The sequence below is a fragment of the Vibrio sp. C8 genome, assembly GCF_054051265.1.
This window is the reverse complement of record NZ_JBPAOE010000011.1, coordinates 573,628-631,298: the sequence shown is the minus strand read 5'-3', so window position 1 is coordinate 631,298 and position 57,671 is coordinate 573,628. Positions and strand designations below refer to the sequence as shown.

The 57,671-nt window shown below is 42.2% G+C and carries 51 protein-coding genes (2 of these 51 only partly in view); 20 read left to right on the top strand and 31 right to left on the bottom strand.

From position 1 onward, the window contains the following. The 5 genes from ACRQQK_RS08985 to mglB form a co-directional block, all read right to left on the bottom strand. Positions 1-13, bottom strand: partial view of a DUF6653 family protein gene (locus ACRQQK_RS08985; protein ID WP_457511072.1) — the 5' end (the start) only. Its footprint begins 494 nt before the window's first position; 13 of the gene's 507 nt are visible here — the first part of the coding sequence; its start codon is at positions 11-13; the stop codon falls past the left edge of the window. Between the two features lie 192 nt (positions 14-205). Further along, on the bottom strand, positions 206-1,774 hold the full coding sequence (locus ACRQQK_RS08980; protein WP_457511071.1) for an ABC-F family ATP-binding cassette domain-containing protein: 1,569 nt from the start codon (positions 1,772-1,774) through the stop codon (positions 206-208). A 372-nt stretch (positions 1,775-2,146) separates the two neighbouring features. Then, entirely contained in the window at positions 2,147-3,154 is a 1,008-nt protein-coding gene (gene mglC / locus ACRQQK_RS08975; RefSeq protein WP_042487540.1) for a galactose/methyl galactoside ABC transporter permease MglC, read from the bottom strand. A gap of 10 nt (positions 3,155-3,164) precedes the next feature. Beyond that, complete coding sequence (gene mglA / locus ACRQQK_RS08970; RefSeq protein ID WP_457511070.1) at positions 3,165-4,673, bottom strand: galactose/methyl galactoside ABC transporter ATP-binding protein MglA; 1,509 nt, start codon at positions 4,671-4,673, stop codon at positions 3,165-3,167. A 127-nt stretch (positions 4,674-4,800) separates the two neighbouring features. Beyond that, positions 4,801-5,775, bottom strand: a complete 975-nt coding sequence (gene mglB, locus ACRQQK_RS08965; RefSeq protein WP_457511069.1) for a galactose/glucose ABC transporter substrate-binding protein MglB — start codon at positions 5,773-5,775, stop codon at positions 4,801-4,803. 538 nt (positions 5,776-6,313) lie between these two features. Between mglB and ACRQQK_RS08960 the strand changes: the two genes are divergently transcribed. From ACRQQK_RS08960 to ACRQQK_RS08950, 3 genes are all read left to right on the top strand, one after another. After that, the gene (locus ACRQQK_RS08960) at positions 6,314-6,790 is read left to right on the top strand and encodes a NifB/NifX family molybdenum-iron cluster-binding protein (RefSeq protein ID WP_457511068.1); all 477 of its coding nucleotides are present in this window, start codon (positions 6,314-6,316) and stop codon (positions 6,788-6,790) included. A 15-nt stretch (positions 6,791-6,805) separates the two neighbouring features. After that, positions 6,806-7,009: a (Na+)-NQR maturation NqrM gene (gene nqrM, locus ACRQQK_RS08955; protein WP_457511067.1), complete on the top strand. Its 204-nt coding sequence runs from the start codon at positions 6,806-6,808 to the stop codon at positions 7,007-7,009. Between the two features lie 134 nt (positions 7,010-7,143). After that, on the top strand, positions 7,144-7,485 hold the full coding sequence (locus ACRQQK_RS08950; protein WP_457511066.1) for a DMT family transporter: 342 nt from the start codon (positions 7,144-7,146) through the stop codon (positions 7,483-7,485). Positions 7,486-7,575: 90 nt separating this feature from the next. Here ACRQQK_RS08950 and ACRQQK_RS08945 read toward each other — a convergent pair whose 3' ends face one another. Continuing rightward, on the bottom strand, positions 7,576-10,002 hold the full coding sequence (locus ACRQQK_RS08945; RefSeq protein WP_457511065.1) for a sensor histidine kinase: 2,427 nt from the start codon (positions 10,000-10,002) through the stop codon (positions 7,576-7,578). 6 nt (positions 10,003-10,008) lie between these two features. Next, positions 10,009-11,118, bottom strand: coding sequence for a response regulator (locus ACRQQK_RS08940; protein WP_457511064.1), 1,110 nt, complete (start codon positions 11,116-11,118; stop codon positions 10,009-10,011). A 415-nt stretch (positions 11,119-11,533) separates the two neighbouring features. Here ACRQQK_RS08940 and ACRQQK_RS08935 point away from each other — a divergent pair, with 415 nt between their 5' ends. Together ACRQQK_RS08935 and ACRQQK_RS08930 are read left to right on the top strand one after the other, a co-directional pair. Then, positions 11,534-11,932, top strand: coding sequence for an NUDIX hydrolase (locus ACRQQK_RS08935; protein WP_457511063.1), 399 nt, complete (start codon positions 11,534-11,536; stop codon positions 11,930-11,932). Between the two features lie 132 nt (positions 11,933-12,064). Further along, complete coding sequence (locus ACRQQK_RS08930) at positions 12,065-13,240, top strand: sugar efflux transporter (protein ID WP_457511062.1); 1,176 nt, start codon at positions 12,065-12,067, stop codon at positions 13,238-13,240. 31 nt (positions 13,241-13,271) lie between these two features. Here the strand turns inward: ACRQQK_RS08930 and ACRQQK_RS08925 are convergent, their stop codons facing one another. The 18 genes from ACRQQK_RS08925 to ACRQQK_RS08840 form a co-directional block, all read right to left on the bottom strand. Next, positions 13,272-13,493 (bottom strand): hypothetical protein, encoded by a 222-nt coding sequence (locus ACRQQK_RS08925; protein WP_457511061.1) that lies wholly within the window; start codon positions 13,491-13,493, stop codon positions 13,272-13,274. 289 nt (positions 13,494-13,782) lie between these two features. Continuing rightward, entirely contained in the window at positions 13,783-14,256 is a 474-nt protein-coding gene (locus ACRQQK_RS08920; RefSeq protein WP_457511060.1) for a response regulator, read from the bottom strand. After that, positions 14,243-15,577 (bottom strand): ATP-binding protein, encoded by a 1,335-nt coding sequence (locus ACRQQK_RS08915; protein WP_457511059.1) that lies wholly within the window; start codon positions 15,575-15,577, stop codon positions 14,243-14,245. Before ACRQQK_RS08915 ends, ACRQQK_RS08920 begins: the two co-directional genes overlap by 14 nt. A 12-nt stretch (positions 15,578-15,589) precedes the next feature. Further along, entirely contained in the window at positions 15,590-17,011 is a 1,422-nt protein-coding gene (locus ACRQQK_RS08910; protein WP_457511058.1) for an SLC13 family permease, read from the bottom strand. A 378-nt stretch (positions 17,012-17,389) separates the two neighbouring features. Next, the gene (locus ACRQQK_RS08905) at positions 17,390-17,965 is read right to left on the bottom strand and encodes a hypothetical protein (RefSeq protein WP_457511057.1); all 576 of its coding nucleotides are present in this window, start codon (positions 17,963-17,965) and stop codon (positions 17,390-17,392) included. Between the two features lie 202 nt (positions 17,966-18,167). After that, positions 18,168-20,024, bottom strand: coding sequence for a DNA repair protein (locus ACRQQK_RS08900; RefSeq protein ID WP_457511056.1), 1,857 nt, complete (start codon positions 20,022-20,024; stop codon positions 18,168-18,170). 10 nt (positions 20,025-20,034) lie between these two features. Beyond that, positions 20,035-20,958: a DNA repair protein gene (locus ACRQQK_RS08895; RefSeq protein ID WP_457511055.1), complete on the bottom strand. Its 924-nt coding sequence runs from the start codon at positions 20,956-20,958 to the stop codon at positions 20,035-20,037. 3 nt (positions 20,959-20,961) lie between these two features. Then, a complete protein-coding gene (locus tag ACRQQK_RS08890; RefSeq protein ID WP_457511054.1) occupies positions 20,962-21,366 on the bottom strand; it encodes a hypothetical protein in 405 nt (134 codons plus the stop codon). Positions 21,367-21,383: 17 nt separating this feature from the next. Next, complete coding sequence (locus tag ACRQQK_RS08885) at positions 21,384-22,325, bottom strand: chemotaxis protein (protein WP_457511053.1); 942 nt, start codon at positions 22,323-22,325, stop codon at positions 21,384-21,386. A 37-nt stretch (positions 22,326-22,362) separates the two neighbouring features. Then, entirely contained in the window at positions 22,363-23,340 is a 978-nt protein-coding gene (locus ACRQQK_RS08880; protein ID WP_457511052.1) for a helix-turn-helix transcriptional regulator, read from the bottom strand. A gap of 359 nt (positions 23,341-23,699) precedes the next feature. Then, positions 23,700-24,173 carry a DUF2947 domain-containing protein gene (locus tag ACRQQK_RS08875; RefSeq protein ID WP_457511051.1) on the bottom strand — a complete coding sequence of 158 codons (474 nt, stop codon included), beginning with the start codon at positions 24,171-24,173 and terminating at the stop codon, positions 23,700-23,702. 9 nt (positions 24,174-24,182) lie between these two features. Beyond that, the gene (locus ACRQQK_RS08870) at positions 24,183-24,773 is read right to left on the bottom strand and encodes an HD domain-containing protein (RefSeq protein ID WP_457511050.1); all 591 of its coding nucleotides are present in this window, start codon (positions 24,771-24,773) and stop codon (positions 24,183-24,185) included. Position 24,774: 1 nt separating this feature from the next. Continuing rightward, positions 24,775-25,353 carry a GNAT family N-acetyltransferase gene (locus ACRQQK_RS08865; RefSeq protein ID WP_457511109.1) on the bottom strand — a complete coding sequence of 193 codons (579 nt, stop codon included), beginning with the start codon at positions 25,351-25,353 and terminating at the stop codon, positions 24,775-24,777. Then, positions 25,353-26,897: a transcriptional regulator TyrR gene (tyrR, locus tag ACRQQK_RS08860; protein WP_457511049.1), complete on the bottom strand. Its 1,545-nt coding sequence runs from the start codon at positions 26,895-26,897 to the stop codon at positions 25,353-25,355. The genes ACRQQK_RS08865 and tyrR overlap by 1 nt, the downstream gene beginning before the upstream one ends. A 102-nt stretch (positions 26,898-26,999) precedes the next feature. Next, positions 27,000-28,022: a YcjF family protein gene (locus ACRQQK_RS08855; RefSeq protein WP_457511048.1), complete on the bottom strand. Its 1,023-nt coding sequence runs from the start codon at positions 28,020-28,022 to the stop codon at positions 27,000-27,002. Continuing rightward, entirely contained in the window at positions 28,019-29,398 is a 1,380-nt protein-coding gene (locus ACRQQK_RS08850) for a YcjX family protein (protein ID WP_457511047.1), read from the bottom strand. Before ACRQQK_RS08850 ends, ACRQQK_RS08855 begins: the two co-directional genes overlap by 4 nt. Positions 29,399-29,509: 111 nt before the next feature. Further along, complete coding sequence (locus tag ACRQQK_RS08845; RefSeq protein ID WP_042487601.1) at positions 29,510-29,695, bottom strand: hypothetical protein; 186 nt, start codon at positions 29,693-29,695, stop codon at positions 29,510-29,512. A gap of 123 nt (positions 29,696-29,818) precedes the next feature. After that, positions 29,819-31,336, bottom strand: a complete 1,518-nt coding sequence (locus ACRQQK_RS08840) for a fumarate hydratase (protein WP_457511046.1) — start codon at positions 31,334-31,336, stop codon at positions 29,819-29,821. Positions 31,337-31,513: 177 nt separating this feature from the next. Here ACRQQK_RS08840 and pabB point away from each other — a divergent pair, with 177 nt between their 5' ends. From pabB to ACRQQK_RS08805, 7 genes are all read left to right on the top strand, one after another. Further along, entirely contained in the window at positions 31,514-32,896 is a 1,383-nt protein-coding gene (gene pabB / locus ACRQQK_RS08835) for an aminodeoxychorismate synthase component 1 (protein WP_457511045.1), read from the top strand. Between the two features lie 87 nt (positions 32,897-32,983). Continuing rightward, entirely contained in the window at positions 32,984-33,601 is a 618-nt protein-coding gene (locus tag ACRQQK_RS08830; protein WP_457511044.1) for a CoA pyrophosphatase, read from the top strand. Between the two features lie 265 nt (positions 33,602-33,866). Further along, positions 33,867-35,120, top strand: a complete 1,254-nt coding sequence (locus tag ACRQQK_RS08825; protein ID WP_457511043.1) for an aromatic amino acid transport family protein — start codon at positions 33,867-33,869, stop codon at positions 35,118-35,120. Positions 35,121-35,207: 87 nt separating this feature from the next. Then, complete coding sequence (locus tag ACRQQK_RS08820; RefSeq protein WP_457511042.1) at positions 35,208-36,569, top strand: L-serine ammonia-lyase; 1,362 nt, start codon at positions 35,208-35,210, stop codon at positions 36,567-36,569. Between the two features lie 185 nt (positions 36,570-36,754). Further along, a complete protein-coding gene (locus ACRQQK_RS08815; RefSeq protein WP_457511041.1) occupies positions 36,755-37,936 on the top strand; it encodes an efflux RND transporter periplasmic adaptor subunit in 1,182 nt (393 codons plus the stop codon). Beyond that, the gene (locus ACRQQK_RS08810) at positions 37,936-39,894 is read left to right on the top strand and encodes a MacB family efflux pump subunit (protein WP_457511040.1); all 1,959 of its coding nucleotides are present in this window, start codon (positions 37,936-37,938) and stop codon (positions 39,892-39,894) included. The genes ACRQQK_RS08815 and ACRQQK_RS08810 overlap by 1 nt, the downstream gene beginning before the upstream one ends. A 2-nt stretch (positions 39,895-39,896) precedes the next feature. Further along, entirely contained in the window at positions 39,897-41,321 is a 1,425-nt protein-coding gene (locus ACRQQK_RS08805) for an efflux transporter outer membrane subunit (protein WP_457511039.1), read from the top strand. 94 nt (positions 41,322-41,415) lie between these two features. Here ACRQQK_RS08805 and fdhD read toward each other — a convergent pair whose 3' ends face one another. Together fdhD and ACRQQK_RS08795 are read right to left on the bottom strand one after the other, a co-directional pair. Beyond that, positions 41,416-42,252 carry a formate dehydrogenase accessory sulfurtransferase FdhD gene (gene fdhD, locus ACRQQK_RS08800; RefSeq protein ID WP_457511038.1) on the bottom strand — a complete coding sequence of 279 codons (837 nt, stop codon included), beginning with the start codon at positions 42,250-42,252 and terminating at the stop codon, positions 41,416-41,418. Beyond that, on the bottom strand, positions 42,252-43,169 hold the full coding sequence (locus ACRQQK_RS08795; protein ID WP_457511037.1) for a LysR family transcriptional regulator: 918 nt from the start codon (positions 43,167-43,169) through the stop codon (positions 42,252-42,254). Before ACRQQK_RS08795 ends, fdhD begins: the two co-directional genes overlap by 1 nt. Before the next feature lie 514 nt (positions 43,170-43,683). On the opposite strand from ACRQQK_RS08795, the gene ACRQQK_RS08790 reads away from it, so the two are divergent. Then, positions 43,684-46,008 carry an FdhF/YdeP family oxidoreductase gene (locus ACRQQK_RS08790; RefSeq protein WP_457511036.1) on the top strand — a complete coding sequence of 775 codons (2,325 nt, stop codon included), beginning with the start codon at positions 43,684-43,686 and terminating at the stop codon, positions 46,006-46,008. Between the two features lie 139 nt (positions 46,009-46,147). Here ACRQQK_RS08790 and queD read toward each other — a convergent pair whose 3' ends face one another. Further along, complete coding sequence (gene queD / locus ACRQQK_RS08785; RefSeq protein ID WP_102942488.1) at positions 46,148-46,513, bottom strand: 6-carboxytetrahydropterin synthase QueD; 366 nt, start codon at positions 46,511-46,513, stop codon at positions 46,148-46,150. 301 nt (positions 46,514-46,814) lie between these two features. Here queD and ACRQQK_RS08780 point away from each other — a divergent pair, with 301 nt between their 5' ends. Continuing rightward, positions 46,815-48,428 (top strand): methyl-accepting chemotaxis protein, encoded by a 1,614-nt coding sequence (locus ACRQQK_RS08780; protein ID WP_457511035.1) that lies wholly within the window; start codon positions 46,815-46,817, stop codon positions 48,426-48,428. A gap of 164 nt (positions 48,429-48,592) precedes the next feature. Next, entirely contained in the window at positions 48,593-49,993 is a 1,401-nt protein-coding gene (gene asnS, locus ACRQQK_RS08775) for an asparagine--tRNA ligase (RefSeq protein ID WP_457511034.1), read from the top strand. Between the two features lie 75 nt (positions 49,994-50,068). Here the strand turns inward: asnS and ACRQQK_RS08770 are convergent, their stop codons facing one another. Further along, positions 50,069-50,281 (bottom strand): hypothetical protein, encoded by a 213-nt coding sequence (locus ACRQQK_RS08770; protein ID WP_457511033.1) that lies wholly within the window; start codon positions 50,279-50,281, stop codon positions 50,069-50,071. 244 nt (positions 50,282-50,525) lie between these two features. Between ACRQQK_RS08770 and ACRQQK_RS08765 the strand changes: the two genes are divergently transcribed. From ACRQQK_RS08765 to ACRQQK_RS08755, 3 genes are all read left to right on the top strand, one after another. Further along, on the top strand, positions 50,526-50,762 hold the full coding sequence (locus tag ACRQQK_RS08765) for a hypothetical protein (RefSeq protein WP_457511032.1): 237 nt from the start codon (positions 50,526-50,528) through the stop codon (positions 50,760-50,762). A gap of 207 nt (positions 50,763-50,969) precedes the next feature. Next, positions 50,970-51,341 (top strand): hypothetical protein, encoded by a 372-nt coding sequence (locus ACRQQK_RS08760; RefSeq protein WP_457511031.1) that lies wholly within the window; start codon positions 50,970-50,972, stop codon positions 51,339-51,341. Positions 51,342-51,621: 280 nt separating this feature from the next. Beyond that, the gene (locus ACRQQK_RS08755; RefSeq protein WP_457511029.1) at positions 51,622-52,812 is read left to right on the top strand and encodes an amino acid aminotransferase; all 1,191 of its coding nucleotides are present in this window, start codon (positions 51,622-51,624) and stop codon (positions 52,810-52,812) included. Positions 52,813-52,881: 69 nt separating this feature from the next. On the opposite strand, the gene ACRQQK_RS08750 is transcribed toward ACRQQK_RS08755, so the two are convergent. Continuing rightward, positions 52,882-53,490, bottom strand: coding sequence for an Ail and OmpX (locus tag ACRQQK_RS08750; protein WP_457511027.1), 609 nt, complete (start codon positions 53,488-53,490; stop codon positions 52,882-52,884). Between the two features lie 180 nt (positions 53,491-53,670). Here ACRQQK_RS08750 and ACRQQK_RS08745 point away from each other — a divergent pair, with 180 nt between their 5' ends. After that, positions 53,671-55,560, top strand: a complete 1,890-nt coding sequence (locus ACRQQK_RS08745; protein ID WP_457511026.1) for a DUF294 nucleotidyltransferase-like domain-containing protein — start codon at positions 53,671-53,673, stop codon at positions 55,558-55,560. Between the two features lie 8 nt (positions 55,561-55,568). Further along, positions 55,569-56,285 (top strand): 3'-5' exonuclease, encoded by a 717-nt coding sequence (locus ACRQQK_RS08740; RefSeq protein ID WP_457511024.1) that lies wholly within the window; start codon positions 55,569-55,571, stop codon positions 56,283-56,285. A gap of 91 nt (positions 56,286-56,376) precedes the next feature. On the opposite strand, the gene ACRQQK_RS08735 is transcribed toward ACRQQK_RS08740, so the two are convergent. Further along, positions 56,377-57,671, bottom strand: partial view of a BCCT family transporter gene (locus ACRQQK_RS08735; protein ID WP_457511022.1) — the 3' portion only. The gene runs 283 nt beyond the window's last position; the window shows 1,295 of its 1,578 coding nt (coding positions 284-1,578); its start codon lies off the right edge, out of view — the gene reads right to left on this strand; its stop codon occupies positions 56,377-56,379.

Genomic DNA, 57,671 nt, shown 5'->3' with positions numbered 1-57,671 from the left:
TGATTACATCCACAACAACTCCCCAGTTATATCTCTATTGTTGTCTCAAGTGGAAACGAAACCAACAGTATAGACTCTTTGACACACTGATTATGTGACAACTATAAGCGGGGTTGAACTGAATAACTAACTGTAGCAAGCTTACAATCTGACAAAGGAGCAACACTACGTTGCTCCAACGTTTCTATCCCATGATGTGTAAGGCTTACAAACTAACTTCCCGATTTACGCCTGAGTCCATTGCAAAGTCATGATCATGGCTAACGAGAATGAAGCCACCTCGGTAATTCGATAAAGCTTGAGCGAGCATGATTTTAGAATCGAGATCGAGGTGATTATCGGGCTCATCAAGTAACAGCAAAGGTTGCTTTAGCTGGTGGCTAACAATCAACATAGCTAACTTCATCTTTTCACCACCACTCAGCATATGTCCAAGACGAAAGACACTGTCACGCCGAAACCCTATTCCGGCAAGCAAGGTTCGTGCATCACTTTCTTTCATTCCATGACACTGTTCTATCAAGTTATCCAGCATTGGCAACTGGGGGTGTATAGATCCGAAGTGTTGGTCTAGATAATACAATGACGTATTCAATTGCATTTCCCCTTTCTTAAGTGAAAACACACCTAATAACGTTTTCAAAAAGGTGGATTTCCCACATCCATTTCTGCCCGTAAGGTGGATTTTGTCATCACTATGAATTTGTAACGTGATAGGTTCAGTGCGACCAAAAGGCAATACACCTTCGAGCATTGTTACCACTTTTCGTAAGCGACTTTGACTGTCAGCCAAATAAATCTTTTGCTCTTTCATCAGCTCTTTTCTGGCTTTCAAGGTCTGTGCCTTTTCTTGCAAAGAAACGTGACGATGTTGTTCGTTTTTACTGCGATTTGAAGCGCTCGCCGTTGCCTTGTCTTTCTTACCATCAAGTAGAATTTTCGCCTGACTCCCCTCCTTACGTAGCCTATTACCTTGCGCTGCTCTTTGTTCCGCCTTCTCCCGATTTCGCTGTGCTTGTTCTTCTAGTTTCTTTTTCTGCTTATCAATACTCGCAAGTTGTCGCTCTACAGCTTGTAGCTCGGCGCGTTTCTGTTCAGCGTAAATGTCGTAATTCCCGCCAAACACCTGCACCCCCAACCCTGAAAGCTCCCAAATTTCTTCCATTTCGCGTAATAATGCTCGGTCATGACTAATCAAAAAAATAGCGCCTTTATAATCTCGCATTGCGTCAATTAACCACTGCTTTGCTTGGCTATCAAGATGGTTGGAAGGCTCATCAAGAATCAATAACTCAACGTCACTATCCAACAACTGCCAAAGTTGTAGTCGAGCGAGTTGTCCGCCACTTAGTTTAGCGCAAGGGAAATCAGGATCAGGTGGTAAGCCCATCTGTTTAAGCTGCTGACTCAGACGATTAAAAATATCCCATTGATCCCCAACCACTTCGAACCAGCGCTCAGAACAATTTCCAGATTGAATCTGTTCTAGTGCACTTAGCACTTCGTCTTTACCTAAAAACTGTGCAATCGATAAATCACCGGATAACAAATGCGAAGGTTGCTGGCGATAAACTGCGTATGATTGGGGTACTGATACTGAGCCATCAGAGGGCGTTTGTTCCCCAATTAATATCGATGCAAGGATAGATTTTCCGATACCGTTACGTCCGACCAACCCAACACGATACGTGGTCATCGAGCAAGAGACTTGCTGAAACAACATCTCTCCGTTATCAAATTGAAAGCTTAAATTACTTGCTTGTAAAACTGGCATACGTTGCCTCCTGTAAGACAGGGACAAAGGCCGTAGCATAAATATTTAGAGATGAAATCATTGCGAAAACACAGATTCAGGCACTATATATCCCCAAAACATGGCTGCAATTAAATATCAGAAAGTGAGCTACGCCTACTAACCCTGTGAATCCAAAAAATAAAATAAAAGTGGATAACAGGTTTAGTTATTCATATTGGCGTAATCTCCTAAAGAAATGATGGTCGTAGAATAGTGTACTTAGACAAGATGAGTCAAGAAAGAGGCTCATAACCTTGATGCCTATTCTTAACTCTTAATGGACAGGTTTACCTTTCTTGAGATAAAAAAAGCGCTGCCAAGGCAGCGCTATGTATAAATCGTAGATGAATCTTATTTCTTGTTTGCGTACTTCATTGAGTCCAATGCTACCGCGAATACGATGATTGAACCTTTAATGATGTACTGCCAGTAAGGGCTAACACCGATGTAAGTCATACCGTAGTTGATAACGGTGAAGATAAGAACACCCGTTACTACGCCTGCAATACTACCAACACCACCAGCGAATGACACACCACCTACCACACAGGCTGCGATTGCATCAAGTTCGTACAAGAAACCTAAGTTGTTAGTTGCACTACCGATACGACCCGCTTCCAACATACCACCGAACGCATAGAAGACACCTGAAAGTGCGTACACTTTTAGTAGAGTCATTGGTACGTTAACACCTGATACTTTTGCCGCTTCTGGGTTACCACCAACTGCGAAGATGTTTTTACCAAATACTGTCTTGTTCCAAAGTATCCACATGAATATTACAGCGATAATGGCGTAGAAGGTTATGTACGAGAATCGGAATCCACCTAATCGAATAAAGCCTTGAGTGAATACTGTGAAGCGTTCGTCAAAGCCAGCGATTGGTGACGCACCTACTGCATCGTAGTAAAGAGAGTTAATACCATAAACGATGATCATGGTACCCAGTGTTGCGATGAAAGGGGTTACTTTTAAGTAAGCAACGATCACACCGTTCACTAGACCAATGATTGCGCCGATGAAACATACACAAAGAATAACCGCTACGATTGGCACATCACCAATACTTGGGAATACTTTGTTAACGTTTTCAATCGACTGTAACAAGGTTGCTGAGATAACCGCAGCTAAACCTACCTGACGACCTGCAGATAAGTCGGTACCCTGTGTAACAATAAGACCCGCAACACCAAGCGCAATAATTACGCGCACAGAAGACTGAGTAAGAATGTTACTTAAATTTCGTAAGCTTAAAAATGATGGTTCTTGAATAACGATAACCGCTAATAAAATAAACAGAACCGCGTAAATAGCACCTTCTTTTAAGTGCTTTAATGCAAATGACTTAACAGCATCCATAATAGTTTCCCTAGAGGTAACGAGAGGCTAGCTCTAATATTTCAGTCTGAGTGGTTTCTTTAGTATTCACGATTCCCGCTGCGCGGCCGTTACTCATTACTAAAATTCGATCGGTAGTACCTAATAACTCTGGCATTTCAGAAGAAATCATAATGATTCCTTTATTTTTCTTCGCGAGTTCCAACATTAGTTGGTAAATTTCAAATTTAGCACCCACGTCGATACCACGAGTTGGTTCATCCAACATTAATATTTCCGGCTGAGTTAATAACCAGCGTCCGATAATAACCTTTTGTTGGTTACCACCTGATAGTGACCCTATTTGAGTTTGATGCGTTGGTGTTTTAACACTCATCGAATCAATTACCCACTGAGTATCACTCTTCATCTTTTTATTACTTAACAAACCTGCTTTAGTTTTATACTCATCAACGTTCGCAACCAATGAGTTAAAAGTAATATCGAGGTTGCCGTAAATACCTGTTGAACGGCGCTCTTCAGTTACCAATGCAAAACCATTGCGAATTGCTTCATGTGCATCACGGTTTTTCATTTCACGCCCATGAAGTACAATGTGCCCTTCACTTCTTTCACGAATACCAAAAATCGTTTCAACGATATCTGTACGACGTGAACCAACAAGACCTGCGATACCTAAAATTTCGCCCGCTCTAAGTTCAAACGAGACGTCTTGAATTGAAGGCTGGTTCAACGCTGTCAGGTTATTAACTTCTAAGATGACTTCTTTAGGAACGTTAGTCTTCTCAGGGAAACGGTTAGTGAGTTCTCGGCCTACCATCATCGCGATGATCTTATCCATATCTAGGCCTTTCAGTGGGCGAGTATCAACCCATTGACCATCACGTAGAATGGTAATTTCATCACAGATAGAGAATATCTCTTCCATTTTATGAGAGATATATACCACACCACAGCCTTTATCCTTCAGCTTATTGATAATGGTAAATAAGTGATTAACTTCTTTTTCTGTTAGAGAAGAAGTTGGCTCGTCCATGATCACTATTTTTGCGTCGTAAGAAAATGCTTTCGCAATTTCCAACATCTGCATTTGAGACACAGATAAAGTTGCTACTTTAACTCGAGGATCAATATTAATATCTAACTCTTCGAAAATGGCTTTTGTATCTCGATACATTTTATCGTGATCAACAAATAAACCTTTTCTTGGATAGCGACCAAGCCAGATATTATCCATTACTGAACATTGTTTAACCTGGTTTAATTCTTGGTGAACCATGGACACGCCAGATTCTAATGCTTCTTTAGAAGAGGAGAAGTTAATATGGTTTCCTAAGAAAATAATATCGCCTTCATCTTTTTCATAAATTCCAAATAGACATTTTAATAGCGTCGATTTACCCGCTCCATTTTCACCCATTAATGCGTGAATTGAATGCGGTCGAACTTTTAAATTAACTTTATCTAATGCCTTTACACCTGGAAATGATTTACTCACCCCTGTCATCTCTAACAGGAATTCATGTGTTTGATCTACCATGGCATCACTTAATTGTTTTTAATTTGAAACCAATAAATATCAATTAATAATTATCAATGAATAAGTACTAATTAAGATATTAACGGGTAAATATAGGGGGCTGGACGCCCCCTAATTATAACGTCTGTTACTCAAGAGTTGATTTATCAACACCTACGTAAGGAACGCGAACAATTTTGTCTTGCATTTCCCACTGAGTACCTTCAGTTGCTGATTTACCTTCAGCTAGGTTACGAGCTAGTTCGAACGTTGCTTTCGCTTGAGAAGTTGCATCGTTTAGTACAGTACCAGCCATTTCGCCAGACTTAACTAGGGCTAGAGCTTCAGCTAGAGCGTCAACACCGAATACTGGGATTTTTTGACCAGCGCCACGTAGTGCTTCGATTGCACCCATTGCCATGCCGTCGTTGTTAGCGATAACAACTTCAATTTTGCTACCGTTAGGGCCAGATAACCATGCATCCATTTTATCTTTAGCCATTGCGGTATCCCACATACCAGTATCCATGTGAAGCTCTTCAGTTTTGATACCGTTCTCGTTGATTTGCTTAACAGAGTAAGTAGTACGAGCTTCAGCATCTGGGTGACCTGGTTCACCTTTTAGCATTACGTATTGAAGAACGCCATCACCGTTTTTGTCCCACGACTTGTTCGCTTTCCAGTGTTGTGCGATTAAGTCGCCTTGGATAACGCCTGATTCTTTAGAGTCAGTACCTACATAGTAAGCTTTATCGTAGCTTGCTAGTGCTGCTGCACTTGGTTCTTTGTTGTAGAAAACAACTGGTACATCATCAATTTTCGCTTTGCTGATAATAGAAGGTGCTGCAGCTGGGTCTACAAGGTTGATAGCAAGCGCTTGAACGCCACGAGCCAACATAACGTCAACTTGGTCGTTTTGCATTGATTGGCTGTTTTGAGAGTCGTTCATTAGAAGACGAACGTCTTTGTCGCCAGCAGCTTCTTTTTCGATAGCTTGGCGAACTACAGACATAAAGTTGTCATCGTATTTGTAGATTGTGAAACCCAAAGTGGTATCAGCTAGAGTTTGTGTTGCGAAACCCATACCAGCAGTTAGCATAGCAAGTGCAGTTAGCTTTCTCATGTAAGTGTCCTATTCTATTTGTCTTATTAATATACGTGTAGGGAAACGTTTACCATTCCAATGAAAACGTTTACGCATTGAAGTATATTGATAAACAGATTGAATTGTGTGAGCCAGATAGGATTTTGTTAGCACTAATTAACAATTGTAACGGTTTGTTTAAATTGTTTGAGGCCACATGCAAAAACAGACCTCGTACGTAACATAGTGTAACAGCGAGACCTATTTCGCGTTTTAGGGGCAACACAGATCACATTTAGATAGCATTTGATTCATATATAAACATATTAAATCACATATGAATCATCTACATAAGATGCCGTATTCTTGATGACAATGACGCTGAGGTCCTTGTTATACCTGTAAATGAACAAAATTTGAATACTTAAATTTCACAATAAGTAATTGGCATATGCCATTTACCGGTTCATTATCTGTTGTATCACCCCGATGTAACATGTCAAATGATGTAAAGATTTAACAAATCAACGAAATCGTCTTTTTATCGGGCATATAATTTACAAACAAGGACAAGGTTATGAAATACGCAATTCCTGTCAGTAATGACAAGTTGTTTAATCACTATTCCAAAGCACCTCAGTTTTTGGTTCTCGATGATGTTACTAAACAAGAAGAAACGATTGACGTAATAACACCAGAAAAGTCTCAAACCTGTGGCAAGAAAGCTCAAATGCTTTCTATGTTAGCCGCTCATAACGTAAATGCCGTGATCATCAAAAACATCGGTGAGGCTATGCTTTCCAGCTTATTTGCTCAGGGTATAAAAGTATACACACTAAAAAGAGGGGCTGATATTCACGCATTTGACGCCTCTCAGCTAGTGCCAATTGAAGACATAAGTTACGCAAAACCTTCTGTCAATAAACTGAATAAGTCCCATACTTGCTGTAAAAACAAACAAGCTAGTTCTACCTTTAAATTGGAACCTAATGAAAGTCGTCTTGATGCAAAGACACTTAGAAACCTTCGTAGTCTTCACAAGTTTCACAACTAAAAGGAGTTGGCCATTATGATTTACCTGATTACTTTCGTTGCTTTCATTGCTTTTGTTTTGCTAATGACGTTAGGAGTAATGGCCAAAAGAAGGCCTATACAAGGTAGCTGTGGTGGCCTGTCAAATGTGGGCGTAGATAAAGTGTGCAATTGTGAAACGACATGTGAAGAACATCAAACTAAGCTATACACCATCAAAGAACCAACACCAAAGCGTTAACGGCTTACTTAACAGTCGCTTTTATAGATAACGTTGACTCTCTATTTGGTTCACTTCATTTTATGAATTAAGAAAACCGCAACATTGTAGGCATACTATTCACGCAATAACCTCTTAAATTCAATGGAACAGTTATGCTTGCTATGCCTCCACTTGCGACGTTAATTATCGCTATTTTATTAGAAGTCATCGCGACATCTTATTTGCCTAAAACTAATCAGTTCACCTCTGTCTTTGTTACAGTGGGCGTACTAATTACTTATGCTCTCGCTTTCTACTTCTTGTCGATTACAGTTAACGCCATGTCTTTAGGTATTGCTTACGCCATTTGGTGCGGAATCGGGATCGTTTTGGTCGCCAGTGTGTCTTGGCTCATATATGGGCAAAAACTCGATGTTTACGCCATTCTCGGTATTAGTTTTATTTTGGTGGGAACAATCATAATTAACGTTTACTCAACATCGGTAAACCATTAGCCAAGCAACAATGTATCGGAAGGCAGTAATTGTTATTCCAACTACTGCCTTTTTAAACGATGAGATATCTTAACGACAATTGTTATTGATTCACTCTTTCTCTTTTAACGATTTTTCTATTCTGTTTGTAGCCGCAAGTGCACTTACATAATCACAACTAGAAATGAACGAGGCTAATTGGTTACTGCAATTGGGTACTACTTTATCAAAATAGATTTTTTGCTCTTGAAAGTATTCTTCTGCGGCAAGGTTATTGTCATTCAACAGTTGGTTTAAATAGTTAAGCTTTTCAATCAACTGTTCCAAATCGATATCTTCCAAAACCTCATCAGCTGATTCTTGATACTTGGTTTTATACTCAACATTGCTTAATCGCATTGAATTATTGAGCTGCTCAGGATTCGTATCGAAACTCGTATCAAGCGTTACTTCGAACCAAAAAGTACTGCCGGTTCCGGGTCTGCTGTCAACACCAATTTCGCCATCCATCAGCTTAGCGATGCTCCTAGAAATGGTTAGACCTAATCCTGTGCCACCGTATTTTCGAGTGGTTGAAGTATCGGCTTGCTGAAAACTTTCGAAGATCTTTTGTTGTTCTTCATTCGTCAATCCAATCCCTGTATCGTCTACTTCGATACGAAGTTTCTTTTTGTCACCTAAAGTTGACGCAACATTTATAGTAACGCTGATACTTCCCTGAGCCGTAAATTTAACAGCGTTAGCGATAAAATTAAGTAAAATTTGTTTGATACGTAGTGGATCACCTAATAATGTTGGAATATTTTCTTCTACATCAATGTGCAAACCCAAACCTTTTGTAGAAACTTTTGCTTCACAAAGTTCGTACACATCTTGAGCAATTAAATAGATGTTAAATGGGATTTTTTCAATATTTAGGTGCCCGGACTCAATTTTTGATAAGTCCAATACGTCACTAATGACTAATAATAAATGTTCACCAGACTTTTTAATCCTAACCAAAGAATCACGTTGTTCGTTATTAATAGTGCTGGCAAGTAACATATCTGACAGAGCTAAAATTGAGTTCATCGGTGTTCTAATTTCATGACTAATATTTGAAATGAACTGACTCTTAGCTATATTTGCTTCCTCAGCCTCTATTTTTGCCGTTTTCAGTTCATTAGTTAACTTGCCTAATCGACCGCCCATTATTATGGTTGCCTTGGCTGTGTCATTTAACTCTTTGAGATTAAACTGTTCATGAGAAACATCAAAATTACCGGCACTCATCTTATGGAACATATTTCTGATTTGAGCTAATGGTGCAGCAATGGTTTCACTCATCCGTTTTGATACCATCCAAGTAAAAGCTAGGAATAGGATATAGAAACCAATCAACCCCATAATCATTATGTAACCGATGCCTTGGTATTTTTCTTTCAACGCCATGGATTCACGGTACATTTCATTTTCATCAACAATGAACAGCACTTTCCAGTTTGTTTCTGGAATAGTCACCCAAGAGACCAACTTGTTTTGATTGTTAAGTACTAGTTTAGTTAGCCCCTGATTCTGACCATCAAATTGAGGTTCCAGTGCTTTTGTGTCCGCCCTTTTAAACAGGTTAAAGTCTTCGGGCTTGAACATCTCTTGTGTTACTGCACTTTCATAATTGTGCTGTTTTAGCTCTTTGATATTAAAGTCCTGTTCACCTTTCGGCGGCAGAGCCATTATAGTTCCTTCACCGTTTGCGAGAATAGCGTAACCATTCCAAGGAACAACCAAGTTTTGTATGTTGTTGACAATGGTATCCACAGTAATGTCTATACCAATAACACCTTCCAGTTTATCTCCGTTATATACAGGTGCAATCGCTGAAGTCATCCAACCCTGCCCTGCCGGATCAATATAGATTTCCGTCCAAACCACCTTTCTCTCTGGGTTATATTCATCCGTAGCCAAATAGTAGAAATTATATTCAGGGATATTCATATCCGCTGGATACTGCTCAAGTGTGTGAAACCAAGGATATATGTGATTATAAGAATCCCAACTATTAAAATAGACAGCAGCAATAAATGGGTCGCTACGTTTAATTTCTTTCATTAAAGGATCTAACTTTGCAAGTTTAAATATTTTATTTAAATCCTTGTCTGCATTTTTTGTGTAGGAAGAATAAAACGATGCTGCACCGCCATCATCCTGTTTAGTATATAAAACTCCATTATCACTAAATGCCAAATTAGACTTATCAACGTCATCAGGACGCAGTTCTTCAGCTAACACCCTTTGCGTTTCATTCCTGTATATTTCAGCTAGCCGAGAAACAGAACTTATACGTTCTCGCACTAAATCACTTTCGATAGAAGAAGTAATATAAAGCTCGTTATTAACCTGAGAATGTATGTAATCCATGTTATCAGAACTGATGAAATGGTTACTGAACAAATAAATGGTAACGAGCAGCAGTTCAACCAAAATCAACGGAATGATCCCAGTTTTGACCATGGAACGCCACACCCATGCTTGTACACTTAGTTGTTTATCTTTATTCATAGTAAATCACACGTAGTGTAAGGCAATCGAATGGATATCCTCGTGAATATCCATAAATGCATCTACAATGATTGGGTCAAAATGAGCGCCTCTTTCGATGCTAATCATTTTGACTGCTTCATCATGTGTAAAGGCTGGTTTATATATGCGCTTACTAATTAATGCATCATAAACATCAACAATCGCCATAAGTCGTGCCGAAAGTGGAATGTCCTCACCAGATAATCCTTGCGGATAACCAGAACCATCCCATTTCTCATGATGTGAGTGTGCGATTTCTTTAGCGACACGGAGAAAGCTCATCTCTTTTCCGTTGTTCTCTTCGGCCCTGTTAATCGCTTCGAAACCAATAGTGGTATGAGTTTTCATGATCTCAAACTCTTCCTCTGTCAGCTTTCCTTTCTTCATCAAGATATGATCTGGAATGCCTATTTTTCCTATGTCGTGTAAAGGTGCGGATTTGAAAAGCAAATTGATGGCATTGTCGTCCAATTGATTAGCATATCTAGGATCTAGGCGTAGCTGCTCTGCCAAAAGTTTGATGTAGAACTGTGTACGTCGAATATGATTTCCGGTTTCGTTATCACGAGTCTCCGCAAGGGAAATCATCGCATTGAACGCGATATTCTGAATGACATGCAACTCTTCGATTTGTTTAATGCTTTCCTGAGTTCTTTCCTGAACCTCTTTTTCCAATGACTCATTTTCTCCTTTGAGGAGATCTGACGCCATTTTCAAAGATAAATGAGTTTTAACCCTAGCCTTAACGATTTCAGGCACAATTGGCTTAGTAATATAGTCCACGGCGCCAAGTTCTAGACCTTTCCTTTCATCAACATTTTCAGTTTTTGCAGTGATAAATATAATGGGGATATTTTTAGTTGAAGGGTTTGATTTTAAATATGAGCAGACTTGAAAACCATCCATATCAGGCATCATAACATCGAGTAAAATTAGGTCTGGTTGATCACTAACCGCAATCGCTAATCCTCTATCTCCACTATTGGCACCTTTAACTTTGTAATCATCTTTTAGCAGCTTATACATTAAACTGAGATTCTCGGGGATATCGTCTATGACAAGTAGTGTCGGTGTGTACGAAGAAGAATGGTACATCTCTTATTTCCTTAAGCTATTGATTATAAGAATGTTGCCGTTCGACGAAATGAATTTGTTATTATTTTAGTAGTCAGTATAAGCAATAAACCAGCTAACTTTAGACGCTGCTTATGTATGACATATAGCGCTTATCATATCGAAAGGCTGTGACCAAAATCTACTTATTTTAATTCCAAAAAAACAATGAACTTATTTTAGAGCGATTACTCTTTCAATATTCAAATCAAATATATAGAAGCAGCTCTTTTATGCAGTTCATTCTTTCGAACAAATACATTTTTGTGTTTTAAGATCCTAATAAATTTTTCATCAGATATTGATAAACACTATTTTTTTTATAACCCTCTCTTCGATACATGATGGTCATGCTATGCTTTCAAACAAATCGAAGGATTATCAAGTGGAAATAACAATGGAAGTATTTGAATGTGTGTCATTCATCCTGTTGAAAGATAAACAAGTTCTATTAGAGCATCGGTCAAAGTTAAAAGAAACCGATCCCGGAATGATCGCAATCCCCGGTGGTCATTTAGAAGCTGGTGAAACACAACAGCAAGCGTTATTACGAGAACTAAAAGAAGAACTTGATGTGACACCTAGAAATGCTAAATATCTATGTTCACTCTATCATCCAACCATTGAACTTCAGCTATTGCACTATTACGTTATCACAGAATGGGAAGGGGCAATTATTCCATTAGAAGCGGACGCTGTTGATTGGTATGAAATTGATACCGCACCTGTAGCAACTGAAGCTGACCGAATCGCGCTTGCAGAAACTGGTCGTGTAAGACAGTTCTTAGTGGGTTGAACATCAACCTAGATAGCACATTCATTAACAGCTCAAGGCACATGAGATATTTTCGTACAAGCTCATAAAAACTATCACGTTACGGAGTGTGGAATAACACTTTTCACTACTCACACTCATAGGAGATAAACGTTGTTTAAAAGCCAAACTCCGGTTTTGTTCGCTATCAATGGACTAACCGCACTCGCTTTTTCTTTTATTATGCCCATCATGAGTTTGTTCCTTGTTAGTGAACTTCATACGGAACCTGCGCTTATTGGCCTCTATACATCGCTAACTGCTTTGATGACGATTATTGTCAGCCAGAAACTAACGGGCTTTATTGATAAAGGCGTACCAAGCAAGTTTCTGCTGTTACTCTCTCTTGCTGGTATTTTTTCTGCGGCCATCATGTTTTCCCTCGCAACAGAGTTTTGGCATGCCATTGTTATTGGCTGTGTTTTAATGCCTGTAGCTTCAAGCTCTATTCCTCTTATATTGGCAGTGATAAGACGCTACGCAGATTCAACCGGAAAAAACAGCGCCCAGCTGAATTCTCAAATGCGTTCTTCGGTTTCATTTCTTTGGATATTTGGTCCACCTTTAGCGTTTTTTTCGGTTGACCATTTTGGTTTTGACAACAACTTTTATATTTCAGCTGCTATTGCAAGCTTAGTCATGATTTGGATTATGCTCTACTTCCAAATGCCAGTCTTAGAAACCGACAAAATAAATAATAAACCTAAAACCAAATTGCCTGCTGCGGTTTGGTTTCTTGGGATTGTGGTGCTTATCACAAACATAGCTAACAGTACTTATATCAGTGCTATGCCGCTTTTTATGACGCAAGAACTCGGCCTATCAAAATCGTATCCTGGGATCTTAATGGGAATAACAGCAGCGATTGAAATCCCTGTGATGCTGTTAGCCGTTGGCTGGGCACAACGTTTTGGTAAAAGCCAAGTGTTGCGTTTGGGGTTTTTAGCGGGCGCTGCTTTCTATATAGGTATGTATTTCAATACCTCCCTGAATATCTTGTATGCTTTGCAGATTTTAAATGGGCTATTTTTCGGCATTTTTGTTGGCCTTGGCATTACCATCATGCAAGATTTTGCTCCTACAACGGTAGGTAAAGCGTCAGCGTTTTATACTAATGCGATGCTAGCTGGCACTATGGTTGGAACAAGTGCCATGGGTGTTATCTCACAATACTTTGGTTTTAAAGCACCACTGTTGCTTTGCCTAGGCGCTATCATATGTTCGTTTATTGGTCTGATACTGTTCGATGCCTATATTGCTAACCAGCAACGAAAAGTTCAATGCGCTTGACCAACAAGATAAAGTGATGAGAACAAGAGTCTTACTCGAACTCATTTCCCATATTCTCAAGTGACTTTTTGCCGCAGATTGTGCAGGTGACATAGCGGTTCATGTTGTAGTAATGACCGCCATTGATGAACTCATGTATTAACAAGGTGACACGCCCTAGTATCGATTTGTCGGTGTCATAACTCGACGGTTTACGCACTAGGCTTTCTCTATGTTCTGTCGGAATTTTGCAACGCTTGCAGTATCTAATCATCGGAATATTCTCTTAGCGTTAAACACCTAGCGAATATACGCTTTCGATCAATGGTCACCTAAATGCACATAAATTTATGCGAGTAACTTAAAAAAATAACGGGTTCCAAATAGATATGAATTTTTGAATGGATGAATCAGAAAACTAAGCTATTTGGAAACAAAGATTGAGTACTCCCAAACAATAACCACCACCGTTCAGGAGCACCAAAGAAAAGTCACAAGTTCGGCCCGTTTGCAGATAATACTTACTTGAAGTTCATCTTGGCCTAGCCTTTTAGAACTTACCCTTAACGCAGTCGATTCAAAACAACAGACTGGTCTAAATGAGTTTGCCATTCAGTGTAATCAAGACCTTTATCAAATATGAATTCGGTGACTAATGTTCTGACACATTCCACTAATTCGCTTGTACCCCAAGGCTTTTCAAAGTAACGATTAATACCAGCGTTATTAATTGCATTGATAGTGTCAGAATGGGTTGCCTGCCCAGTTAGAAGAACCTTTTTGGTATGGATAAAGCGAGTGTCGGCACTAATTTCTGTAAGAAGTTCAACACCCGTTTTCTCTGGCATAACATGGTCGGAGATCACCAAAGCAACATACTCGCCGTTTGCATCGAGTTCATCCATAAGATCTAACGCTTCAGAGGCTGACTCACAGTCTTCAATGTTCAGCCAGAAGCACAGAGGCTCTAGGTCTTGTAACACTGCGCTTAGCACTTCCCTTTGGTCGTCCACGCATATGATATTAAGTTTCTCCATGGTCATCCTCTACTGGTAACTTTATTCTGAAAATAGTTGCGTCTTGATCGCTTTTGACCGCAATGCTTCCGCCATAACTTGAAACGATTCGCTTCACGATAGACAACCCCAACCCCAAACCAAACGACAACCCATCTTTCTTAGTAGTGAAGCTAGGTTGAAAGATTTTCCGCCTTGTCGCCTCATCGATTTCAGGGCCGTTATTGGTAACGGTGACGAGAAGGCGATGCTTACTATATTTGGTTTGGATATCTAATCTTGGTTCTTGCGTCACCATCATCGCATCACAAGCGTTCTTAACGATGTTGACCCACACCTGAACCCATTCTGTTTGCGATCCTTTTAACTTGGGCAAATTGCCCGGTCTCATTCTTACTGAAACTCTGCGCAAGTCGCTTTGCAAAAGGGTCAACGCTCGGTTTATGGTGTCGTTAATGTCTAGCTCTTCATCGAGATTGACTTCACTTCTTGCAAGCTGCTTAACAGACTTAACAATGCCTACAGTGTGGCTCGATGCGACACGTAGGTCATGTAAATCCCTACCCATTTGCCAGTAACGAATGGCAAGGTTCGCGTTACTAATCCAATGAGAAGACAGTTCGTCTTCCGGTACGGCGCGTGCAAGTTCTCTCGCAACGTTTTTAGGAAGTTGATACTTACGTTCTAGTATTAATCCTCGCCGTCTGGCTTCACTGGAAGAGACTTTTTGACCATGCATTAACCCATAATCAAAGAACTGGCTGGCCTCGGGATGAACCTCTTCCAACAGTTCCATAAAAAGACTTTCAAGACGTTCGCTTTTACTGCTAACTACACCAATTGCATTGTTTAGTTCGTGAGAGATGCCCGCAGCTAACTGTGCCAATGTGGTCATCTGTTCTGCTGAATGCAGTTTTTCCAACACTTTCTCTTTTTCTACCGCTTCCTGATGTGCACGACGCTGGCGACGATTTAACTCTGCAACAATGACTGGCATAAATTGAGTACTGAGTGGGCCGAATTTTTCCACCTCTACAGCTTCACAGTGCCTGTCTATCCAACTGAGTTTTACGTCCGTTTGAGCCACAACCGTTGAAGAAGCAGTCCAAGTTCCAGAAAAGAAACTGTGTACACCAATAAAAGCACCTTTTGATGCAGAAAACACCTTTACATGGCGACCTTCATACTCTTCAAAATCCCCCACCAGTTCACCAGAATGGACATAGTAAAGTCGGTCATTGTAACCATCTTGCTGAATCACTTTACTGCCCGCTGACAGGGTTATCGTTCTCTCACTGTTTCTGAAGTAACGCTCTACAAGCGTGCGTTCTTGTTCATTCATGTTATTTGCCGACTAACCAATGAATCCGACCACATTCAAAGCCGCAACCATGACAAAACTCAATAACACCCCTACGAGCCCAAGCACAACACCAACTCTTGCCATCTGGTTACTTTGCACGTAGCCAGTAGCATGAGCCAAAGCATTAGGAGGTGTACTGATCGGTAACGACATGCCCAAAGAGGCTGCAAAGGTCACCACTAAAATTAAGGTGACTTCACCACCTAGTGTGCTAAGAGATGTCATTGAAGCGCCCAATGCTGCCATTATCGGCATAAGCAAGTTTGCAGTCGCAGTATGAGACATAAAGTTTGCCATTAGCAGACATAACAACGCAGCACCAAACAACACCACGTAAGGCGAAAAATCACCGAATGGAATACTGTGAACAACCAGAGCGGCTAACCCTGTTTTATCTAACGCCAAACCCAGTGCGATACCACCGGATACCAGCCAGAGCACATCCCAAGATATCTTTTTCAAATCTTCTTTGTTGATGATCCCTGTTACTGAGAATACTGCGACAGGAATTAATGCCACGGTATAAGAGTTCATCCCGTGTAAATCCCCCACCAGCCAGAGCAATATGGTCGCGGCAAAAGTGATATACACCACCAAAGCTTTTGGTGTCTTAAGGAATTTGCCTTTGATCGTCAACTCAATTCGTTGCTGATCGGCTTTGTATAGTGAACAAATGAAAAACCACGCCAATGCCATCATTACAACCACGAACGGCACACCAAACGCCATCCATTCACCAAAAGTAATGAGATTGTCACCGACGAGATATTTTAGTGCTATAGCGTTAGGTGGTGTCCCGATTGGCGTGCCGATACCGCCGATATTGGCTGCGACAGGAATACACAACGCAAATGCAATTCGCCCTGGGTCTTTCGGCCCAAATACAGCAATAACAGGTGCCAATATAGAAAGCATCATCGCAGTAGTTGCAGTATTGGACATAAACATCGAAAACACGCCCGTGATCAGCATCAAGCCAAGCATGACGTATTTAGGATTCTGACCAAAAGGCTTGAGCAACACCCGTGCTAAGTTGACATCCAATCGATACTTAGTTGCCGCCATCGCCAAAAAGAAACCGCCGAGAAACAGCATAATAATTGGGCTTGCGAAGGTTGCCATAATGTCGCTGTATTTAAGCAGTTGCCCAAACTCGGGCTGCGATTCGTTTAAACGAAACAGAATAAGCCCTTTGTTTGAAAGCATCAGCAATTCAAGGACAATGATTACAACCGAAGTAGCGTAGATTGGGATGGGTTCAAACACCCACAACAGGGCAGCAAGCAAAAAGATTGCAATGACACGTTGCTGAATAAGCGTCAAACCGTCGAATGGAAAAGCCGACAACGGCATAAGCAAAATAAGTAAAGGTATTACAATTGGAATAATAAATTTTAAGTAAGGGCGTACCATCGATGCTCTTCCTTGCTGCTGGTTAAACCAATTTGAAAAAATGGAGTATCAAGACCAAAAACCATCTGTTCTTCATTGCTCTAAGTAATTTTCTTAGCGCAAATGCTTGAAAGAAAAATGACAGATTTTGATATGACACCAGAATTCAAACTAACGGGTACATTATGGAAGAGAGAAAACAAAAAGTTAGGAGTGAGATCAACGATTCAGTGTTCCCTCAAAACAACATGTCAAAAATGAGGGCTTAGACACAAACTCGACCCTATAGCATCAAGATAACCGAATGAAGAAAACAAAAATCCGGCCTAAGCCGGATTAGTTAGACTTTTAAAATGCAAATGTTTCACTCCCTAAAAGAGTCGCGTCTATTTCCGTTATCTATCGTCCGTATCGACTAATCGCAAGATGTTCATTACTAGTAAAATATTTCGTCAGCAATGTGATCACTGGCTGCAATTTTTTCATGGTTTCAGATGTGTAAAATGGATATTCACAATAACCAATATGAAAACTACCGCCTTCCACTTTAAACTTCAATCCAAACAATTCGTCATAGATATAGTGTTGAATATCATCGCCATGATCTGCACTAAAATAAAAACATTTTGAAGTGAACAATAAGCCACATTTACCACTACCAAACATCGTTGTATCAGCAAATAAGATGTAATTATGTGCAATACCCCTTGCATATGTTTTATTTGCCGTATCCAATTTAGCTTGTAATCTATAAATGTCTTTTGAATGAACATCCCCACCAATATGGTATAGAGAACTGTTATCGTGGATATAGTTTAGATTAGTTAATTCCTCAATAAACTCTCTAATGTATCGATCTCTTTGAACTTGTCTAGAACTCTTTACCTCTGATTTATTATTTTTATTGCTCTCTTGTTCTTTAGACGAATAAAAACCAAAAAGATCTTTAAATTTTGCAAAAAATGGAAGTAACATAAGTAATCCTTATATATGAAATTGTTAACTATTAGCGCTATTAACTTTTATTTTTTAAGATATTACTTAGACTAACGACAATTTGTGTCATATAGAGAACACTGAATATAGTTTGTTGTAAAACTAATATAGACTTGATCTTTATCAATTCAAAATAAATAACCAATAAAAATAGCACCCGTTTAAAACGGGTGCTATTTAACTACGCAATTTCCAATTTTTTACTTGTTTCTAACAAAGCTAAAAAGTCATTGTTAGATTTTATTTTTAAGTCAATGTTCATAAATTCTGCAATATCAGAGACTTCTTTATTAACATCCCGATTGCCTTCGATTGCAGCCACTAATTTTTCACTCAGTTGGCGAAACTGTAGCTTATCATTGGCGAGTTTCTCTATAGCAGCATGTTCAAAGGCATCCGTATTTTCTTTGATTTGCTGTATTCTAAGCCCAAATATTTCCTTTATACGTTTAGTCCTTAGCTCAGCTTTATTAGAGAAAACATCAGCTTGATCGATTAGCCAGACCACCATAGTAGAACCAATACCTGACACCATAATACCTGTTGCATCTTTTAGATATTCACCAATGACAGGGATCATTTCGACATACGGCGCGATAGTTTCTTCGAAAGCAAAACTAATGTAAGTTACTATTGTTGTAGCGAGCAACTTGGTTATAGCTTCAGCTTTTTGAGATGGGCTACTATCGCTCATTAGTATTTTGATTGACTGAACGATAGCAGAAAAGCCCTCTGATATTATCTTCAGTGCTTTTTTCAATATCCCAACAAACAAGTTCACAATCGCATTAATAAAGTATTTGATGAAATTTTTAATCGCGTCCTTTATTACATCCATTCCTATATGTTTAATATTATCAATAATATATTTGTAAGCGCGTTTAAATCTTAGACCAATAGCGTCTAATCTCGATAATGTTTCGAAACCATGCGTCACACCATTTTTTAAGCTGTCACTCAGCTCAAAAAATATCGGTTTAACTATCAAAATTATTAGTTCTCCGATACCTTTTTGCTTCAACTCATCTTTTGCTTGTCTGTAAGCTTCTGAGCCTAACTCTTTGGCAAGTTGGTTATCTTTAGTAAAGTTTTTAACCACTGATTTGTTTAGATCTGACTCGATTGCTGTTGTCGCTGCTATTTCAGCAGCGAGAGCATTCTTTAAGGTCTGTTCGCTGGGCAAACTTCTTAGTTCAGCTTCTTCGGTTTGAGATAAGTAACCTGCTTGTTTCTTTTTCTCTTCAAGAGCCCTTCTCTTTGCGGTCACTTCATCTGAATATTGTGTCCAGCTTTTATCACCCTTTGAGCGATTCAACTGAGCAGAGATATTCTTTAAGTTGCTGTCTTGATTAGCAGCCTCTTTTAGATCGTCGAGTGTAATTCCTTTACTAACGCCATACTCATCAAATATTTTTTTCAGCGGTACTTGGTGGTCAACATCAATACTTGATTGAGTGAAGTTGCTCCCTCTATCCCTTTTAGCTTGGTTATGTTGATCACCTTGTTTATATAATGTTCTTCTTTGACCTTGTTCGTTTACCTCTAGCTCACTATATATTTTACGATTCTCTCCCATTTGAGCATCGCGGTATGTATAAAGTTTGCTTCGGTCTTCAAGTTCATGGCGATTATATTCACCTTTATCATCAACTTGTTTAGATGAGTGTTCATCTAATCGAACCTTTTCAATCCTTACGTCATCAGACATGCTGGAATTTGCATTGTAGCTAAAATGTTGAATTTCATTAGCAAGCCGAGTCGCCGTCAAACCGTTTTTTGACAAGTTCAGCTTTGGATGACTAACAAATCCATCACAGACACTCAATATAATAGGTTGGATAAGTGATTCACCAATACCTGATTGGCTATTACGCATCTCCAGTTCAATTTGATGTAGTACTTCTAAACTATCACGTTGGTCATGCAATTCGACCTCAAGTAAGACTTTGCTTGCCTGAAGAGGCGAACAGCCTTGCAAACGGCGAATAACTTCATCACTGGAAATTTGGGTGAAGCCATAATCATTGTTATTGTCCATCAATCACTCCCTAAGCCACTAAAGACTGTGACTTGGTAAGTTCATAGACAGTCTTAGCTTTCAGACTATCACTCTCAATAAATTCACCAGAGTCGGATAAATAGCCTAAATTTGCCATCTGTTTCAAAACGATAGACAAATTAAACAGCGCTCGGAATTCTTCTAAATGGACGATAGGCAGCAACTTAAAATTCAATTTATGCGAATAAACATCAGATCCATTAGCCATTTGATGCATACGCTGAGTTTGAATTCCATATTCGAATCGATCCAACAAACGGCTATAGTTGGCAATTAGCTCATCAAAATATACGACAACATTGTCTATAGACTCCTCCACAACTTTTAATCTCTTCTGTTGCGACTTCATCTTCGTTATTTCTTCATCAACCCGAGCGCGCTCTTGCTTGGCGTTTTCCAAAGACTCTTTGGCTCTACTACGAGTAAAGAAACCTAAGGTCAACACCATACCTAACGTATCGAGTAAGCCCATCTGATTAAAATTAATTTTCATGATTTCAGACCTAACTCTGACGCCCGTTTGTGTTTTCACATCTAAAATACTGTCATCAAACAATTCTTCGAAAGGCTGCCCCTTAACGGTAACATTATGCAAACGTCGAGAGATACGTATAAAACGCTCGAAATGCACGGAATATATATCCTGTTTCTGAACATTAATGGTACTAACTTTACTCTTTATACTGGATGATATTTCCTGAACGAAATCTTCATAGACTTGCTTAGCGTCTTCATAACGCTTTTTGGCCTCCTCATAAATCGACTCTGCTTCGTCAGCATAGTGTTTACCAGTAAACCTATTCCATACTTTAGAGCACGCATTTTTCACGCTATCGACAGCCCTTGAAGCTGTATCTCTAATTGAACTGCATTTACTTGCTACCCAACTACAAGCACGACTAAACAATCCCATGCATTACTCCTTTTCAATAAGAGCATAGCCTTCTGCCGCGAGATCATTCATCGCAGAAACCCAACGCTGTATTTTTTTTGTTTCGTACTCATCAATAGAGAACTCTTTTGACAGCTTTTGCATAAAATCACTCTCTATTTGACAGACTTCACCATCCGCCAAAAGGATGCCATAAAGCTCAAGGAGAACAATTCGCTTACTTTTATTGCTAGATTTGGCAAGTACCTTAATTACAGAGTCAATATTGTCTTGCTTAAAAAGCGAATGTTCAGCCAGACCACATTCTTGAACATATGATTGGTAAATCATTTGTTCTTCAGCTTTATGTTCTCCATTTAGTCCTATTGAATATTTGGCCAGTTCAAGAAAATTCTTTTTTTCACCAATATTTAAATCAGATAAATACATCTGGTTTTTCCCCACTCTTAAAAAGTTGTTTCTAGTTGTTCTGCTTGTTTGCCCGTGTGGTCGTAGATAGTTTCAACTCTTTTATTGATTTCACCGGCATCGTCGTAGGTATACTCAAAAATAGTGTTTCCAGCATTATCGAATTCAGTACCTACACTTGGCTTACCATCTTCATTAAATATCATTTGATACTTTAATTTGCTGCCTGAGAAAGTATCACTTCTGCGTTTCACATTGTTTTGATAGTGAATATGAGTAACTTGACCTGTGTGCTTATCTTCAATTTGAGTAACTTTGCAATCACCCAGCTTCTTAATGAAATCATCAGTACTAATTTCTAATTCCTGGTGCTTTGCTAACTCGTTGATCAGACTCACTAGATTGTCAGCTCGTAGTTTTTGTACTTGGGTGGTTATTTGCTCTAGCAATGAAGTCATAGACTGCTTACTGGTGAACTCTGAACGTTCATTCAATTGTTTAAGAGTCATGAGCTGTTCTTTTAGGTTGTTATAGGATTGCCCAACTAGTTTTTCTACAAGTGAAAATTCTTCGTTTTGTTTTTTAGTTAAAGCCTTAAAAGATTCCTCTTGGTTGGCCTTTAGTTCAGAGAACGACATCATGACTTCTCCCTGTTGGGAACTCATCATTTTGCACAGAGATTGCCATTCTGCTCGATTTTCATCTGCATAATGAGCGTTCTGCTTATCAGTAATGGCTTGTGAAACTTGAACCTGTTCTTGTATTTGTTTGACTGCAACATTTAACTGCTCTGCACATTCTTGTGACAACTGACTGATTAATATTTCTTTATCATTTAAGGACTGAGACACTTTCGAACTCTCAGCAAGTAAAGCCAAATGCAGCTTATTTTTTTTGCTTATTGAAGCAATCTGAAGCAGTACAATCACAGACGTACAACCAACCAAGGTCCAAAATAATACTTCTAATGTCATTTCCATTTTGTTCTCTTTACCTCTTCTATTTACGAAAATATGTTCATTCTGCCCTATCGATATCACAGAGCATGACACTCCAAACTCTATCCCCAAAGCCACCTAGCCAATCTTTGAGTTGTTTGGATTTTACCGACGTTGCTGTAACCTTATAGTGGTCATCGTATTCTTCCATCTGCTGGTCTTCAGATAGAGGCGTTTCTGTTAGGTGAAAGCCAGCTTGCTTTGTGATACAAAACGTTACTTGACACTTTTCACCTTCACCGAAGCCAAAGCGTGCGTCTGCATCGTATTGACTTAGCTTAAAATCTTCTGGTCTATCGAACGAAAACGTCGAAACTGTTGCGTTCGTTATTCTATGTACAGCGACACTTCTTTCATTGTCGTAACCATGAAAACGGCAGACCAAATATAATCTTGGCCCTTGCTGTGCTAACGCTAATGGCATTACAGTTGCCGACTTATTTTCTTGTTTAGCGTTGTAATAATCGATGTCTAATAATCGGTTGTGATACAAGGCTTCGCTAACACTTTTAAAAACGTCTTCATCCAGTTTGGGTGGTAATAATGGCTGTATTTCACTGACTACCGCTACCTTTTTTAACCATTCACGCTCTTTGTTATTCTCTGTTATAGGATTTAATTGATATTTAGCTTCTTGGAAAAATCCATTTAATGAGGACGTTAAGTTTGCGGGTAATAAATGATTTAAATATTGCTGTGCTAAGGTTAATAATAATGCCTCTGGAGCAGATAAGCTTGGTAAAGACAAACTCTCGTTACTTTTACTATTTTTATCCCATCGGTAACCATATGGCTTAGAGCGATCATCACGAATAATGTCGTGCTGTTGACACAACATTTCTAAATTGCGCTGAATTGTTCGCTCTGAGCGCGCAATACCGGCGTCTAATAATTGTTGGTGAAGCTCTTGAGGCGTTACGCTATATGATTTGGGTATTCTTCTAAGTAGCTCATATGAAAGCGCTAGAGATTCTGATTTTGATGATCTTTTTGCCATTTATTTACTACATCTATATATAACCATTAAAACAATAAATAAGGTATTGATAAATAATATAGAGCAAAAACTCTATATTGAACGTTATACACAACAATCACTCATTTTATAAGAAGCGATTCACATATTTAATAATAATGTGAATTGCGACAATTTGTGACGCAAATAAACTCCCAATAGATAGGAATTGGCAACTTAACTAATAGGAATATTCTTATCTTATTTTTTGATATAGCTTTAAATTACTAGTTCTTTGATAACAGAGGCGAGCCTTCATTAGAAGGCATGCAATTATTTAAAAATATACTGCACATAAAAAAATCCGGCCGAAGCCGGATTTAAAATTCATTGAGCTGAGATTACTCATGCGTACCAAGTTTTACTTTGCCGTTGGTTTTAAACCACAGCGCTTCTTTGCGACGGCGACCAAGCAGAATAGGACCGTCATCGTAGAATAAGAAGTTCTTCCAGTGACGCTTAAATACAGACCATTTGGTTTCAATCACATTGTATTTTTCATAACAAAAATAGACAGTAACATCGTCTTGCCAGTCAATGTGTTCTAACACAGCTTGAGGTAGTGCTTCATCATCACTCTCCCACTCAGCCATCCAGTCTATTTCGTTCGACCAACTGTCTGCTTTGCTCGGCCAGTCTTGAGAGCTGAAACGCTCGGCATCTGGGCTCTGCGAGCTTAAGTTCTCTTTCCAATACTGAGCAGCGCGAAGTTGAGTCATAGGTTTTATCTGTGCCAAATCCTCTTCAGGAACGGGCATAGATTGATGGGTAAAAATCCATTTTCTTTGGTAATCATCCAAAGGCAAATACGACATGAAATGTCCTTAGGCTTTGAGCCATCCGTTTTCGGTGGCTTGTTCAATCATTTGCTGCGCATATTCCCACAGCGTATGTGAACCATCGTCAATACGTCGATTCACGGTTAATGCTTGTTGGCGAGTTACGTTGTTTTCTCTCCAACCAATCCCATGATTATTGAAATTCAGCATCATAGGAATCAATCTGTCGAGCGCTTTGGCAAATTTAGCATCCGCACTTACGGCGGATTCGAATTCACGCCATAAAGAAAACAGCTCTTCCGCCTGATCGTCTGGTAATAAACCGAACAATCTTTCAGCTGCAGCCAACTCTTTTTGCGCTTGCTCTTTTGAGGCTGCTGCATCATATACAAAGGTGTCGCCAGCATCAATTTCAACCATGTCATGCATCAATAACATTTTCAGAACCCGACTAATCTCCACAGGTTCATTCGCATGCTCTTGCATCACCAATGCCATCATAGCGACGTGCCAACTATGCTCAGCACTGTTTTCTAGTCTGTCTTCCGCACATTGGATACGGGTTCGACGCAACACAGATTTTAGTCTGTCCAATTCCAATACCAGATTGAGTTGTTGTTGCAATCGCTGATTCATATTATTCCTCTTTCCAATGCGCGTTAATCAGTGACATCAGGTTGTGGTCTTCCCACTTACCATTAATCAAAATGTAGTCTTTGGCATGCCCTTCATGCGAGAAACCCACGCGTTCGAGTACACTTTCACTGCGTTTATTGCGAGGAATGTAAGCCGCCATAATGCGATGCATATTCTGAAAAGAAAACATGTAGTTGCATGCCATTTGCAATGCGCGTGTCATGGTTCCTTTGCCTTGAGCATCGCAGGCAAGTGAATATCCAACGTTGCAGGTGTAGATAGGAAAACGATTTAAGTTACTGAATGAAATAGTGCCAAGCATTTTATCGGTCTTGGCATCAATAATCAGCAGGTAGTAACCCAAAGAAAGTTTATGTACCTCGGTGAGCTTAAGTAGTCTCTGCTGCCAACCTTCTGCAGTAAAGAAGGCTTCTTCACGCGCAGGGTCCCATGGCTTTAGGTGTTCTCGGTTCTCTTTGAAGTATTGAGCAATACGTTCAGCATCATTGAACTGAGCGGTAACCAGTAGTATTTCGCCATCAGTTTCATAGACTGACGTTGGCGTGCTGTTCGATTCAATCAACGTTTCTTAATTCCATAATCTCGAAGCTTGTTGGCGACAGAGGTGTGTGACACATCTAGGCGCTTAGCCAGTTTGCGGCTTGAAGGGAAAGACTGATACAAACGGTCAAGCACTTGAGCTTCGTACTCTTTCATGATGTCGTCCAGTGAGCCATCAAGATTGATATTGGTGACACCCACATTGTTGCTTTCCAACTGTGGCAAATGGAAAAGTTCAGCAGTAAGTACATCGTCCTGCAACTCAGTAAGCGCACGTAAAACCATATTATCTAGCTGACGAATATTGCCCGGCCATTGATACAAAGCCAGTTGATCGAGCAAACCTTCGTTCAGTTTCGGCTTAGCCATACCGAGTTTTGCAGTGTGCTTGGCAACAAACAGTTCCAACAGAGGCTGAACATCGCTAGGACGCTCTCGTAACGGTGGAATCGTCAAAGTCAGTACATTGAGACGATAGAAAAGATCCTCGCGGAACTTGCCGGATTCTGCCAACTCAGCCAGCTTATAACGTGTAGAAGCAATCACACGTACATTGACATGGATTTCGTGTTCTTCACCAACGCGGCGGAAAGTACCATCTTGCAAGAAACGTAGCAGCTTAATTTGCAGATGAGGACTCATTTCACCGATTTCATCCAGCAGTACTGTGCCACCATTTGCTTGTTCAAAGATGCCTTTATGACCTTGCTCGTGATTGAACGAACCCGGAGCATGACCAAACAACTCAGTCTCAGCCACATCATCAGGCATAGAAGCACAGCTTAAAACTAAGAATGGATGATCGGCACGGTCTGAACGATTATGACAAGCTCGGGCAAGCATCTCTTTACCTGTACCCGTATCCCCTTCGATCAACAGCGGCTGATCGAGCATCGCAAGCTTTTTCGCTTGTGTGATAAGTGCCTTATGGCGATTCGATATCCCAACAAAATGCTCGAAACCAAGGTTGTTGTGCAGAGAAAGCTGAGTTTCAGTTGCAACACCCGTGACTCGAGGACGAATGATCATCATAGCGCTGGCAAAGGTCGATTCTTTGGATTCGCCAGTGATGTACACCGGCATCATTTCCATTAAGTAATCCAGACCATCTAACACGATCTCTTCGCGCAGACGGGACTTGCTGCCTTCTATCCAACGTTGGAAATTGAAATTTGGTAACAGAGTTGAGATGTGTACACCATTCATATCGCCAGTGTCTCTGTTAAACAGAGACAATGCAGAATGGTTTGCCATATCGACAGAGCCTTTAAGGTCAATAGATAGCACCGCATCAGGCAAATTATTCAATAAGGAAATCAGTTCCGTATTGTGCCTCTCCATTGGCATAAACTGAATTTTACGTACGTCTTTAACACCGGAAATTCTACGAATTTCAGCCATTAATTCACTGAATGTTTCAAAATCAATGTCCGGACAGTTTAAGTAAATGATTCCAGAAATATCGATTTCGATACCACGTAAATCAATATTTTTAGTGGCGAGTATGTCGAGGAGTTCTCGAGTCAGACCAAGTCTATCTTCGCAAAATACTTCAAGGCGCACAGAATGATTTCCCAATAAGAAAGTGTCACGAAAAGTTGACAGTAGTTTCTATCAAGGGCTGAAATGCGTCAAGTAATCTGTGTACCTAGAGCGAGTTTTCTCTTATTTCACGGTTAGCGCGGTGACTTTCGTAACGATTTGTTTGCGTATTGCGCTCAATTTTACAGCGCGATCTTTATGCCAGGGTAACGGACGTAACAATGTCATTGCTTTTAAACCTAAACGTGCCGTTAAGATGCCCACACCGATCCCCTGCCCTGCACGCGCCGACACTTTGCCCGCTAAATCCATAGAAAGCAGATCCATACTGGCATCGATAACCAGTTCACTTGCCCCTGCGGCTGCCATGTTAACCAATACAGATTTAAACAGTTTCAACCGAGACCAATAGCCAAGTTCAACACCATACAACTGCGCAAGCTGATCAATCATGGTGAAGTTGCGCCAAGCCACCAGCAACATATCTGCAATGGCCAATGGACTTATCGCCACTAATGCTGCCGCTTCGGTTGAGAACTTGGACACTAGCTGAGTGGCTTTCTTATCTTGTTCGCTCACCACCATAGCATCATACATATCTAAAATTTCAGCATCGCTATGACTGTCACTAACGCTGTTTTTCCAGCGTTCATAAGCAGACGACGTAGGTAGCACTCCACCTTGTTTTGCCAACGACTCGCAAAACGCTTCCCCCTGCCCCACAACGTCTTTGGTCATTAACGCTTCCGCTTGTTCCTGAGTTGAAAAATGATTTCTCAACTTGCGGAGTTTCCAAAGCTCTCGACCTATCGCTCCTAGCCCTAGTGATGCTAGCGTAGCTATAAATCCTGTCCAGCCAAGGCTTAACCAATCTGATGTTTGAACCGCCTGAATCACAGAGTCTATCGCCTGCCAAGTAACAAGACCGCCAAAGCCTACTAATAAGCCGGAAGCCAACCAGCGACGACCACGTTTAGGTCGGATAATTTGTTCTAGTTGCGTTTCGATATTGCTTTCTTCAATCTCAGTGACTGAAGGGACGAACTTCTCTTGTTCGGAAAATTGTTTTTGCGCAGTAAGTTCGACTTTGTCGTTTTCTTTGTCCAACGACTGAGTGAAGACTTGTTTGGCTTTTAAATCGCTCATTGCAGCTTATCTCCAACCAAAGTATCCAACGCTTTGTCTACGCGAATATGCTGACAAGGCTCATCATGATTCATGCTCGCAGGTCGAAACGAAGTGAAATCGAAACGGCTCTTTTGCCAAAAGTCTGGATTTGGCAACTTGTTTGGCACTTCTCCTGGGTACAAGGTGAGCGACTCTCCCGCTTCAGTCAAACCCTGAATAGCCGGAACTCTACCTTCACTGGTATCAATATGTCCGGATTTGGTTGCGCGAACTGATGCCATGCTAATACAGCTCATCTCAATGTTTTCATATGCCGCTGACTGCCAAGCAGGATGAATCATCTGCTGAAGCAGCGACACTAGGTTTCCATATTGATCGGGTGTTATGTGGTCGGCTTTGGTGGCCGCAAACAGCACTTTATCGATCTTGGGAGAAAAGATGCGTTTCAATAAGCCATTTCTGCCATAACGGAAGCTATGCATGATTTGTTCAAGCGCGCTGCGCATATCCATAAAGGATTCGTGACCATCATTCAGCGGGGAAAGACAATCGACCAGCACGATTTGACGATCGAAGGTTGAGAAATGGTGTTTGTAGAAGGCTTTAATAACCTTGTTCTGATATTCCTCATAGCGCTTTTTAAGCAGCGATAAAACACTGTGTTTACCAGCCTTGGTCGCAGCTTCAATAATTCGGCATGGGAAAAATTGCAGTACAGGAGCCCCTTCCAGCTCTCCAGGTAAGACAAATCTTCCAGGCTGAACCCAATGCAACCCAGACTCCTTACATTTGTGAAGATAGTCTGTATAAAGCGAAGCAATGTGCGCGAGTGTTTTTTCATTCGCTTCTTCACTCAAATCGAGTTTGTCTAGCTCTTCAAGCCAAGGTTTCGCCAGTTCGGCTCTAATGCCATGCATAGCATTGAATTGCTGTGCAGACCACGTAGCAAAATCCAGCTCAAGCATCGGCAAATCAAGCAGCCACTCCCCCGGATAATCGATAATATCCAGATACAGAGTCGATGTACTGCTCAATAGCTTTTTGGTCCGTTTCTTAGTTTTGTACTTGATAGCTAAACGAATTTCACTCACATCGCGAGTTGGCACCGGCCATTCTGGGGGCATAGATTGCAGTTGCGCTATTGCTTCGTCATAACCAAAACGCGGCACCATTAGATTGGTTTGTGGGACACGTTTTGCGCCGATAATTCGCTTATCTCGCGCTGCCGCTAGCAATGGCAAGTTATCGTGCGTAGACGTATGTAGCAGTTGATTCACCAACGAAGTAATAAATGCGGTTTTGCCTGCACGGGATAGCCCCGTCACGGCTAATCTCACATGAGCATCTAAACCACGATTAATTAAGTCATTCACTTCTTGGCGAATTCGCTTCATTGACAGTCTCCCAGAAAATCTTTAGCGCATCATGACGTTGTTAATCTTAATACGAGATGAATAAAAAAGCCCCTGAATAAAATCAGAGGCTTAGTATTCGTTTTTAAACGGTTAATCTTCTTCAATCAACTTGTAGATAACAAACAGTGCGATTTCTAACATCACGAACAGCACGCAAGTAATCGTTACGTACTTATCATCAAAGATACTGATCCCATGAAGAATAAGGTCGTAGCCTACAAAAGCACCGATAACCACGGCTATGAGGATTTGAAGAATTTTTATAAAGCGAGGCATCATGCTCTCCTGACGTTTCAATAAGTTAACAAGCCAATAATTATTAAAGCATTATATAGACAAAAAGTGCCGCTTTCGCCGCACTTTTTGTGATTTATTGGTCAATATTATCTTTATTAAGAATTACTTGGCAGCTTCAGCGATTTTTACGCGCCAAGTATCCGGACCAGTTTGGTGTGCGTTTGTACCCGTAGAATCAACCGCAACAGTTACTGGCATATCTTCCACTTCGAACTCGTAGATCGCTTCCATACCTAAGTCTTCAAAAGCAACCACTCTGGCTTTCTTAATCGCTTTAGCAACAAGGTAAGCTGCGCCACCCACTGCCATCAGATAAACCGCTTTGTGTTTCTTAATCGATTCAACCGTTGCAGCGCCACGCTCTGCTTTACCAATCATACCCATAATGCCTACTTCTTCCAGCATCATGTCAGTAAATTTATCCATACGCGTTGAGGTTGTTGGGCCAGCAGGACCAACCGCTTCATCACCCACAGCATCAACAGGGCCGACGTAGTAGATAAACTTGTCTTTTAGATCGACACCTTCAGGTAACTTCTCGCCATTTTGCAGCATTGTTTGAATACGCTTATGCGCAGCATCGCGGCCCGTTAGGATTTTGCCTGAAAGTAATACCGTTTCACCCGTTCTCCAAGACTGTACTTCTTCTGCCGTCACAGTATCTAGGTTAACTCGACGAGTATTCGAACCCGCTTCCCACGTAATTTGTGGCCAATCTTCTAGCTTAGGTGGCGTTAGTTCCGCAGGGCCTGAACCGTCAAGCGTGAAATGTACGTGACGCGTTGCTGCACAGTTTGGAATCAAACATACTGGTTTAGACGCTGCGTGTGTCGGCGCTGTTTTGATTTTAACGTCAACAACGGTTGTTAAACCGCCTAGACCTTGCGCACCGATACCCAATTTGTTGACACGGTTGAAGATATCAATACGCAGTTCTTCTTCCGCATTTTGTGGGCCACGAGCAATCAGTTCCTGAATGTCGATGTGCTCCATTAAAGATTCTTTCGCCAGTACTGCCGCTTTCTCAGCCGTACCGCCAATACCAATACCTAACATACCCGGAGGACACCAGCCAGCGCCCATTGTTGGCAATGTTTTCTCTACCCATTCAGCAATATCGTCAGACGGGTTTAACATAACCATTTTTGTTTTGTTTTCACTACCGCCGCCTTTAGCTGCGATTTGAATTTCAACTTTATTACCCGGAACCATATTGATATGCACTACCGCTGGCGTGTTGTCTTTGGTGTTAATACGTTTACCAGCAGGGTCCATCAAAACAGATGCACGTAGTGGGTTGTCCGGATTGGTGTATGCCTGACGAACCCCTTCGTCCACCATTTGTTGAACTGTCATATCAGTAGAGTCCCACTGAACAGCCATACCAATGTTAACAAAGCAAGTTACGATACCTGTGTCTTGACAGATAGGACGGTGGCCTTCTGCAGACATGCGAGAGTTAATCAAGATTTGCGCGATAGCATCTTTCGCAGCTTGGCTTTCTTCTTTGTTGTAGGCTTCTTCTAGGGCTTTGACAAAATCTAGCGGGTGATAGTAAGAAATGTATTGTAGAGCATCAGCGACACTACTGATTACGTCTTGTTGTCGAATTACCGTCATTGCTTGCCTCTTTTATTGTTATGCTTCCTTGAGCTTTAAAGAGCTTACCTTTGAATCAGAAAATTGCATGGAATTGGTGAGCCCATCAAGTGGCTTTATGATACTCTTGCTTTCCTCAACGCGCCATTCGGTGAACGGTCTCTTTGTCACAAATTACTAAAATGACAATTTATTAAAATGAATAACAACGAACAAAAAATCATTCAGTCAAAAGCACTTACCTATCATACGGATATTGCCACTCAGCTGTTTTCAAATGTAGAAAATCGCCCTTGGGCCATGCTGTTACGCTCTGCTTCTGAGACACATATCGACAGCCGCTATGACATTTTGGTGGCCAACCCAATAGCCACTCTCACAACCACTGGTGAAGAATCCATCATCACTGAACCCTCCGGTGTAACTTCATCTTTAGATGATCCATTTGCACTGCTCGCTACTTTGCAAAATCAGTATCTGCCTAAGCAAAGTTATAGTCTGAGCCTGCCATTTGTTGGCGGTGCAGTTGGCTATTTTTCATATGATTTAGGTCGTAGAGTCGAGAAGCTCCCTACGCTTGCCAAACACGATATCAATATGCCCGATATGGCGGTGGGTATTTATGAGTGGGCGATTGTGGTCGATCACCACAGCAAAACGGCTCAATGGGTTGGCGTAAACTTAGATGAGGCGCAGCAGTGGCTGGAAATGCAAGACAGAGACTGCCAAGACGAAAAAGCCAAACAAGCATTCTCTCTTACAACGGCATGGCAATCGAACATGACACCGGAAAGCTACGCTGAAAAGTTTGCGCAGGTTCAGGAGTATTTGAAATCTGGAGACTGTTATCAGATCAACCTCGCCCAACGTTTTGAAGCTCAATACGAGGGCTCTGAATGGCAAGCGTATCTTAAGTTAGAAAACCACAACCAAGCACCCTTCTCTGCCTTTATTCGTACTGAAGACGGGGCAATTTTAAGTGTTTCGCCAGAGCGTTTCTTACAGCTGCGCGGAGACGAAATCGAAACCAAACCGATTAAAGGCACCCGACCAAGAAGCCAAGATAAAACATTAGATAACGCTTTTGCATCAGAGCTTGCTCATGCGGAGAAAGATCAAGCCGAAAATCTGATGATTGTTGATTTGCTGCGTAATGACATTGGTCGTGTCGCCGCGCCGGGCTCTGTTCACGTTCCTAAACTGTTTCATATTGAGAGCTTCCCAGCGGTTCACCATCTTGTTAGTACCATTCGTGCCAAGCTAGACAGTCAATATTCGGCTTGTGACCTACTAAAAGCAGGCTTTCCGGGCGGCTCCATTACCGGAGCACCGAAAGTGCGTGCAATGGAAATCATCGAAGAACTCGAACCTCATCGTCGCAGCGCTTACTGTGGTTCCATTGGTTACATTAGCCGACACGGGCAAATGGACACCAGCATTACAATTCGCACCCTAGTTGCCCACAATCACAAAATCTATGCTTGGGCTGGTGGCGGTGTGGTTGCGGACAGCCAATGTGAATCAGAATTTCAAGAAACATTAGACAAACTGAGCAGAATTTTGCCTATATTAGAAAGATAAATGAAATACTAGATAAGTCTCAGCCTAATACTAAGACTTATCTGGTTGTCTTTTCTAATGTCATAGAAATAAAACTATTGAGTCAGCATGAAAGCAAGAACACCGCTCACTAAAACGGAGCTAATACAGCGATTCCAACTTCACCAAACCGTTGATTATCATGTTGAATCAACGCGTCGCTATGACAAAATTCCGAGAGATTCACTACGCAAAGCTTCCGTACTGATTGGATTTGTGCAAAGGGAGAATGGGTTGAATATTGTTTTGACCAAGCGAGCAGAACATCTCAAACATCATCCCGGTCAAATCAGTTTTCCGGGAGGAAAATACGAAGATGGCGATCAAACCCTATATAGAACGGCGATACGAGAGGCAGAAGAAGAAATTGGAATTACAGCTTCTGAAATCGAAACCTTTGGTCAGTTGCCCGAAATCGTCACCATCAGTAAGTTTTCCGTAACGCCTATCATGGCTTTTATCAATCCAGACTACCAGGCAACAATAGATCCCAATGAAGTTGAAGAGGTATTTGAAGTCCCGGCCGATCATCTACTGGACAAAAACAAACTCTATTCGGGTATTTTTCAGGTTAAAAGTCAGCCCCACCGAATATTTGCTATCCCTTATCAACGGCATTTCATTTGGGGTATGACGGCACAAATCATCCAAGCTTTGCAACGCCACATTAACATCTCCAACAAATGACCTTATATCATTAACCTTAATAATGCTTTTTATTTAAGCAACAATCGATAACGGTTAATTAAGCATAACTTTATTATTAGTTTTTCTAATCAACTCCAGCAAAATAACTCATGTGTAGCACGTGTTTTTCGTGATCTACTTGTTATTTTGAGTAAACAACTCATCCATCGAACTCTTGGTGTGACTTATATCAACTATTTTTGCAACGCAAACAAAGAGAATTGCGCCCGAAATTATTTTCCCATAAAAAATTGAGATATAAAATATGAACACATCGATTGCTATCGAAAAATCAGAACAATCTTCTAATAAATGGACTTATCAAGATTTTGCATGGACTCTCTCTCTTTTTGGTACAGCTGTAGGTGCAGGTGTGCTATTTCTTCCAATTAAAGCGGGTGCGGGTGGTTTTTGGCCATTAGTTATTCTTGCTTTAATTGCTGCTCCAATGACCTGGTTTGCTCACAAAAGTTTGGCTCGTTTTGTCTTATCAGCGAAAAACCCAGAAGCAGACATCACTGACACTGTGGAAGAACATTTTGGTAAAACTGGCGCAAACCTTATTACTTTCGCCTACTTCTTCGCTATTTACCCTATCGTTCTTATTTACGGCGTTGGTATTACTAACACCGTTGATTCATTCCTAGTAAACCAAATCGGCATGGAATCAATTCCTCGCTGGTTACTATCTGGTCTATTGATCGCTGCAATGACTGCAGGTGTTTTGTTTGGTAAGGAACTGATGTTGAAAGCAACGTCAGCAATGGTATACCCACTAGTAGCAATTCTACTGGCTCTATCTTTCTACCTTATCCCTGAGTGGAACAGCTCAATGGTAGAAGTAGCACCAGATTGGTCTTCGATGCCTTCAATCATTTGGTTAGCAATTCCAATTATTGTGTTCTCTTTCAACCACAGCCCTATCATTTCTCAGTTTTCTAAAGAACAGCGTATGAAATACGGCGAAGACGCAGTTCAGAAAACTGACTCAATCACTGGCGGCGCTGCTATGATGCTAATGGGTTTTGTTATGTTCTTTGTATTCTCTGTAGTTCTTTCTCTTTCTCCAGAGCAACTAGCACAAGCAAAATCACAGAACATTTCTGTATTGTCTTACTTAGCAAACATCCATGAATCACCACTGATCTCTTACATGGGTCCACTGGTTGCTTTCGCTGCTATTACTTCTAGCTACTTCGGTCACTTCCTTGGCGCTCACGAAGGTCTGGTTGGTCTAATCAAATCTCGTTCACAATCACCAGTAAGCAAGATTGAAAAAACGTCTCTATTGTTCATCGTTCTAACGACTTGGATCGTTGCAATTGTTAACCCAAGTATCCTTGGAATGATTGAAACAATGGGTGCTCCAATGATTGCTGCTATCCTATTCTTAATGCCTGTGTTCGCAATGCATAAAGTTCCGGCAATGGCAAAGTATAAGACTTCAGCTCCGGTGCAAATATTCACAGTTATTTGTGGTCTTGCAGCGATTAGTTCTGTAATCTACGGCGCGTTTTAATCCCAAACTTTGTAAAGTCCGATTAAACTAAAAATATAATAGTAATAAGCCTCCTTTTTACAGGAGGCTTAGTTTGAGGTAATCGCTATGATTAGTGTGTTTGATATCTATAAAATTGGCATCGGTCCTTCGAGCTCACATACAGTTGGACCAATGAAAGCCGGTAAACAATTTGTTGATGACTTAATCGCAATGGATAAGCTACAAGACATCACCAAAATTACCGTTGACGTTTATGGGTCATTATCGCTGACAGGGAAAGGTCACCATACAGATATTGCTATCATCATGGGCTTGGCAGGTAACACTCCAGAGCATGTTGATATCGACAGTATTCCAGGTTTTATTGAAAGCGTTCAGCAGACTGAGCGTCTTCCTGTTGGTACGCACAATCATACCGTTGATTTCCCACGTGAAGGTGGCATGGTTTTCCAGAAGAGCTTCTTGTCTTTACACGAAAACGGCATGTCAATTCATGCATGGGTCGAAGAAGAAGTTGTTTACAGTAAAACCTACTACTCTATCGGTGGCGGTTTTATTGTTGATGAAGAGCATTTCGGTCAGAAAGCAAAAACAGAAGTAACAGTTCCTTACCCGTTTAACACAGCAGAAGAGCTTGTTAACCAGTGTAAAGAAAGCGGACTTTCTATCAGCACTCTAGTGATGGCGAACGAGAAAGCTCTTCATACTGATGTTGAAGTGAAAGAGTACTTCGCGAACATCTGGCGCACCATGCAAGAGTGTATGGAGCGTGGTATGGCTACTGAAGGTATTCTTCCAGGCCCACTGCGTGTGCCTCGTCGTGCTGCTGCTCTGCGTCAACAACTTTTGACCTCTGAAAAAATCACCAATGACCCAATGGCCGTTGTTGACTGGGTAAACATGTACGCATTCGCAGTGAATGAAGAAAACGCAGCAGGTGGCCGCGTTGTTACAGCACCGACAAACGGTGCATGTGGCATCATCCCAGCCGTACTTGCTTACTACGACAAGTTCATTCAGACAGTAACAGAGAAAGATTATACTCGTTACTTCGCAGCTTCTGGTGCTATCGGTGGCTTGTACAAGCAAAATGCTTCTATCTCTGGCGCGGAAGTTGGCTGTCAAGGTGAAGTGGGTGTGGCTTGTTCAATGGCCGCTGGTGGGCTTGCTGCACTGCTAGGCGGAAGCCCTGAGCAAGTGTGTATGGCGGCTGAAATTGCCATGGAACACAACTTAGGTTTGACGTGTGACCCAGTAGCAGGACAAGTACAGGTACCATGTATCGAACGTAATGGTATTGCTGCTGTGAAAGCGATCAACTCTACTCGTATGGCAATGCGCCGTTCATCTGCACCACGTGTTTCTCTAGATAAAGTTATTGAGACCATGCTGGAAACAGGTAAAGACATGAACGCTAAATACCGTGAAACATCACAAGGTGGTTTAGCTGTTAAAGTCATCTGCTAATCGTTAATTTCTGATCTCGTTTATGAAAGCCTGATGATTTGTCGTCAGGCTTTTTTCTTTCCTCCGGTTCAACTTCTTAGTTTACCTTTACTTAGTTTTACTTTTTGAACGCTTGTTTAAAAAAGCATTTCGCTCAAAAATGGTTCTCATTACTGCTTTTCATCATTTGGAATCATTTAATCCACATGGCTATACGTATTACAACTAAAAAAATCTTCGTAGTGCTTACACTTATCGTAGGTATAAGTGGCGCTGGCTATTACTTCTATCCAAAAGAAGCACCACCAAGTTTCGCAACGGAAGCGGTACGCAGAGGCAATATTGAAAACACGGTTCTTGCCACAGGAATGTTGCAAGCTTCAAAATTGGTTGCCGTCGGTGCTCAGGTTTCTGGTCAGATTGAAAAACTTGGCGTAAAGCTTGGTGATGAGATCAGACAAGGTGACTTAGTCGCTCAAATAGACAGCCTTACTCAACAGAACAGCCTAAAAGAAGCCAATGCATCACTAAGCAAGCTAAAAGCACAGATCAGTGCAAAGCAAGCACAGATTCGTCAGGCTCAATCAGAATATATACGTCAAAAATCCATGTTAGCTGATAAAGCCAGCTCCCAAGCCGACTATGAATCAGCACAAGCGACTCTGGCGGTTTACAAAGCAGAGCTTGAACAGTTAAAGGCTGAGTTGGATCAAGCTAAGATCAGTGTCGACAGCGCACAAGTTGACCTCGGCTACACCACAATTACCGCACCAATGGATGGCACCGTTGTTTATAGCGCAGTAGAAGAAGGTCAAACGGTTAATGCAAACCAAACTACCCCAACGATTATCGAACTGGCACAACTTGATCGCATGACAGTGAAAGCACAGATTTCAGAAGCCGATGTTGTGAACGTAAAATCAGGTTTACCTGTTTATTTCACTATCTTGGGTAAACCAAACCATCAGTATCACGCGACGCTAAGAGCCATCGAGCCGGGCCCTACTCTAATGGACGGAGATGACAGCGATCTTTCGGTCAGTAACGATGAAGCGATTTATTATCACGGCCTGTTTGAAGTGGATAACCCTGACCGAACCCTGCGTATCGGTATGACTGCGCAGGTATCGATTGTGTTGAACAAGGCTGAGAATGCCTTATTGGTTCCTGCTCAAGCTGTGATTAAACAGCCGGGTACAACACCACATTATCAAGTTCCGGTATTGGTTAACGGTCAGCAAGAAATGCGTGATGTGACTATTGGTATCAACAACAAAATCTTTACTGAAGTCACCAGTGGATTAGAAGAAGGCGACCAAATTATTGTTGGAACACCAAGTGCTGGTGGCACGCGTTCGAGCCGTATAGGCAAATCGAGGATCTTTTAATGTCTCGTCCGCTACTCGAAATATCCCATATCTATCGTAGCTTCGCGGCTGGTGACGAAGAGTTAACCGTACTCAAAGACGTCAACCTAACAATTGAGCGTGGCGAGATGGTAGCTATTGTCGGCACCTCTGGCTCTGGTAAATCAACACTGATGAATATCCTTGGCTGCCTTGATCAGCCAAGCAGCGGCGACTACTGGATCAATGGTCGTAATACATCACAACTGGATTCTGACCAGCTCGCTGAACTTCGCCGCGAACACTTTGGTTTTATTTTCCAACGCTACCATCTACTTGGTGATTTAACTGCTGTAGGCAACGTTGAGATCCCTGCAATTTACGCGGGAAGCGACAAGAAAGCGCGTCAGGAACGGGCGGAAAAATTGCTTACCCGCCTTGGTCTTGCTGACCGTCTTGATCATAAACCGAACCAATTAAGTGGTGGTCAGCAACAGCGTGTTTCCGTTGCTCGCGCATTGGTTAATGGTGGCGACGTTATACTTGCTGACGAACCGACAGGTGCACTCGATAGTAAAAGTGGCGAAGAGATGATGATGCTACTGCAAGAGCTTCATCTGCTTGGTCACACTATCATTATCGTTACACACGATTTGAAAGTCGCCCAGCACGCAGACCGAATCATTGAAATTAAAGACGGTGAAATATTGAGTGACACCGTCACAAAAAAAGAAGTTATTACAGAGAATATCGACAGCGTAAAACATACCCCAGCAAAGGACGTCCTTGAGAAAGGTCGCAATCTGTTCGACAACTTGTGGGAAGCGCTCAAAATGGCGTTAGTGGCAATGTCTAACCACAGATTAAGAACATTCCTAACCATGCTCGGTATTATTATCGGTATCGCTTCAGTGGTTTCAGTGGTGGCGTTGGGTAATGGATCGCAAAAAGCCATTCTAGAGAATATTTCTGCCATGGGAACAAACACCATTGATGTTATGCCGGGAACGGGTTTTGGTGACCGACGTTCAGGCCGGATCAGAACCTTAACAGCAGCCGATGCTGACGCACTGAAAAACATGCAGTTTGTCGATAGTGTGACACCGACACTAAGCACATCGGTCACTCTGAAATATGGCAACCAAGCAGTAACAGCGTCAGTTCAGGGGGTGGATCCGGATTACTTCCGCGTCCGTGGTTATGAGCTGGCTGAAGGTCAATATTGGGATGATTCCAGTGTCGCCAACATGGCTCAAGAAGCCGTGATTGATAACAATACTCTTAACTCATTGTTCCCAGATAAAAATCCAATTGGTGAAGTGATTTTTGCCGGTAACTTACCCGTTCGAATCATAGGCATTACTAAAGCCAAAGAGAGCGCATTTGGTAACAGTGATTCTTTGAACATTTGGGTTCCTTACACCACAGTGAGTGCGCGCATGGTTGGGCAGAACTATCTCAACCGAATCTCGGTACGCGTCGATGACAACACACCAAGTGAAGCGGCAGAACAGGCAATTATTCAGTTGTTGAAAATGCGGCACGGTACGGAAGATTTCTTCACTATTAATACCGATACCATCCAACAGAATATTACTAAGACCACTGCAACCATGACCTTGCTGATTTCTGCCATTGCTGTGATTTCACTGATAGTTGGTGGTATTGGTGTTATGAACATTATGTTGGTTTCAGTAACAGAGCGAACACGTGAAATTGGTGTGCGTATGGCAGTGGGTGCAAGGCAAAGCGACATTCTCCGTCAGTTCTTAATTGAAGCGGTGTTGGTTTGTTTGTGTGGCGGTACCATAGGTATTGGCATGGCATATTTGATTGGCGTAGCGTTCGCCTCCTTTGGCACTAGTTTTACTATGATTTATTCAACAACATCGATTGTTTCAGCATTTCTATGCTCCACACTCATTGGCGTGTTGTTCGGCTATCTTCCTGCGAAAAATGCCGCTCAGCTCAATCCAATTGACGCATTATCTAGGGAGTAAATATGTTACGTCGATACAAATACTCTACTCTCGCTCTGTGTGTCGTGTTAGCGACCGGCTGCGTAACTCGTTCAGAATTCCCTGAGCCGGAACTTCAAGTCCCTCAATCTTGGCAATCAACAAAGCAAACATCGAGCGAACAAGCTTCAACAAGTGAAAATGCTACACCAGTTATCAATCGCTGGTGGACAAGTTTTAACGATGAACAACTCAATCAATTGGTTGAGAAGGTACTCGCAACCAATAGCGATTTGGCGATTGCCACACTGACACTAAAGCAAGCTCGTTTACAAGCCAACTTAGCCGGAAGGGATCTCTACCCTGACCTATCAGGCAATGTTTCTGCTGATGGTTCTCGTTATTTAGACAGTGGTGCCTCATCTGAAAGCTACCAAACAGGGCTTTCAGTCAGCTACGAAGTGGATCTGTGGGGTAAGCTTTCAGCTGCCGCAGATGAGAGTGAATGGACCGCCCTTGCCAGCTTAGAAGAGCGTGAAGCAACGGCGCAGAGTTTAGTGGCAACCACGGCGCAGCTATACTGGCAAATCGGTTATCTGAACCAGCGCATTGAACTGAGTAACAGTGATATTGCTGATGCGACGGATACATTGAAGCAAGCACAGAGTCAGTTCAGCAATGGTTCTGTCACCCGTTTAAATGTATTGGAAGCAGAACGAACCCTTGCAGGTCTGGAAGCAACGCATAGCGATTACTTACAGCAGTTAACTGAAGCGCAGAATGCTTTTGCTATTTTGTTTGACCAAGCACCACAACAAATGCTGAAAGAGATCAAAGCTCTACCTGAAGGTGCGTTGCCAGAGATTGCATCAGGAGTACCTGCTGACGTACTGAGCCGTCGCCCAGATATCAAACAAGCGCTGTACGAGCTCAAAGCGACATTTGCAGCCAAAGATTCAGCAGATGCTGCCTATTTCCCTACGCTAACTTTAACTGGTGCTCTGGGCGGTTCTTCAGAACAATTGCGTAACTTGTTAAGCGATCCGTTAGGCTCAATCGGTGCCGATTTAACCATGCCGTTCCTCAACTGGAATACCATGCAAATCAACCAAGATATCGCGCAAGTGAAATACGAGTCTGCGATCATTTCATACCGCAAAGCGCTTTATACTGCGTTTCAGGATGTGGATAACGCTCTATCTGCTCGTGAAAACTATCAATATCAGGAAGAGAAGCTTCAAAAGCAGTATGACAGTGCAGCAGAAGCGGCTCGCATTTACGCCAGCCAATATAAGTATGGTGCTATCGATATCACCACCCTGCTTGATGCTCAAGACAATGAGCGCAGCGCAAAAGCGTCACTGTTGGAAAACCGTTATAACCAACTCGTCAATCTCACTACGATTTATCGAAGTCTCGGTGGAGATGATGTGATTACTCAAGCAACTGCTGAAACTTCGCAGCAATAACAAAGCTTTTGTACATGTAAATTGGGAATACATAAAAAAGAGAAACGCTTTTAACAGTTGTTTCTCTTTTTTCTATCTGACTTCCCAACCGATTTTATGGCGCAGGGCTATATAGCCTCGGCGAACCTGAGTGAGGCAGATGAATAAGATTCAGATGATTTCTTCTCGCCCATTCAACAGTTAATGCGGTTGGGGCAGATAAACACACCAGCGTTGAAAGTTTTGCTCTTACGGCTTTATGGATAAGCTCAAGACTGCAACGACTAGTCACTATTGCAAAACCACTTTTGGCATTGAGCTGCTCTGATGCCATTGCACCAATCAGCTTATCCAGCGCATTGTGACGACCGATGTCCTCGCGGCAGAGCACAATCTCTCCCTTTGTATTCGCAAATAAAGCGGCATGCAGCGCGCCGGAAATTTTTGCCGCTTGCTGATTTTGAGAAATTCTCTCTCTCAACCCTTCAAAGACTAACGGATTAGGTGGTGAGGATGAATCCAGTGGGCACAAATCGGGTAAAGCTTGTTCAAGAGCTGCGACTCCACAGATACCACAACCGGTAGTGCCTGCCATATGACGACGTTGATTTTTCAGATTCCAAAAAGCGCGGTTACTGATTTCAACTTCTGCGAAGTGAGAATCGCCCTGCCCGCCAATTTCTATGTCTCGAATTTCGCTATAGCTACTCACAATGCCAGAACTAAGGCTAAATCCGCGAACGAAATCTTCAAGATGACCGGGCGTGACCATCATCACCGCTTGATTAATGCCGTTGTAACTGATCGCTAACGCAGACTCGCTGGCTAAGGGAGCATCTAGTACTTCACTTTCTCCGGTTAACTCAAGGTAGTAATGCGCACTCGGTGCAGCTGGCGCTTGGTTAAAATCATGCAGCTCACTGTAAGTTTGAGTATCTATCGTGCAGGACATCAAATCACCTCCATCACTTGCATGCGTGATTTATGCTTAGCAAACAGATGTTTCGCTTCAGCAAAGCACTGATCAACAAGCGCCGATGAGGGTTCTTGTTTACGCTTGAGTAAAACCAGAGGTGAATGCACCACCGCTTTCTCAATCGGAACGATACGCAGTTGTTCGTTGAGTTCTGCTAATCCAGAATTGAGCGGCATAATTGCACAGCAAAGCCCGCTGGTGACCGCTTGGATTAAGTGAAAGGTAGAATTACTTTCAATCACCGTTTGCGGTACAAGTCCTTTACTGCCAAAACTCAAATCGATGGAGTGGCGGTAATGCATCCCTTTTGATAGCAAACCCAATGGAATGCTGCTTAAGGATTCCCACATCACAACGTCTTCAGCAAAGTCAAAATATCGATGGTCGTAAAGCACGCCTAAATCTGTTGAGCTCATTTCGACTACGTCAAAATAGCTCGTATTCACCTGATCGATATAACACATACCCAAATCAAGCTGATTACGATTGAGCTGGTCTATGATCTGCTCAGAAGCCATCGACATAATCTGAAAACGCAATTCAGGAAAGAGTTCTGACAGTGGTTTAATGAGCTGCATCGGGTTCTGGCTTGCCAAAGGAACCATGCCTAATCTCAATGAACCGACCAACTGCCCTCGACAGTTTGCCGCTTCAGCTTGTAGCCCATCGTGAGCAGCCAATACCGTTTTTGCCCAAGCAAGAATTCGGTCACCCGCTTCGGTAAAGCCTTCAAATCGTTGACTTCTTGTGATGAGCTCAAGCTCTAGCTCTTCTTCTAATCGTCTAATTCTCATCGACAATGTTGGCTGCGTGATATGACACAATGCCGCCGCCTGACCAAAATGCTTGGTATGATCTAAGGCGATTAAATACTTAAGTTGTTTGATATCCATTGTCGATTACAAGACCTAAACCGTATGTGACAAGAGCGTTTTTTCAGAAAATGACGATCGGAAAAAACTCAGAAATAATTGATCTAAATCAAGATTATTCTTATCAAATACTAGGGTCAAATCTAAATTATCTATAGCGTGATAGATAACCGCTATCAAACAAACATCCGCCAGATAAAGCACCGCAAGAACAATCGCCTTATTTTCAGCCAAATTATGATCTCGTTAATACATGCGGTTTATCACCAGCTATTTATTTGCTCTTTCCATTCGTCATAGATTCTATTTATCACTCAGTCGGTAATATCAATTGGACGCATATCTTGGGACACAATAATCTTTGATTTAGATCAAGACATGATGTCAGCCGATCCAATCTGAATTTTAAAGCAGTAAGCAGGACTCTTTTAAAACCATAATAAGCCGTATTACTACTTCCGCTTTATTCCCATATCGCGCCTGTTTTCACCGGTATTCCTGTTTACTGTTGTTCCTGTTCGTGAGGAGTAAAGTCGTGAGTCAAAAAGAACACATTAAGCAATACAAAGGCCCTGCTGGTGGTTGGGGGGCGTTGAAAGCTGTCACGAAAAGTTTGTGGGGCAGCGAGAACGCCGTTAAAAACATTCGTACCATGCTCAAGACTAACCAAAATGGAGGCTTTGACTGCCCCGGTTGTGCTTGGGGAGAGTCACCGGAAAGCGGTAAAGTAAACTTCTGCGAAAACGGCGCAAAAGCGGTTAACTGGGAAGCCACCAATCGCGTGGTTGATCCCGAGTTTTTTGCTACTCACAGTGTTTCATCACTATTGAAACAAACCGACTATTGGCTTGAGTATCAGGGTCGCATTACGCATCCGATGAAATACGACTCTGCCAGCGATCACTACGTTCCGGTAAGCTGGGATGAAGCATTTCAGTTAGTTGCTAAACATCTCAATCAACTTGAATCACCGCATCAGGCCGAATTTTATACCTCTGGTCGTGCAAGCAACGAAGCGGCGTTCTTATATCAACTGTTCGTGCGCGCTTTCGGTACTAACAACTTTCCTGACTGCTCCAACATGTGCCATGAAGCCAGTGCAATTGGTATGAAGGACACCATTGGTGTTGGTAAAGGAACGGTGATTTTTGACGACTTTGCCAAAGCCGATGCGATTTTTGTGATTGGTCAGAACCCGGGAACCAATCACCCTCGGATGCTGGATCCATTGCGCGAAGCGGTTAAGCGTGGTGCACAAGTTATCTGTATTAACCCTTTAAAAGAGCGTGGCTTAGAGCGTTTCCAAAACCCTCAAGAGCCAGTTGAGATGCTAAAGAATGGTTCTAAACCAACCAATACCGGCTTTCTAAGACCTGCTTTGGGTGGAGATATGGCGGTGTTTCGTGGTATCGCCAAATACTTGTTGCAATGGGAACGCGAAGCGTTAGAGAACAATAGTAAAGCCGTCTTTGATCGAGATTTCATTCAACAACATACTGCTGGCATTGACCAGTATCTAGCTGAAATTGATGCAACCTCATGGGCGCATATTGCTGAGCAGTCAGGCTTAGATTTAAAAGAAATTGAATCGGTTGCACAGACGTACATGCATTCAGAACGAGTGATCATGTGCTGGGCTATGGGTTTGACTCAACATCGTCACTCAGTGCAAACCATTAAAGAAGTAGCGAACGTGCAAATGTTACGGGGCAACGTAGGTAAACCGGGCGCTGGTCTTTCTCCCGTTCGCGGTCACAGTAATGTGCAAGGTGACCGCACTATGGGCATTGATGAAAAACCGTCAAAAGTCTTTCTTGATAGCATTGAGCGCCGCTTCAACTTTAGTGTTCCTCGTGAAGTAGGCCACAACACAGTCCAAGCGATTAAAGCGATGGAAGAACAGAATTCGAAAGTGTTTATCGGTTTAGGAGGCAACTTCGCTCAAGCCACTCCGGATACGGAACGTACACATCTGGCGATGAAAAATTGCGACCTGACGGTTCATATCTCAACCAAGCTCAACCGCTCACATTTGGTGACAGGAAAAGATGCCCTTATCCTTCCATGTTTGGGGCGCACAGAGATTGATGTTCAAGCTCACGGCCCGCAAGGTGTGACCGTTGAAGATACCTTCAGCATGGTTCACATCTCCTACGGTCAGTTGAAACCTCGCTCGGAACATTTACGTTCAGAACCGGCCATAATTGCCGGAATTGCCCATGCGACACTGGTCTGCCACCCGATTGACTGGAACTGGGCAGTTCAAGACTACGAACGCATTCGCGATTTGATTGCTGACACCATCCCTGGATTCACCGATTTCAATCAAAAACTGCATAATCCAGGTGGCTTCCATCTTGTAAACTCTGCAGCAGAACGTAAATGGAATACCCAATCAGGTAAAGCACAGTTTAGTGACAGCCCGCTACCCAAACAGCTGATCAACGAGGCCGTCTTAGAGCAAGGCAACAAACCCGATTTGATTTTGCAAACTATACGTTCACACGACCAATACAACACCACTCTTTATGGTTTGAACGACCGTTATCGCGGTGTATTTGGTATGCGTGAAGTGTTGTTTGTCAATGAAGATGATATTGCCAAACTTGGATTTAAAAACGGTGATAAGGTGGATATGGTGTCGCTTTGGGAAGATGGCGTTACACGTAAAGTACAAGGTTTTACCTTAGTAGCGTACGATATTCCTAGAGGTCAGGCTGCCGCATATTATCCAGAAACCAATCCGCTTGTACCTTTGGATAGCTATGGCGAAAGAACCTTTACTCCAACGTCTAAGTTCATCGCAATCAAGCTTGAAAAAGCCTCTTCAGATGAAATTCAACGATCTAAAGTTGAATAAAAGAATCTGAATTAGCAAACACAAAAAAACCACCCGACACTTCATGCATTATTAAACGATATAAAGTTAAACGATGCAGAGCTAAGGTGGTTTTCTTTTTCAGCTTGAAGCGTCGACGAGTCAGCCGCTACAGAGCGAGTTAAGCTTCGCCAGTATAGATACAGCCAGCAGTACAGGTTTCTTTGATTTCAACTTTGCTCAGCAAAGGCAAAGAAGGTTTTAGCTGTTGCCAAATCCACTTCGCAAGAACTTCACTGGTAGGGTTTTCTAGCCCTTCAATATCATTCAGATAGTAGTGATCCAATCTGTCATAGATTGGTTTGAAAGCCGCTTTGATCTCAGCGAAATCCACTAACCACCCTGTATGCGGGTCAACATCGCCAGCTACGTATAGGCGAACCAAAAATGAGTGTCCATGCAAACGGCCACACTTATGCCCTTCTGGCACATGCGGTAAGTGGTGCGCGGCTTCGAACATGAACTCTTTGTAAATTTCAGTCTTCATATTGGTGATCAGTCTATCAATCTAGCTAGTAAAAATGAGGCGCAATAGTAAGTAATCTGACTCGAGGAAACAAGCTTAGGATCTCACTTTTCACTGCAAATTCAGTTTGAACAAAACAATAATTCGATGTCGAAATTATGGCAGCAGCGTCAAATTTCTGAGCACAGCATTTCTGTGTCACAAATATAAAATCCATATTTTGTATGTGGTCACAGTAACAAAAACACTCATTTTCCCTTTATTTTCTAACGTCTATATTTACTTAAATAATATTTAATAACTCTATAACAATAAGACCATTATGAGCTCAACAATTACCTCCAAACTACTTCTGACACTGGTGACAGTTTTCGCACTGGTTCTGGCTAGTTCAACCATTTATCAGTCTATTCAACAACGGGATTTGATTAACTCCGTCTTGGGCGAGCAACTGCACGATAAAGCCAGCAACTATTTCGATAGCCTTAATATGATGATGCTTACCGGCACCATGGCGCAGAAAGAAACGCTGCGTCAAAAAGCCTTAGCACAAGATGGTATCGAACAAGTGCGTGTTTTGCGCTCTGACTTAGTCAGCAAACTTTATGGTCCGGGCCAGGAAAACCAAACGCCAGTTGACGATATTGATAAACGTGCTTTGAAAGGCGAATACATCTTAGAGCCGATAGAAGCGAGTTGGGGTAAAGGTATTGTTGTCGCTCTGCCAATGAAATCCAGTGAGAACTATCGCGGTACAAACTGTGTGGCTTGCCATATGGCTCCTGAGGGTGAAGTATTGGGTGTTATCCGCCTTGAATACAACCTGAGCCATATCAACAACCTGATTAACCACAGAACACTGATTGGCGTCGGAATCATGGCCGCTATCGCTATTGTTGGCTTCTTGATTACTCTCACGCTGATTAAGAGATTCATTGTAAAACCTCTACAGAAAACCACACTGTTTATGAGTCAGGTCAGCAAAAGTAAAGATCTATCACCGCGACTCGATAACGGCAAGAGGGACGAGTTGGGACAACTCGCTACCTCAATTAACTCGCTAATGGACACCGTATCGGACAGCCTGCAGCAAGTACAAACTACATCACATTCCCTCGCTTCTTCCGCTAATCAGTTAACGGGGGTCGCTCAGGTAACAGATAGAGCTGCAAATAATCAACAGAGTGAAACTTCTGATGTGCAGTACAACATCGAAGAAATGCAGAACAAACAACACGAAGTTGAATTGTCGACTGCTGACGCAGCTGTGTTAGTAAAGCATACGACTGATATTGCCCAAACTAGTGCGAAACAAGCTCACTCTGCCAGCGAAGACATTAAAAACTTGGTTGGTGACATTGAAGATGTGAAGAACAAGATAGCGCAACTGAACAACCAAACTGGCGAAGTCTCTACCATTTTAGGCGTGATTAAGGGTATCGCCGAACAAACCAACCTACTTGCCCTGAACGCAGCGATTGAAGCAGCAAGAGCTGGCGATCAAGGCCGTGGATTTGCCGTGGTGGCTGATGAAGTTCGTAATCTTGCTTCGCGTACCGCTGAAGCTACGGGGAATATTGAGAAAATCATTGCCCAGTTCCAAAAAGAGAGCGAAGAGTCGATGGTTTCGGTGGATAGCGTCTGTTCAGAGGCTCATACCCGTTCCAATGAAATAGAAGAACTGTCGGCGGCAATGACTAATGTAGTTACCGAAATGAAACAAGTACTGGAGCACACCGAAAGCATCCAACGTCAAACACAGATGACTACTCAAGTAAGCCAGAATGTTCAGCAAAAAGTAGAAGTGATCGCACGCCACGCGCAAGACACTTCTCACTCAGCAACAGAAACGCGCGAAATCAGCTTAAATCTAGAGCGATTGTCACAACAACTGGAGTCTTTGCTCAATCAATTTACTCTTTCGCGTAAGAATTAACCACCAAAGTAAGATTAAAGGTTGAAGCTGGCGAATTGACAGGTAATATGTCCCGTTGAATCAATAAGAATTCTATCCAACCCAATGAATCGTCTATTTAATCAACAATAATGACGAAAAACGCATTGGGTTGAATGTTTACCTCAATGGAGACTATATCAAACATGACTTACGCGCCTGTAACTGACGTACTTGGCGGCAAGCTAGCAGTAGACAGTGAAGTCACTGTACGCGGCTGGATCCGTACACGTCGTGATTCCAAAGCTGGAATCTCTTTCCTTGCCATTTATGACGGCTCTTGTTTCGACCCGATTCAGGCCGTGGTCCCAAATAATCTTAATAATTACGAAAACGAAGTATTAAAGCTGACTACTGGCTGCTCTGTTGAAGTAACAGGTAAGATTGTTGAGTCTCCAGCGTCTGGTCAAGATTTCGAACTAGCAGCAACTGACGTAAAAGTAGTTGGCTGGGTTGAAGATGCTGAAACTTATCCGATGGCTAAAACTCGTCACTCTATCGAGTACCTTCGTGAAGTGGCACACCTTCGTCCACGTACTAACGTGATTGGTGCGGTAGCTCGTGTACGTAACTGTTTGTCTCAAGCAATTCACCGTTTTTACCATGAGCAAGGTTACTTCTGGATGTCTGCACCACTGATCACAGCATCAGATGCAGAAGGTGCGGGCGAAATGTTCCGCGTTTCGACTCTGGACCACGCTAACCTTCCTTTGGATGACAAAGGCAATGTTGACTACAACGAAGACTTCTTCGGTAAAGAAACATTCTTAACCGTATCTGGTCAGCTAAACGCAGAAGCTTATGCTTGTGCATTGAGCAAAGTGTACACATTCGGCCCGACTTTCCGTGCTGAAAACTCAAACACTAGCCGCCACTTAGCTGAATTCTGGATGGTTGAGCCAGAAGTTGCATTTGCGGAACTTGATGACGTTGCTAAGCTGGCTGAAGACATGCTGAAGTATGTATTTAAAGCTGTATTGTCAGAGCGTCGTGACGACCTTGAGTTCTTTGCATCTCGCATCGATAAAGAAGCGATTACTCGTCTAGAACAGTTCGTTGAATCTGACTTTGCACAAGTAGACTACACCGACGCGATTCAAATACTTCTTGATTCTGGTAAGAAGTTTGAGTTCGACGTTGAATGGGGTATCGATATGTCTTCAGAGCATGAACGTTACCTAGCTGAAGAACACTTCAAAGCGCCTGTTATCGTTAAGAACTACCCTAAAGATATCAAAGCTTTCTACATGCGTCTGAATGATGACGGTAAGACAGTAGCAGCGATGGACGTACTAGCACCGGGCATCGGTGAAATCATCGGTGGTTCTCAGCGTGAAGAGCGTTTAGACGTTCTTGATGCACGTATGGTTGAAATGGGCATCGATCCTGAGCACATGAGCTGGTACCGCGACCTACGTCGTTACGGTACTGTACCTCACGCCGGTTTCGGTCTAGGTTTCGAGCGTCTAGTGTCTTACGTAACTGGTATGGGTAACGTACGTGACGTGATTCCATTCCCACGTACACCTCGCTCAGCGAACTTCTAATCACTTTTTGGTGATACGCAATTTTAAAAGACCTCCCTAGTGGAGGTCTTTTATTTTGTCTGGCACTCAAACAAGTTATCTTTTTTCTTGATCCGCTTTCAGCGCGTACTTTACACCCACAAAACACAGGCTAAAGATAACGAACGGAATGACCGCTGCGGTGTATTCAACCCATGCATATTGTGCAAATGATTTGGCCAAAATAAGGTGTGCGAACACAAGCAGGAAAGCACTAAATATCGCCACTATAATCAGTGTTAGTTCATGTTTTACCAACTGCTTTTTCATCATCACTCCTAACTAAAAGGTTGTTATTACGCTGATTAAACCATATTAAGAGAAAGGTGAACCGATACAGTTGTGGTGATAAATACCTAAACAGATGTTAGTCGTTCCGTTTTTTTGATGGCATTTTCTAATGCGCCATTTACAGAAATGTAAGTGTTAAGTAGCAGGTAGTATTGAAACTTACTACCACATGAAAAATTATGTTCCATACTTTCAATGGAATGACGAATTTTTGGAGGAAGTTATGAAAGTATTTAGAATGGAAGACCTCAATTACAACGGTATAAAAGATAACGTTCACAGTTGGGACCATCCTGAAGCTCCGGATCCCTATTATTGGCATCCTGATTGGTTGCATATTGCGGAAGATGCTTTAGGTTTACACCCAAAACAACCATTGGATGTAGAAGAGGGTCACACGCCCACCGAAGAAGATGCAAAGAAAGCCATCGTTAAACATCTCAATCAAAACCAAGATTAGCCACTGCTGACGGCTAAGTGAGTTAATGAAAAACCTCCTATTACGGAGGTTTTTCATCTATCTATGCGTTCAATTTTGTGAGCTAGAAAGCCTTTCCTTAAGATTTTTCCGCTTTCTTAAGTTTTCCTTAAGTTACTCCCTGCACTATCCAGTTCACAAAGACACTATTTGTCTCCTATCAACTAACTGAATGAGTCGGTGAGCATTATGACAAAACTCGCTTTTGCCTCTTTTGCTGGATTACTTTTTATTCACACTTCAGCATATGCATTCACGAATGATCCGTTAGCAAACAATGATTCGCCAATACAGACTTCCTCAAACGTTAAATCCAGTGCCTACACCACAAACAAAACCAGCGGATTAGATTTTTCATCAGTGGCTGCGTCAACCTTAGTTGGTTATCTAGATGAAAATAGCGATAGCGACTTCTTACCTAATGCGGTTGCTGCAATCGCTCTTTCGGCAGGTTTACAGTACACGGTTAATACCCAAGTCAACGCAATTTCAGATGTAAAAATAGCCCCTTATTTTAATGGTAGCGAAACAGGCATTAGCCTTTCATTTTCATTCCAATGATCACTCTTAATCAGTTCGTAATTAAACATAACTGTTCACTGCATAGCCCTGTAATCGCCAACAGCTTTCGTCAACAAATCGGTAACACTTTTCTGCTTCGTTTCCTGCAAAATACAATGGTCTTTTCATAAGAAAAGCGACCTTTAAGCATTAATCATCAGGCAAGTTAAATTATTTTGAAATTTTCTAAACACCACTGTTGTCAGCGTTGGTGCAGAAAGGTATAAATACGATAAATTTGACTGATTTTCCCTCCACCTAACTTACATGGATGAGCATTATGTTTGAAAAAGTTGTCGCGGCCCCTGCTGACCCTATTCTTGGTTTGACTGAAGAGTTTAAAAAAGACCCTCGCGCTGAGAAAATTAACCTGGGCGTTGGTATTTACAAAAATGAAGCAGGCCAAACCCCTGTTTTAGCTACGGTTAAAAAAGCAGAAGCAGCTCTACTTGAATCTGAAAAAACAAAATCTTATCTAACTATCGAAGGTACTGCGGAGTACGGTTTGGCAGTACAAAAACTGCTATTCGGTGCAGATTCAGACATCGTCACTAAACAGCTAGCAAAAACAGCGCAAGCTCCTGGTGGTACAGGCGCTCTACGTGTCGCGGGTGAATTCATTAAGCGCCAATTAGGTGATGTGAAAGTTTGGATCAGTAATCCTACTTGGGCAAACCACAATGGTGTCTTCTCTGCCGCTGGTCTGGAAGTGGCTCAGTACACTTACTACAACGCAGAAGCAAAAGACAAAGACTTCTCAGCAATGGTTGCTGACCTAGAAAAAGCTGCTGCGGGTGACGTAGTACTACTACACGGATGCTGCCATAACCCTACGGGTATCGATCCAACAGCCGAAGAGTGGGAAGTGCTAGCAAAACTCGTAGCTGATAAAGGTCTTCTACCTATGTTTGACTTTGCATACCAAGGTTTCGCAAAAGGCGTTGAAGAAGATGCTGAAGGTTTACGTATTTTCGCTAAGTACAACAGCGAAATTCTAGTCGCAAGCTCATTCTCGAAGAACTTTGGTTTGTACAACGAGCGTGTAGGTGCATTCACTCTAGTTGCACCTTCATCTGAAGTAGCAGAAACAGCTTTTTCTCAAGTTAAAGCTATCATCCGTTCTATCTACTCTAATCCACCAGCACACGGCGCAGCAGTAGTAACGCACATTCTTAACAACGCTGGACTGCGTGCAGAATGGGAAGCGGAAGTAGCGGAAATGCGTGAACGTATTCAAGAGATGCGCGAACTATTCGTAGCAACACTAAAAGAGCAAGGTGTGACAGCAGACTTTAGCTTTATCGAACGTCAAAACGGTATGTTCTCTTTCTCTGGTCTAAACAAAGAGCAAGTGGCTCGCTTGAAAGAAGAACTCGGCATCTACATCGTAGGCTCTGGCCGTATCAGCGTAGCGGGCATGACTAAGTCAAATATGCTTCCTCTTTGCCAAGGCATTAAAGCCGTACTTTAATCCTTATCAGATAACTAAAAGCCGACCAGAAGGTCGGCTTTTTTGTACATGTTTGTATTTAGGAGCAAGTTAATAATTGAATTTTGCCAAGATACCCGCTTCTCGAATTGATGTCCCTTCCTCACCATCGCGGTAAGAAAAAAAGCCACCGAGAGCAAATTTAGGATAGAAATAATAGTCGCCGCTAAATGTGTAGATATTTTCGTCCAACCATTTATTTCTCAATGCTTCAGCAAACAGTGATGTTTCGAATTTTTCGGTAACTGCGTACCTTAAGCCAAGATCTACGCTATAAACAAAATCCGTTTCTTTGTCTCCCGCATCAATTCTCAGCGCGCCTACTTTTCCGTTAGTCACTAGGTCTAACTTGTCGGCGAGTAACCAGCGATAGCCCAAACCAACACGTAAAAGATAGTGGTCTATAGTGACATCGTTTGGATGAACGAAACGAGAACCATAATCAGCGCTCCAAAGCAGATCACTACCCTCAAACTTATGGTTTAACCCGATGATGACTGCACTTGCATTGTCGCTATCTGTTGAATTCGCTCTATAGGTACCTGAACTTACACTTCCATACGCATAGTCATACTGAAGCGGTGTCGCTTCAGTTAGTTCATGTGAAAAAACAGATGAAGATAGCAACACAGATGATAAAAGCACTGCCCATTTTTCCATCAACAACTCCTTGAATTTCCTGCCTCACTCAATTCAGCTTAGTCGAATTTGGTAAAAGATTTTGAGATATAACCATAGAATCTGCGTTCGAAGGAAAAGTCGTGTACAATTTACATTTTCTAGTATTGACAGACTCTTACGTTCATTACGTCCACATAACGCATCTACCAAGGAGCCTATATGGAAGCCGAGCTATCAGAAATTAAAAATTTCCTTAGCCAACACCTCCCTTTCTCTGAGTTACCAGAAGAAACTCTAGAACACATCGCTCACCATATAGAAATTGCTTACTACAGACAGGACACTCCAATTATTCACCTTGGTGATCATATCCAAGATCTGTATATGATTCGCAGTGGCACAGTAGAAGTCTATCGACGTAAAGGTGAACTCTATAACCGCTTAACCGAGGGCGGGCTGTTCGGCCAAATGGGGCTGCTTACCAACAATAAAGTTCGCTTCCCTGTTACCGCTATTGAAGACACGCTTGTTTATTGCATTCCAGAATCTGTTTTCCAGACACTCTATGAAGAACACGATGCTTTTGCCGATTACGTTGAAGTAGAAGATAACGCTCGTCTTCGCCAAGCCGTGTCAAATAGTTCAGAACAAAATGACTTAACCACATCCAAAGTGAAGCGTATTCTAACTGGTGAAGCACCCTACGTATTCAAAGATGCCACAATACAAGAAGCGGCTATCAAAATGGCAGAGGAAAATGACTCTTCCCTGTTGGTGATTGACCCTGATATCCTCGAAGATAACGAAGACGACCAAAGCCCAGCTATCGGCATCGTCACAGAAAAAGACTTGTGCCATCGAGTGTTGGCAACAGGAATTGATCATCAGGCACCGATTACTGATGTTATGACGTCAGAAGTCATGTTCTTAGACCATAACGCTTATGTTTATGAAGCTATGTTGATGATGCTCCGTTACAACGTCCATCACCTACCCGTAGTCAAAGACAAAAAGCCAATTGGCATTCTCAACATCACTGACATCATTCGTTATGAGTCCCAAAACTCGCTGTTGTTGGTCAGTAGTATATTCCAACAAAACAGTATCGATGACTTAGCGACACTATCTAAGCAGGTTAAAGACGCCTTTGTCCGACTTGTAAATGAGGATGCCAACTCCCATATGGTCGGCACGGCCATGTCGACCATCGGTCGTAGTTTTAAACAACGTATTTTGGAACTGGCGGAAGAGACTTTTGGCCCTCCCCCTATTCCTTATTGCTTCTTGGCCCTCGGTTCGATGGGGAGGGATGAACAACTCGTCGTGACCGATCAAGACAACGCGATTATCTTAGACGATAGCTACAGCGAAGAAGCCCACGGCGAGTATTTTGCCAACCTAGCAAAGTTTGTCTGCGATGCTTTAGATCAGTGCGGTTACAGCTATTGTACTGGTGATATCATGGCGACCAACCCAATGTGGAGAATGACTCGTCAAGAGTGGGAAGCGTGCTTTGCCGATTGGATAGATAACCCGAATCCTAAAGCATTGCTGAATGCTTCTATATTCTTCGATTTAGACGGCGTCTATGGTCGTTTAAAATGGGCTGAAATGCTCAATGGTTTCATCGTTCGCCGCGCGCGCAGGAACAACCGCTTTTTGGCTTGTTTGGCACGAAATGCATTAAACCGCACACCACCGCTCGGCTTCTTCAAGAGTTTTGTCATGGAGAAAGATGGACGCCACAACAACTCTATCAATCTCAAGCGACGCGGTACCGCCCCTCTAGCGGACTTGATACGTGTACACGCATTAGCGGTCGGTTCTCGTGCCAAAAACTCGTTTGAACGCCTCGACAACGTTATCGACGCAGGTATTTTGCCCAAAGGCAGAGGAGAGGACTTACGTGATGCGCTTGAGTTCATCTCTATGGTCCGCATTCGCCACCAAGCATTTGATGTAGAGAACGATATCGAAGCGGATAACAATATTGAACCTGAGAACCTTTCTGAATTTGAAAGACGTAACTTAAAAGACGCTTTCCAAATACTAAGTAACGCTCAAAACTTCTTGAAATACCGCTATCAGGCCAGTAACAACTTTAAATAAGGGACACCATGAAACGTCTGTTTCAGGCGCCAAGTATTGACTGGCCCTACAAATATCAAAGTAAAAGAAACGTAGTAACTCACCCGTTGCTGCAAAGCTTTTACCAATCAGAAATGACCGATGGCAATACACCGATTGGGGATATTGAATTTATCGCAATGGACTTCGAGACCACAGGGTTGGACTCCGATAAAGACGATATCATAACGATTGGTATAGTGCCTTTTACGCTGAACCGTATTTATCTAAATAGAGCAAAGCACTGGATAGTGCGTCCAAGACAAAAACTGGATGAACACTCGGTAGTGATACATGGCATCACTCACAGTGACATTATCGATGCCCCAGATCTGTCCGAGATTATGGAAGAAGTGCTCGCTGAATTGTCAGGTAAAATTATGGTGGTTCATTATCGACATATCGAACGTGAATTTCTCGATAAAGCTTTAAAACTCAGAATAGGTGAAGGCATCGAATTCCCCGTTGTGGATACCATGGAAATTGAATCGTTAATTCAGAAAAGAACCACCAACGGATTATGGAATAAGTTAAAAGGTAAGAAACCAGAATCGGTTCGCCTTGGGCAATCAAGAACTCGCTACGGTCTACCCGCTTACACGCCTCACCATGCCCTGACAGACGCTGTCGCTACCGCGGAACTGTTCCAAGCCCAGATTGCTTATCATTACAACCCACTCCTAACTATCAGGACACTTTGGCGTTAATGTATGAACTGATGTTTGTTGTTTGCGATAACAAACAGACAAGCACAAAAAAGCCGACTTTTCAGTCGGCTTTTGCTTTGGGCTGTATCACTTAACGTTTAAAAGTTTCAGTACGTAAACCCATCACTAGGCTGACACACATCAGCAATAGCACAAACGTAAATGGTAACGCTGTTGAAATCGCTCCCGCTTGCAGCGCTTGTACCGCTTCTGTACCACCAATCCATAGTAATGCAATCGCAATCAGGCCTTCCATCATTGCCCAGAACACACGTTGAGCGACAGGAGAGTCAAGCTTACCGCCGGCGGTAATACTATCAATAACCAATGAGCCTGAATCTGAAGAAGTGATAAAGAATACCAAGACCAGAATAACGGCGATCATCGATAGCATAGTACCGTATGGTAGGCTATCGAACATCTGGAACATAGCCAGAGAAACGTCCGTTAGGCCGTGTGAACCAAGCTCACCAATTTTGTCGACAACTTGTTCAACCGCTAAGCCACCAAATACCGACATCCAAATCAACGTGACTACCGTTGGAACAATTAGAACCGCAGTAATAAATTCACGAATAGTACGTCCACGAGATACGCGAGCGATAAACATGCCTACAAATGGTGACCATGAAATCCACCAAGCCCAATAGAACACAGTCCAGCCTTGGAACCACGCCTCATCTGAACGACCGTGTGGATTACTTAACGGAAGAATATTTTCAATGTATGACATTAATGTGGTCGGAATCGAGGCAAATGTAACGGCGTAACCAATCAAAGCTACTAGTATCAGTAACAGGAATGCAACGACCATGTTGATGTTAGAAATAACTTTCACACCGCCATCAATACCGCGGATAACAGAAATGGTCGCCAACAGTGTTACCACAATAATGACCGTTACCTGTAACCCAATTCCAGCATCAATACCAAACACATGATGAATACCACTAGCGGCTTGCTGAGCACCAAGACCTAGCGAAGTTGCAAGACCAAATAGTGTCGCAATTACCGCCAGAATATCAACAATGTGCCCTGCCCAACCCCATGCACGATCGCCGAGTATTGGGTAAAAGATAGAACGGATAGAAAGTGGTAGCCCTTTGTTATAACAGAAGAACGCTAGTGAAAGTGCCACAACACCGTAGATTGCCCATGGGTGTAGACCCCAGTGGAACATAGTCGCACCCAGTGCAAGCTTAGCTGCTTCTGGTGAATTAGCAGCAACGCCAAGTGGTGTCTCATACCATCCGGTAAAATAAGCAACCGGTTCAGCCACACTCCAGAACATCAAACCGATACCCATACCCGCTGCAAAAAGCATTGAGAGCCATGAGATAAAGGAGTGATCTGCTACTGCATCATCACCACCAAGACGAATTTTAC

Excerpts from the sequence above, each read along its gene's own strand:
- ACRQQK_RS08740 (WP_457511024.1), top strand. The coding sequence starts at position 55,569 with ATGAAACGTCTGTTTCAGGCGCCAAGTATTGACTGGCCCTACAAATAT.
- ACRQQK_RS08960 (WP_457511068.1), top strand. The coding sequence starts at position 6,314 with ATGAAATACGCAATTCCTGTCAGTAATGACAAGTTGTTTAATCACTAT.
- ACRQQK_RS08805 (WP_457511039.1), top strand. The coding sequence starts at position 39,897 with ATGTTACGTCGATACAAATACTCTACTCTCGCTCTGTGTGTCGTGTTA.
- ACRQQK_RS08765 (WP_457511032.1), top strand. The coding sequence starts at position 50,526 with ATGAAAGTATTTAGAATGGAAGACCTCAATTACAACGGTATAAAAGAT.
- ACRQQK_RS08870 (WP_457511050.1), bottom strand. The coding sequence starts at position 24,773 with ATGAATCAGCGATTGCAACAACAACTCAATCTGGTATTGGAATTGGAC.
- ACRQQK_RS08895 (WP_457511055.1), bottom strand. The coding sequence starts at position 20,958 with ATGGGATTGTTTAGTCGTGCTTGTAGTTGGGTAGCAAGTAAATGCAGT.
- ACRQQK_RS08745 (WP_457511026.1), top strand. The coding sequence starts at position 53,671 with ATGGAAGCCGAGCTATCAGAAATTAAAAATTTCCTTAGCCAACACCTC.
- ACRQQK_RS08795 (WP_457511037.1), bottom strand. The coding sequence starts at position 43,169 with ATGGATATCAAACAACTTAAGTATTTAATCGCCTTAGATCATACCAAG.
- nqrM (WP_457511067.1), top strand. The coding sequence starts at position 6,806 with ATGATTTACCTGATTACTTTCGTTGCTTTCATTGCTTTTGTTTTGCTA.
- mglC (WP_042487540.1), bottom strand. The coding sequence starts at position 3,154 with ATGGATGCTGTTAAGTCATTTGCATTAAAGCACTTAAAAGAAGGTGCT.
- ACRQQK_RS08780 (WP_457511035.1), top strand. The coding sequence starts at position 46,815 with ATGAGCTCAACAATTACCTCCAAACTACTTCTGACACTGGTGACAGTT.
- asnS (WP_457511034.1), top strand. The coding sequence starts at position 48,593 with ATGACTTACGCGCCTGTAACTGACGTACTTGGCGGCAAGCTAGCAGTA.
- ACRQQK_RS08905 (WP_457511057.1), bottom strand. The coding sequence starts at position 17,965 with ATGTTACTTCCATTTTTTGCAAAATTTAAAGATCTTTTTGGTTTTTAT.
- mglA (WP_457511070.1), bottom strand. The coding sequence starts at position 4,673 with ATGGTAGATCAAACACATGAATTCCTGTTAGAGATGACAGGGGTGAGT.
- pabB (WP_457511045.1), top strand. The coding sequence starts at position 31,514 with ATGAATAACAACGAACAAAAAATCATTCAGTCAAAAGCACTTACCTAT.
- ACRQQK_RS08810 (WP_457511040.1), top strand. The coding sequence starts at position 37,936 with ATGTCTCGTCCGCTACTCGAAATATCCCATATCTATCGTAGCTTCGCG.
- ACRQQK_RS08855 (WP_457511048.1), bottom strand. The coding sequence starts at position 28,022 with ATGAGCGATTTAAAAGCCAAACAAGTCTTCACTCAGTCGTTGGACAAA.
- ACRQQK_RS08935 (WP_457511063.1), top strand. The coding sequence starts at position 11,534 with ATGGAAGTATTTGAATGTGTGTCATTCATCCTGTTGAAAGATAAACAA.
- ACRQQK_RS08950 (WP_457511066.1), top strand. The coding sequence starts at position 7,144 with ATGCTTGCTATGCCTCCACTTGCGACGTTAATTATCGCTATTTTATTA.
- ACRQQK_RS08820 (WP_457511042.1), top strand. The coding sequence starts at position 35,208 with ATGATTAGTGTGTTTGATATCTATAAAATTGGCATCGGTCCTTCGAGC.
- ACRQQK_RS08850 (WP_457511047.1), bottom strand. The coding sequence starts at position 29,398 with ATGAAGCGAATTCGCCAAGAAGTGAATGACTTAATTAATCGTGGTTTA.
- ACRQQK_RS08830 (WP_457511044.1), top strand. The coding sequence starts at position 32,984 with ATGAAAGCAAGAACACCGCTCACTAAAACGGAGCTAATACAGCGATTC.
- ACRQQK_RS08980 (WP_457511071.1), bottom strand. The coding sequence starts at position 1,774 with ATGCCAGTTTTACAAGCAAGTAATTTAAGCTTTCAATTTGATAACGGA.
- ACRQQK_RS08880 (WP_457511052.1), bottom strand. The coding sequence starts at position 23,340 with ATGGCAAAAAGATCATCAAAATCAGAATCTCTAGCGCTTTCATATGAG.
- ACRQQK_RS08900 (WP_457511056.1), bottom strand. The coding sequence starts at position 20,024 with ATGGACAATAACAATGATTATGGCTTCACCCAAATTTCCAGTGATGAA.
- ACRQQK_RS08845 (WP_042487601.1), bottom strand. The coding sequence starts at position 29,695 with ATGCCTCGCTTTATAAAAATTCTTCAAATCCTCATAGCCGTGGTTATC.
- ACRQQK_RS08770 (WP_457511033.1), bottom strand. The coding sequence starts at position 50,281 with ATGAAAAAGCAGTTGGTAAAACATGAACTAACACTGATTATAGTGGCG.
- ACRQQK_RS08890 (WP_457511054.1), bottom strand. The coding sequence starts at position 21,366 with ATGTATTTATCTGATTTAAATATTGGTGAAAAAAAGAATTTTCTTGAA.
- ACRQQK_RS08755 (WP_457511029.1), top strand. The coding sequence starts at position 51,622 with ATGTTTGAAAAAGTTGTCGCGGCCCCTGCTGACCCTATTCTTGGTTTG.
- fdhD (WP_457511038.1), bottom strand. The coding sequence starts at position 42,252 with ATGTCCTGCACGATAGATACTCAAACTTACAGTGAGCTGCATGATTTT.
- ACRQQK_RS08875 (WP_457511051.1), bottom strand. The coding sequence starts at position 24,173 with ATGTCGTATTTGCCTTTGGATGATTACCAAAGAAAATGGATTTTTACC.
- ACRQQK_RS08840 (WP_457511046.1), bottom strand. The coding sequence starts at position 31,336 with ATGACGGTAATTCGACAACAAGACGTAATCAGTAGTGTCGCTGATGCT.
- ACRQQK_RS08910 (WP_457511058.1), bottom strand. The coding sequence starts at position 17,011 with ATGGTACGCCCTTACTTAAAATTTATTATTCCAATTGTAATACCTTTA.
- ACRQQK_RS08885 (WP_457511053.1), bottom strand. The coding sequence starts at position 22,325 with ATGGAAATGACATTAGAAGTATTATTTTGGACCTTGGTTGGTTGTACG.
- ACRQQK_RS08750 (WP_457511027.1), bottom strand. The coding sequence starts at position 53,490 with ATGGAAAAATGGGCAGTGCTTTTATCATCTGTGTTGCTATCTTCATCT.
- ACRQQK_RS08760 (WP_457511031.1), top strand. The coding sequence starts at position 50,970 with ATGACAAAACTCGCTTTTGCCTCTTTTGCTGGATTACTTTTTATTCAC.
- ACRQQK_RS08825 (WP_457511043.1), top strand. The coding sequence starts at position 33,867 with ATGAACACATCGATTGCTATCGAAAAATCAGAACAATCTTCTAATAAA.
- ACRQQK_RS08815 (WP_457511041.1), top strand. The coding sequence starts at position 36,755 with ATGGCTATACGTATTACAACTAAAAAAATCTTCGTAGTGCTTACACTT.
- ACRQQK_RS08920 (WP_457511060.1), bottom strand. The coding sequence starts at position 14,256 with ATGGAGAAACTTAATATCATATGCGTGGACGACCAAAGGGAAGTGCTA.
- ACRQQK_RS08940 (WP_457511064.1), bottom strand. The coding sequence starts at position 11,118 with ATGTACCATTCTTCTTCGTACACACCGACACTACTTGTCATAGACGAT.
- ACRQQK_RS08915 (WP_457511059.1), bottom strand. The coding sequence starts at position 15,577 with ATGAATGAACAAGAACGCACGCTTGTAGAGCGTTACTTCAGAAACAGT.
- ACRQQK_RS08925 (WP_457511061.1), bottom strand. The coding sequence starts at position 13,493 with ATGATTAGATACTGCAAGCGTTGCAAAATTCCGACAGAACATAGAGAA.
- queD (WP_102942488.1), bottom strand. The coding sequence starts at position 46,513 with ATGAAGACTGAAATTTACAAAGAGTTCATGTTCGAAGCCGCGCACCAC.
- mglB (WP_457511069.1), bottom strand. The coding sequence starts at position 5,775 with ATGAGAAAGCTAACTGCACTTGCTATGCTAACTGCTGGTATGGGTTTC.
- ACRQQK_RS08945 (WP_457511065.1), bottom strand. The coding sequence starts at position 10,002 with ATGAATAAAGATAAACAACTAAGTGTACAAGCATGGGTGTGGCGTTCC.